This is a genomic window from Arthrobacter sp. fls2-241-R2A-200 (assembly GCF_030209745.1).
Classification (GTDB): domain Bacteria; phylum Actinomycetota; class Actinomycetes; order Actinomycetales; family Micrococcaceae; genus Arthrobacter.
On record NZ_JARVRJ010000007.1, the window covers coordinates 1 to 56,412 of the forward strand.

The 56,412-nt window shown below is 61.6% G+C and carries 54 protein-coding genes and 2 pseudogenes (1 of these 56 only partly in view); 26 read left to right on the top strand and 30 right to left on the bottom strand.

The window, feature by feature from the left end; all coding sequences use genetic code 11:
* A pseudogene (locus QRN42_RS07605) lies at positions 1 to 79 on the bottom strand (recombinase family protein); the annotation flags it as partial.
* Positions 80 to 564: 485 nt separating this feature from the next.
* Between QRN42_RS07605 and QRN42_RS07610 the strand changes: the two are divergent.
* Together QRN42_RS07610 and QRN42_RS07615 are read left to right on the top strand one after the other, a co-directional pair.
* Positions 565 to 735: a hypothetical protein gene (locus tag QRN42_RS07610; protein ID WP_284978645.1), complete on the top strand. Its 171-nt coding sequence runs from the start codon at positions 565 to 567 to the stop codon at positions 733 to 735.
* A 20-nt stretch (positions 736 to 755) separates the two neighbouring features.
* Positions 756 to 1,031, top strand: coding sequence for a LysE family translocator (locus QRN42_RS07615; protein ID WP_284978866.1), 276 nt, complete (start codon positions 756 to 758; stop codon positions 1,029 to 1,031).
* Between the two features lie 265 nt (positions 1,032 to 1,296).
* Here the strand turns inward: QRN42_RS07615 and QRN42_RS07620 are convergent, their stop codons facing one another.
* The 6 genes from QRN42_RS07620 to QRN42_RS07645 are packed head-to-tail and all read right to left on the bottom strand — an operon-like array spanning position 1,297 to position 7,318.
* On the bottom strand, positions 1,297 to 1,596 hold the full coding sequence (locus QRN42_RS07620; protein WP_284978646.1) for a hypothetical protein: 300 nt from the start codon (positions 1,594 to 1,596) through the stop codon (positions 1,297 to 1,299).
* 58 nt (positions 1,597 to 1,654) lie between these two features.
* Positions 1,655 to 2,776: an enolase C-terminal domain-like protein gene (locus QRN42_RS07625; RefSeq protein ID WP_284978647.1), complete on the bottom strand. Its 1,122-nt coding sequence runs from the start codon at positions 2,774 to 2,776 to the stop codon at positions 1,655 to 1,657.
* A 3-nt stretch (positions 2,777 to 2,779) separates the two neighbouring features.
* Positions 2,780 to 4,570: a thiamine pyrophosphate-requiring protein gene (locus QRN42_RS07630; RefSeq protein WP_284978648.1), complete on the bottom strand. Its 1,791-nt coding sequence runs from the start codon at positions 4,568 to 4,570 to the stop codon at positions 2,780 to 2,782.
* A 2-nt stretch (positions 4,571 to 4,572) separates the two neighbouring features.
* Entirely contained in the window at positions 4,573 to 6,228 is a 1,656-nt protein-coding gene (locus QRN42_RS07635; RefSeq protein WP_284978649.1) for a GMC family oxidoreductase, read from the bottom strand.
* A complete protein-coding gene (locus QRN42_RS07640; RefSeq protein ID WP_284978650.1) occupies positions 6,225 to 6,866 on the bottom strand; it encodes a gluconate 2-dehydrogenase subunit 3 family protein in 642 nt (213 codons plus the stop codon). The genes QRN42_RS07635 and QRN42_RS07640 overlap by 4 nt, the downstream gene beginning before the upstream one ends.
* Entirely contained in the window at positions 6,863 to 7,318 is a 456-nt protein-coding gene (locus QRN42_RS07645) for a hypothetical protein (RefSeq protein ID WP_284976807.1), read from the bottom strand. Before QRN42_RS07645 ends, QRN42_RS07640 begins: the two co-directional genes overlap by 4 nt.
* Positions 7,319 to 7,407: 89 nt before the next feature.
* Between QRN42_RS07645 and QRN42_RS07650 the strand changes: the two genes are divergently transcribed.
* On the top strand, positions 7,408 to 7,908 hold the full coding sequence (locus tag QRN42_RS07650; protein ID WP_284976808.1) for a MarR family winged helix-turn-helix transcriptional regulator: 501 nt from the start codon (positions 7,408 to 7,410) through the stop codon (positions 7,906 to 7,908).
* Between the two features lie 155 nt (positions 7,909 to 8,063).
* On the opposite strand, the gene QRN42_RS07655 is transcribed toward QRN42_RS07650, so the two are convergent.
* Positions 8,064 to 9,026, bottom strand: a complete 963-nt coding sequence (locus QRN42_RS07655; RefSeq protein ID WP_284978651.1) for an aldose 1-epimerase family protein — start codon at positions 9,024 to 9,026, stop codon at positions 8,064 to 8,066.
* Entirely contained in the window at positions 9,023 to 10,093 is a 1,071-nt protein-coding gene (locus QRN42_RS07660; protein WP_284978652.1) for a glucose 1-dehydrogenase, read from the bottom strand. Before QRN42_RS07660 ends, QRN42_RS07655 begins: the two co-directional genes overlap by 4 nt.
* A 617-nt stretch (positions 10,094 to 10,710) precedes the next feature.
* Here QRN42_RS07660 and QRN42_RS07665 point away from each other — a divergent pair.
* Together QRN42_RS07665 and QRN42_RS07670 are read left to right on the top strand one after the other, a co-directional pair.
* Complete coding sequence (locus QRN42_RS07665) at positions 10,711 to 11,166, top strand: alpha/beta hydrolase (RefSeq protein ID WP_284976811.1); 456 nt, start codon at positions 10,711 to 10,713, stop codon at positions 11,164 to 11,166.
* Between the two features lie 50 nt (positions 11,167 to 11,216).
* Positions 11,217 to 11,321 (top strand): annotated as a pseudogene (locus QRN42_RS07670) (recombinase family protein); the annotation flags it as partial.
* A gap of 32 nt (positions 11,322 to 11,353) precedes the next feature.
* Here the strand turns inward: QRN42_RS07670 and QRN42_RS07675 are convergent.
* From QRN42_RS07675 to QRN42_RS07695, 5 genes are all read right to left on the bottom strand, one after another.
* Entirely contained in the window at positions 11,354 to 12,106 is a 753-nt protein-coding gene (locus QRN42_RS07675) for a maleylpyruvate isomerase family mycothiol-dependent enzyme (protein WP_284978653.1), read from the bottom strand.
* Positions 12,106 to 12,942 carry a fumarylacetoacetate hydrolase family protein gene (locus QRN42_RS07680; protein ID WP_284978654.1) on the bottom strand — a complete coding sequence of 279 codons (837 nt, stop codon included), beginning with the start codon at positions 12,940 to 12,942 and terminating at the stop codon, positions 12,106 to 12,108. Before QRN42_RS07680 ends, QRN42_RS07675 begins: the two co-directional genes overlap by 1 nt.
* Positions 12,942 to 14,084: a cupin domain-containing protein gene (locus tag QRN42_RS07685; protein ID WP_284978655.1), complete on the bottom strand. Its 1,143-nt coding sequence runs from the start codon at positions 14,082 to 14,084 to the stop codon at positions 12,942 to 12,944. Before QRN42_RS07685 ends, QRN42_RS07680 begins: the two co-directional genes overlap by 1 nt.
* A gap of 123 nt (positions 14,085 to 14,207) precedes the next feature.
* Positions 14,208 to 14,789, bottom strand: coding sequence for an IclR family transcriptional regulator (locus tag QRN42_RS07690; RefSeq protein WP_284978656.1), 582 nt, complete (start codon positions 14,787 to 14,789; stop codon positions 14,208 to 14,210).
* Positions 14,681 to 15,013: a helix-turn-helix domain-containing protein gene (locus QRN42_RS07695; RefSeq protein WP_284978657.1), complete on the bottom strand. Its 333-nt coding sequence runs from the start codon at positions 15,011 to 15,013 to the stop codon at positions 14,681 to 14,683. The genes QRN42_RS07690 and QRN42_RS07695 overlap by 109 nt, the downstream gene beginning before the upstream one ends.
* A 48-nt stretch (positions 15,014 to 15,061) precedes the next feature.
* Between QRN42_RS07695 and QRN42_RS07700 the strand changes: the two genes are divergently transcribed.
* Together QRN42_RS07700 and QRN42_RS07705 are read left to right on the top strand one after the other, a co-directional pair.
* The gene (locus QRN42_RS07700) at positions 15,062 to 16,354 is read left to right on the top strand and encodes an MFS transporter (protein WP_284976816.1); all 1,293 of its coding nucleotides are present in this window, start codon (positions 15,062 to 15,064) and stop codon (positions 16,352 to 16,354) included.
* Complete coding sequence (locus QRN42_RS07705; RefSeq protein WP_284978658.1) at positions 16,347 to 17,594, top strand: FAD-dependent oxidoreductase; 1,248 nt, start codon at positions 16,347 to 16,349, stop codon at positions 17,592 to 17,594. Before QRN42_RS07700 ends, QRN42_RS07705 begins: the two co-directional genes overlap by 8 nt.
* Positions 17,595 to 17,651: 57 nt before the next feature.
* Here the strand turns inward: QRN42_RS07705 and treS are convergent, their stop codons facing one another.
* Positions 17,652 to 19,904: a maltose alpha-D-glucosyltransferase gene (gene treS / locus QRN42_RS07710; RefSeq protein ID WP_284978659.1), complete on the bottom strand. Its 2,253-nt coding sequence runs from the start codon at positions 19,902 to 19,904 to the stop codon at positions 17,652 to 17,654.
* A gap of 295 nt (positions 19,905 to 20,199) precedes the next feature.
* Here treS and QRN42_RS07715 point away from each other — a divergent pair, with 295 nt between their 5' ends.
* The 5 genes from QRN42_RS07715 (at position 20,200) to QRN42_RS07735 (ending at position 24,679) form a co-directional block, all read left to right on the top strand.
* Positions 20,200 to 20,346 carry a lmo0937 family membrane protein gene (locus QRN42_RS07715; RefSeq protein ID WP_284976819.1) on the top strand — a complete coding sequence of 49 codons (147 nt, stop codon included), beginning with the start codon at positions 20,200 to 20,202 and terminating at the stop codon, positions 20,344 to 20,346.
* Between the two features lie 94 nt (positions 20,347 to 20,440).
* Positions 20,441 to 21,430 (top strand): NAD-dependent epimerase/dehydratase family protein, encoded by a 990-nt coding sequence (locus QRN42_RS07720; RefSeq protein WP_284978660.1) that lies wholly within the window; start codon positions 20,441 to 20,443, stop codon positions 21,428 to 21,430.
* A gap of 70 nt (positions 21,431 to 21,500) precedes the next feature.
* Positions 21,501 to 22,799 carry an LssY C-terminal domain-containing protein gene (locus QRN42_RS07725; RefSeq protein WP_284978661.1) on the top strand — a complete coding sequence of 433 codons (1,299 nt, stop codon included), beginning with the start codon at positions 21,501 to 21,503 and terminating at the stop codon, positions 22,797 to 22,799.
* A gap of 421 nt (positions 22,800 to 23,220) precedes the next feature.
* Positions 23,221 to 24,384, top strand: coding sequence for a WD40/YVTN/BNR-like repeat-containing protein (locus QRN42_RS07730; protein ID WP_284978662.1), 1,164 nt, complete (start codon positions 23,221 to 23,223; stop codon positions 24,382 to 24,384).
* 7 nt (positions 24,385 to 24,391) lie between these two features.
* Entirely contained in the window at positions 24,392 to 24,679 is a 288-nt protein-coding gene (locus tag QRN42_RS07735) for a MoaD/ThiS family protein (protein WP_284978663.1), read from the top strand.
* 13 nt (positions 24,680 to 24,692) lie between these two features.
* On the opposite strand, the gene QRN42_RS07740 is transcribed toward QRN42_RS07735, so the two are convergent.
* The gene (locus QRN42_RS07740; protein ID WP_284978664.1) at positions 24,693 to 24,941 is read right to left on the bottom strand and encodes a hypothetical protein; all 249 of its coding nucleotides are present in this window, start codon (positions 24,939 to 24,941) and stop codon (positions 24,693 to 24,695) included.
* A 235-nt stretch (positions 24,942 to 25,176) separates the two neighbouring features.
* Here QRN42_RS07740 and QRN42_RS07745 point away from each other — a divergent pair, with 235 nt between their 5' ends.
* Positions 25,177 to 27,954 carry an FG-GAP repeat domain-containing protein gene (locus QRN42_RS07745; RefSeq protein WP_284978665.1) on the top strand — a complete coding sequence of 926 codons (2,778 nt, stop codon included), beginning with the start codon at positions 25,177 to 25,179 and terminating at the stop codon, positions 27,952 to 27,954.
* A 13-nt stretch (positions 27,955 to 27,967) separates the two neighbouring features.
* Here QRN42_RS07745 and bsaP read toward each other — a convergent pair whose 3' ends face one another.
* From bsaP to QRN42_RS07755, 3 genes are all read right to left on the bottom strand, one after another.
* Complete coding sequence (gene bsaP, locus QRN42_RS18075; RefSeq protein WP_502869483.1) at positions 27,968 to 28,189, bottom strand: biotin synthase auxiliary protein BsaP; 222 nt, start codon at positions 28,187 to 28,189, stop codon at positions 27,968 to 27,970.
* Complete coding sequence (bioB, locus tag QRN42_RS07750; protein ID WP_284978666.1) at positions 28,186 to 29,220, bottom strand: biotin synthase BioB; 1,035 nt, start codon at positions 29,218 to 29,220, stop codon at positions 28,186 to 28,188. The genes bsaP and bioB overlap by 4 nt, the downstream gene beginning before the upstream one ends.
* Before the next feature lie 342 nt (positions 29,221 to 29,562).
* Positions 29,563 to 29,712 carry a hypothetical protein gene (locus QRN42_RS07755; RefSeq protein WP_284978667.1) on the bottom strand — a complete coding sequence of 50 codons (150 nt, stop codon included), beginning with the start codon at positions 29,710 to 29,712 and terminating at the stop codon, positions 29,563 to 29,565.
* A gap of 261 nt (positions 29,713 to 29,973) precedes the next feature.
* Between QRN42_RS07755 and QRN42_RS07760 the strand changes: the two genes are divergently transcribed.
* Positions 29,974 to 30,543: a suppressor of fused domain protein gene (locus tag QRN42_RS07760; RefSeq protein WP_284978668.1), complete on the top strand. Its 570-nt coding sequence runs from the start codon at positions 29,974 to 29,976 to the stop codon at positions 30,541 to 30,543.
* Between the two features lie 291 nt (positions 30,544 to 30,834).
* On the opposite strand, the gene QRN42_RS07765 is transcribed toward QRN42_RS07760, so the two are convergent.
* The gene (locus QRN42_RS07765; RefSeq protein ID WP_284978669.1) at positions 30,835 to 31,044 is read right to left on the bottom strand and encodes a hypothetical protein; all 210 of its coding nucleotides are present in this window, start codon (positions 31,042 to 31,044) and stop codon (positions 30,835 to 30,837) included.
* Positions 31,045 to 31,223: 179 nt separating this feature from the next.
* Between QRN42_RS07765 and QRN42_RS07770 the strand changes: the two genes are divergently transcribed.
* Positions 31,224 to 31,640 carry a hypothetical protein gene (locus QRN42_RS07770; RefSeq protein WP_284978670.1) on the top strand — a complete coding sequence of 139 codons (417 nt, stop codon included), beginning with the start codon at positions 31,224 to 31,226 and terminating at the stop codon, positions 31,638 to 31,640.
* Positions 31,641 to 32,463: 823 nt separating this feature from the next.
* Here the strand turns inward: QRN42_RS07770 and QRN42_RS07775 are convergent.
* Positions 32,464 to 33,039: a recombinase family protein gene (locus tag QRN42_RS07775; RefSeq protein WP_284978671.1), complete on the bottom strand. Its 576-nt coding sequence runs from the start codon at positions 33,037 to 33,039 to the stop codon at positions 32,464 to 32,466.
* Positions 33,040 to 33,846: 807 nt separating this feature from the next.
* Between QRN42_RS07775 and QRN42_RS07780 the strand changes: the two genes are divergently transcribed.
* From QRN42_RS07780 to QRN42_RS07790, 3 genes are all read left to right on the top strand, one after another.
* Positions 33,847 to 34,422 (top strand): hypothetical protein, encoded by a 576-nt coding sequence (locus tag QRN42_RS07780; RefSeq protein ID WP_284978673.1) that lies wholly within the window; start codon positions 33,847 to 33,849, stop codon positions 34,420 to 34,422.
* A gap of 187 nt (positions 34,423 to 34,609) precedes the next feature.
* Positions 34,610 to 35,419: a hypothetical protein gene (locus QRN42_RS07785; RefSeq protein WP_284978675.1), complete on the top strand. Its 810-nt coding sequence runs from the start codon at positions 34,610 to 34,612 to the stop codon at positions 35,417 to 35,419.
* Between the two features lie 155 nt (positions 35,420 to 35,574).
* The gene (locus QRN42_RS07790; RefSeq protein WP_284978676.1) at positions 35,575 to 36,129 is read left to right on the top strand and encodes a suppressor of fused domain protein; all 555 of its coding nucleotides are present in this window, start codon (positions 35,575 to 35,577) and stop codon (positions 36,127 to 36,129) included.
* Between the two features lie 368 nt (positions 36,130 to 36,497).
* Here the strand turns inward: QRN42_RS07790 and QRN42_RS07795 are convergent, their stop codons facing one another.
* Entirely contained in the window at positions 36,498 to 36,707 is a 210-nt protein-coding gene (locus QRN42_RS07795; RefSeq protein WP_284978677.1) for a hypothetical protein, read from the bottom strand.
* Between the two features lie 1,733 nt (positions 36,708 to 38,440).
* Between QRN42_RS07795 and QRN42_RS07800 the strand changes: the two genes are divergently transcribed.
* The 5 genes from QRN42_RS07800 to QRN42_RS07820 all read left to right on the top strand — a co-directional run bounded on the left by QRN42_RS07800 (position 38,441) and on the right by QRN42_RS07820 (position 44,507).
* Positions 38,441 to 38,857 (top strand): hypothetical protein, encoded by a 417-nt coding sequence (locus QRN42_RS07800; protein ID WP_284978678.1) that lies wholly within the window; start codon positions 38,441 to 38,443, stop codon positions 38,855 to 38,857.
* Between the two features lie 170 nt (positions 38,858 to 39,027).
* Positions 39,028 to 39,582: a suppressor of fused domain protein gene (locus QRN42_RS07805; protein ID WP_284978679.1), complete on the top strand. Its 555-nt coding sequence runs from the start codon at positions 39,028 to 39,030 to the stop codon at positions 39,580 to 39,582.
* Between the two features lie 1,907 nt (positions 39,583 to 41,489).
* Positions 41,490 to 41,783 carry a T6SS immunity protein Tdi1 domain-containing protein gene (locus QRN42_RS07810; RefSeq protein ID WP_284978680.1) on the top strand — a complete coding sequence of 98 codons (294 nt, stop codon included), beginning with the start codon at positions 41,490 to 41,492 and terminating at the stop codon, positions 41,781 to 41,783.
* Between the two features lie 372 nt (positions 41,784 to 42,155).
* A complete protein-coding gene (locus tag QRN42_RS07815) occupies positions 42,156 to 42,968 on the top strand; it encodes a hypothetical protein (protein ID WP_284978681.1) in 813 nt (270 codons plus the stop codon).
* 432 nt (positions 42,969 to 43,400) lie between these two features.
* Complete coding sequence (locus tag QRN42_RS07820; RefSeq protein WP_284978682.1) at positions 43,401 to 44,507, top strand: hypothetical protein; 1,107 nt, start codon at positions 43,401 to 43,403, stop codon at positions 44,505 to 44,507.
* A 1,036-nt stretch (positions 44,508 to 45,543) separates the two neighbouring features.
* Here the strand turns inward: QRN42_RS07820 and QRN42_RS07825 are convergent.
* On the bottom strand, positions 45,544 to 45,705 hold the full coding sequence (locus tag QRN42_RS07825) for a hypothetical protein (RefSeq protein WP_284978684.1): 162 nt from the start codon (positions 45,703 to 45,705) through the stop codon (positions 45,544 to 45,546).
* Between the two features lie 306 nt (positions 45,706 to 46,011).
* Between QRN42_RS07825 and QRN42_RS07830 the strand changes: the two genes are divergently transcribed.
* Both QRN42_RS07830 and QRN42_RS07835 read left to right on the top strand, forming a co-directional pair.
* On the top strand, positions 46,012 to 46,581 hold the full coding sequence (locus QRN42_RS07830; protein WP_284978685.1) for an RNA polymerase sigma factor: 570 nt from the start codon (positions 46,012 to 46,014) through the stop codon (positions 46,579 to 46,581).
* The gene (locus QRN42_RS07835; RefSeq protein WP_284978686.1) at positions 46,578 to 47,399 is read left to right on the top strand and encodes a hypothetical protein; all 822 of its coding nucleotides are present in this window, start codon (positions 46,578 to 46,580) and stop codon (positions 47,397 to 47,399) included. The genes QRN42_RS07830 and QRN42_RS07835 overlap by 4 nt, the downstream gene beginning before the upstream one ends.
* Positions 47,400 to 47,709: 310 nt before the next feature.
* Here QRN42_RS07835 and QRN42_RS07840 read toward each other — a convergent pair whose 3' ends face one another.
* From QRN42_RS07840 to QRN42_RS07870, 7 genes are all read right to left on the bottom strand, one after another.
* Positions 47,710 to 49,248, bottom strand: a complete 1,539-nt coding sequence (locus tag QRN42_RS07840) for a glycoside hydrolase family 32 protein (protein WP_284978688.1) — start codon at positions 49,246 to 49,248, stop codon at positions 47,710 to 47,712.
* The gene (locus QRN42_RS07845; RefSeq protein ID WP_284978689.1) at positions 49,241 to 50,215 is read right to left on the bottom strand and encodes a carbohydrate kinase family protein; all 975 of its coding nucleotides are present in this window, start codon (positions 50,213 to 50,215) and stop codon (positions 49,241 to 49,243) included. The genes QRN42_RS07840 and QRN42_RS07845 overlap by 8 nt, the downstream gene beginning before the upstream one ends.
* Before the next feature lie 50 nt (positions 50,216 to 50,265).
* Positions 50,266 to 51,318, bottom strand: coding sequence for a LacI family DNA-binding transcriptional regulator (locus tag QRN42_RS07850; RefSeq protein WP_284978690.1), 1,053 nt, complete (start codon positions 51,316 to 51,318; stop codon positions 50,266 to 50,268).
* A 68-nt stretch (positions 51,319 to 51,386) separates the two neighbouring features.
* Positions 51,387 to 52,754, bottom strand: coding sequence for a NosD domain-containing protein (locus QRN42_RS07855; RefSeq protein WP_284978691.1), 1,368 nt, complete (start codon positions 52,752 to 52,754; stop codon positions 51,387 to 51,389).
* 28 nt (positions 52,755 to 52,782) lie between these two features.
* Positions 52,783 to 53,712, bottom strand: a complete 930-nt coding sequence (locus tag QRN42_RS07860) for a carbohydrate ABC transporter permease (protein ID WP_284978692.1) — start codon at positions 53,710 to 53,712, stop codon at positions 52,783 to 52,785.
* Positions 53,712 to 54,599, bottom strand: coding sequence for a carbohydrate ABC transporter permease (locus QRN42_RS07865; RefSeq protein ID WP_284978693.1), 888 nt, complete (start codon positions 54,597 to 54,599; stop codon positions 53,712 to 53,714). The genes QRN42_RS07860 and QRN42_RS07865 overlap by 1 nt, the downstream gene beginning before the upstream one ends.
* A 69-nt stretch (positions 54,600 to 54,668) precedes the next feature.
* Positions 54,669 to 55,949, bottom strand: a complete 1,281-nt coding sequence (locus tag QRN42_RS07870; protein ID WP_284978694.1) for an extracellular solute-binding protein — start codon at positions 55,947 to 55,949, stop codon at positions 54,669 to 54,671.
* A gap of 400 nt (positions 55,950 to 56,349) precedes the next feature.
* Between QRN42_RS07870 and QRN42_RS07875 the strand changes: the two genes are divergently transcribed.
* Positions 56,350 to 56,412, top strand: partial view of a NosD domain-containing protein gene (locus QRN42_RS07875; protein WP_284978695.1) — the beginning only. It continues 1,290 nt past the right edge of the window; 63 of the gene's 1,353 nt are visible here — the first part of the coding sequence; it begins with the start codon at positions 56,350 to 56,352; its stop codon lies off the right edge, out of view.

The following is a 56,412-nucleotide window of genomic DNA, read 5'->3' on the forward strand; positions in this document are numbered from 1 at the left end:
GAACCTGGCCTTCGAGCTGGCGTTTCTCATTCTGGTCAAGAGTGCTTACTCGGACGTACCCGATCCGTTGTCCTGCCACCGCCGCCTCCAACCGTCGTCCTGTCAGGTTGAGTCCTAAGCTCCTCTCAAAAGAAGGCCAGGACAAAGTGTCCCGGTCGTCAGGTTGGGGTGTGCCCTTGTTGAACAGACAATGTTGCAGCTGGACCGGTAGGCACCTTGATGCAAGACAGAGATTATCGAAAAACTTGGGGACTCCCTGGATGCCTTTGGTAGAAACTCTCCAACGGCTCAGTGCTAACGTCTCATCGAATCCGTCGTCGTTGGTGCTTCACCTCGAGGACGCGGTTGTGCGGTAACGCGTGGACCCGATCAATGCCGACAATAAGATTGTGGCGGATAACGCGCGAGGAACCTGTTTGCCTTTCGTGGTCTTACTGGACCGCTCCCGGGTGTAGCAGAGAATTACGTCCGAATGGTGCGCCCAACCGAGCCCTGACATACCCTGTCATCGGTTGGTATCGGTGCTGGCGGCCCTTCGGCGAGGAGGTGCGGGCATGGATAATCGTGACTGTGACCGCTTCTTCCCTCATCGCCTTCGTTGGACTCTGCCTGATCCTGTCGCTTAGGCCCGGACCAGACACGTTCCTAGTGCTGCGCTTTGCCCTCATCCGGCCCGGGGCCGGGATCGCTGCCGGGCTGGTTCGGCGGTTCCTTCCCTTGCGTGGGCGGCCCTAGTCGGCGTCGGTCTGGCGGCGATCCTGGAGCAACCCGCAGAGGTGTTCCGCTGGCTCAAGATCGCGGGTGGCGTCTACCTGCTGTACTTAGGTATTTCCTCCTTCCTGAAGACGAGGAATGCGGCAAAACGCACGTTGGAAACCAGGGAGGAGGACGATGCCTCTCAGCGCAGCAACGCGGCCGGTTTTGCCGCAGGGGCACTGTCCACTTTGCTCAACCCCAAGGTTGGCCTCTTTTACTTGGCGATCGTTCGCAGTTCATCCCACAGGGAAGCGACATGTTGGTCACCTCGATGATTCTCGGTTCGATGGAAGCTGTAAACTGTCATCAGCATCAGGGTGTCATCCGTCATGGTCGGCGCGACACGCCTCACAGCCTTGGCCCGGTCAGTCGAATCCATGATCTGCAACGGCGATCTTCGCGGCGGAGCCTCTGTACGGGTTCTGATTTCACTTCAAGGCCGGGCCACGATCGCTGAACTTCAGGCCGGGTATCTGAGGCTCCGTCGCTGATGGTGGCGTCTGTGCTGCTCGGCGATGGAATGACCCGTTCCGGCGAGTGTCAGGTTCTCACTGCATCTGCGGCAACTGCTGCCGGTAGATCCACTATGTAGGGCGTGCCGTAGGAGGCCGAGGACGCGACAGCTTCAAGCCAGGTGGTGGGCGGCGACTTCACGCCACGGGCCGCGAAGGCCGAACGCAGGCTCGCCATGATGGTCTCCAGGCTCTTACCCTGTGCGCCCTTCGCGACATCGAAGATAGCAAGCTGTAGCTGCAGCTTCGTGTCGGCTTCGGGGTCCTTGCTGGAAGGATTGTTCGCGGCTGCGTTGTTCGGGGCTGCTTTGTTCGGGTCGATGTTCATGGGTTTCCTTTCGGTCATTCTTCGCCGTCTGGTGCCGTTGTCTGGGGACAGCCGGCGGTCAGCGGACCCGGTATTTTTCGGTCTCAGCGGTACGTAGCGACAATCCGTTGCCCGGGCCGTCCCCAGGCGTTACCGAACCGCCGTCGGGATCCAGCGTTCCGTCAAAGAAAAGATTCTCAATCCGAACGTGGTCATGGAACCATTCCAAGTGCCTGAAGTTCGGGGTCGCGGCGGCGACGGCTGTGCTCAGGTGGGGCGCACAGTGGCCGGAGATTTCGAGGCCATGGGCGGCCGCAACGGCGGCTATCCGCAACCATTCCGTGATTCCACCGCACCTGCTGACGTCCGCCTGCAGACAGTCGAGGGCATCGGCGGCGCACATGCGCTGGAAATAGGGGAGGCCTGTTCCGTATTCTCCGGCGGCGACGTCCGCGTCCACCGCGTTCCGCACGGCCCGGAGGCCGGACAGGTGGTCGCTTGAGACCGGCTCCTCGAACCATGTCACCTCCTGCTCAGCAGCCTCACGCATAACGCGGATCGCCTGCTTTGCCGTGTAGGCACCGTTGGCATCGACGAACAGTTCAGTGCCACGCCCGACGACCGCGCGCGCCTGGCGGATGCGCTCCAGGTCGCGCTGGACGTTCGTTCCGCCGTCCTGGCCGATTTTGATCTTTACTCGCGGAATCCGCTGACGCTGGACCCAGCCCTCCAGTTGGCTCCTCAATTGCTCGTCGGTATAAGTGGTGAAACCGCCACTTCCGTAGACCGCGACGCTGTCCCGCGCAGCACCGAGCAGTTTATGCAACGGCAAGTCCAACAGGCGGGCCTTAAGGTCCCAAAGGGCGCAGTCGATGGCCGAGACCGCGTAAGACGCGAGTCCGGTTCTTCCCATGTTGCGCACCGTCCGGGCCATCGTTGCCGCGGCGGCCGGGACGTCCATGGCATCCACGCCGCAGACGGCGGGGCCCAGTAACTCTTCCACCAAAGCGGTGGCCGCCGTCGGACCATAAGACCACCCGAGGCCGGTCTTGCCGCCCGCAGCGACTTGGACCAGCACCATTGTCGTAGAGTCCCAGCTAAAAGTACCGTCCGCTTCCGGCCCATCTGTGGGTACCGTGTATGCCGAAGCCTGGACAGCGGTGATAGGAGCATCGGCCGCCGCCATTTTTGGTAATACCACTGGTCATCGCTCCTTATGTGGCAGGAACTCCTGGATCTTGGTCTTGACGCCTTCCTTCACCACGCCCCACGCACTGTCGTCTCCCTTGAGCATGGCCTCGGCGGTGTTCCGTGCCTGCTCCAAGGTAGCGTGCGGCGGGATGGGCGGGATGTCGGGATCGGTGCGGACGTCAAGGAGCGTTGGCCTGTCCGCGGCAAGGGCGGTCTCCCAGGCCCGCCCCACGTCGTTGGGGTTGTCCACGTGGATGCCCTGCAACCCCAGGCTTTCGGCGAAACCGGCGTAGTCGACGTCCGGTAGTTCCTGGGATTCCCTGAAGGCCGGTACTCCACCCATGGCCCGCATTTCCCAGGTGACCTGGTTGAGGTCGTCGTTGTGCAGGACGGCCACCACCAGCCGGGGATCCGTCCACTCCCGCCAGTAGTGCTTGATGGTAATCAGTTCGGCGAGGCCGTTCATTTGCATGGCCCCATCACCGGCAAAGGCGATGGCAGGCCGGTCCGGATACGCGAACTTCGCACCGATGGCGTAGGGGACACCGGGTCCCATAGTGGCCAGGTTCCCCGACAGCGAGCCACGGACCTCGCCACGGAATTTCAACTGCCTCGCGTACCAGTTCGCCGAGGATCCCGAGTCGGCGCTCAGCATGGCGTTATCGGGCAGCCGGGTAGAGAGCTCGGCAAACAGGCGCATGGGATTGATGGGATTGGCGCTGACCATGGCTTCGTCATGCATTGTCTCCCACCAGCGGGTGATGGAGGACTTCAGTTCCTCCTGCCACGACCGGTCCCTCTTACGGTCCAAATGGGGAATCAATGCCCGCAACGCGGCCCCGGCGTCCGCCACGATGTTGAACTCATTGGCGTAGCGCAGCCCGATCATCTTCGGATCCACGTCGATCTGCACGCCGCGGGCCTGGCCGGGTTTGGGCAGGAATTGGGTGTAAGGAAAACTGGAGCCCACGGTGAGCAGGGTGTCACAGTCACGCATCATTTCGTAGCTGGGCCGTGTGCCCAACAAACCGATGGAACCAGTGACGTAGGGAAGTTCGTCGGACAGCGAGTCCTTCCCCAAGAGTGCCTTGGCGACGCCCGCTCCCAGCAGCTCTGCCACTTCCTGCACTTCCGTGGCCGCACCGCGGGCACCCTGACCGATCAAAATGGCCACCTTGGACCCTTCGTTCAGCAGCTGCGCAGCACCCCGGATTGCTTCGGGGGCCGGTTCGAGTGCCGGCCAACGGGTTCCCACGCTGGAGGGAACCATCTTGAACTCGTGGGTGGGCGCTGCGTATTCGAGCTCCTGCACATCCGACGGGATAATGACAGCCGTGGGAGCCCGCTGCGCCTCCGCGATCCGGATGGCGCGGTCAATCACGTTGGGCAGCTGCTCCGGGACCGTGACCATCTGGACGTAGTCGGAGGCTACGTCCTTGAACAAGCTCAACAAGTCGACTTCCTGCTGATAGGAGCCGCCCATGGCGCTCCGCGCTGTCTGGCCTACGATGGCCACCACAGGGACGTGGTCCAGTTTGGCGTCGTACAGTCCATTGAGCAGATGGATTGCTCCCGGCCCGGAGGTGGCCATGCAAATAGCAGGCCGTCCCGAGAATTTGGCGTAGCCCACCGCTTCGAAGGCCGCCATCTCCTCGTGCCTGGCTTGGATGAATTTCGGCTGGTTGCCGGCCTTGCCGAAGGCGGCGAGAATCCCGTTGATGCCGTCTCCCGGAAATCCAAACACTTTGTCCACGCCCCACTCGCCCAGCCGGGAGAGAAGGTAGTCAGCCACGGTTGTTGCCATGATCATGCTCCTTTCGTGCTTGTCGGCACTCCGTTGCGGGCGCCCTTGACCAGGCTGCGGGCGGCACGCGCCGCCACAGCCATGATGGTCAGTGCCGGATTGGCGCTGCCTTGTGTGGGCAGGACGCTGCCGTCAGTGACCAGAAGATTGGGTACTGCGAAAGTGCGGCAATTCCGGTCCACCACGCCGGTCTGCGCTGTGGCGGCCATGCGGGCACCGCCCACAAGATGGGCATACCTCTTAATGGTGATCACCTCTTCCGCCCCAGCGGCAGTGAGGATCTGCTCCATGACCTGCTGCGCAGCTGACATCAGGTGCCTGTCGTTCTCGCACTGGCTGTAGCTGAAGGAGGCCACGGGTATGCCGTTGTGGTCCGTTTCGTCCGCCAGCGTGACGCGGTTCCCTTCGAGGGGGAGGAACTCACACAGTGCGCCCAGGCATGCCCAGTGCGGGTAGTCGCTCATATATCGGCGAAGCGTGGCTCCCCAATGGCCTTGCGCAGCCACGTGCTCCGCCCAGGTAATGGGCAACGGCGATACGCACTGGATGGAAAATCCGCGCTTGTACGGTTTCTCCGGATTTGTCTCATAGAAGTCTTCGGTACTGACTTCCGGGGGAGGAGCCTTCCACATCCGCACCTCGGCCTGGAACCTCCCGGCTGTCTGTGGTGCGCCCTGGACCATGAGGTAGCGGCCCACTTGGTCGAAGTCGTTGCATAGTCCATCCGGAAAACGCTGCGACGTCGAATTGAGCAACAGCCGCGGGGTCTCGATCGAGTAGCCTGCCACAGCCACCATGCGCGCGCGCTGAAACCTTTGGACGCCCTCGCGCAGGTATTCGACGCCCGTTGCCATGCCGGTGTGCTCATCGACCCCGATCCTGGTGACCATGGAGTCCGGGCGCACCTCGGCGCCCTGGGCCAGCGCGTCGGGGATGTGGGTTATCAGGGGCGAGGCCTTGGCATTGACTTTGCACCCTTGAAGGCAAAACCCGCGGTAGATGCAGTGCGGTCGGTTGCCGAACCGGCCGTTGGCGATGGCCACCGGCCCCACTTTGGCGGTGATCCCGCATGCCTGTGCACCCCGAAGAAAGAGCTCACCGTTGCCGGACACAGGGTGCGGACGGTGGGGGTAGCGGTGCGGGTCACCCCAGGGCCAGTGTTCCCCCGCGACTGGCAATTCGGCTTCTATCTCCTCATACAACGGCCGGAGTTCCTCGTACGTCAACGGCCAGTCGGCCCCGACTCCGTCCGTGCTGAGGGTGCGGAAGTCGCTGGGGTGGAAACGCGGCGTGTATCCGGCGTAATGGACCATCGAGCCGCCTACGCCCCGCCCTGAGTTGTTCGACCCCAACGGCACGGGATCAGCCCCCGAGATGACCCGCGGTTCCGTCCAGTACAAGTGGTGGGAGCCGGCTTCGTCACTGACCCAATCCTGCTCGGGTTCCCAGAAGGGCCCTGCGTCCAAGGCCACCGCCCGCCAACCTGCCCGGGCCAGCCGCTGGAGCAGCGTGGCACCGCCGGCGCCGCAGCCGACGATGACGATATCCACTTCGTCCGCATCGGCGTACCGGCGCATCTTTTCCCGCAATCCGGTATTGCTGCCTGGTCCGGTGGGCAGGAGCCACGCGGACGGGTTACGTTCCCTGAGGGAGCTCACCGGTCAGCTCCATGGGTCGGGTCGGCATCCGCTCGCACGTCGCGGACCTCGAAGGGTTCCAATTTGTCGACTCCCAGGTTTTTGTAGCCACGAGGGTAGGCGGGTCCGGCGAAGCCGATTTCGTCCCAAGCCAGGGGATGGGAATAGAAGGCGGTGCAGGCATATCGCGTCCACAGGCTCCATACCCGGTCCGCCGGCAGGCCGTGCCAAGGTTCCTGTCTTAGGTCACAGATGCCCTGCAACAGCCTGCCCTGCTGCTCCTTGTCGAGCAGCGCAAACGGGCAGTCCGCCAGGGACCGCGCCTCATCGTCCAAGGCAGCGAGGGAAGCACGCCAAGCCGCACCGTCCTGGGGCATGTCCGCATAATGCCAGCCGTCAGTCTCCTCCGCGGCCAGCCGGGCATCGACCATATTCAGCACGGGCACCTTTGGCTCTTCCTGCTGGTTAAGCAGCATGTCCAAAAGGGCCCTGGCTGCAGCTTCCTCGGCTGGAGTAAAGAAGCGGACATCCGGAGGCGGCCCCAAACGGGACTGTACGACGGCGGCGGTGGCCTGGTCCCAGTGTCCGGCCTGCGCGAGGCTGCTGAACCCCGGATACCGGCCGCCGCCGTCGGACGCTTCCAACGGCAGACCGCTCACGGCTCCCTCCTCAGCACCGAGGCCAAGACACCCATACCGCCGACCATGGTGACCAGCAGCGGTGCGAACAGCGGTGGCCCCATCTCCAGGTTGTAGCGGAGGTTGGACAGGCCCCCGGGCTTTTGGCGGATCCCCTGCAGATGCAGCCACGTACCCTGTAAACCATTGGCAATGATCGCTGCGCTGGCCAAGGGAAGGGCAGTCTTGGCTGCCCGACGACTGAAGACTCCCGCGACTCCAGCCACGGCACCCACGGGGCCGAGCACAACCGGCGCCCACATCCACTTGTTACCGAAGCTGGCCTTGTCATGTTCGAGGAAAATCTCTGCTGCTGTGACCAATGCGCCAGCCGCTGTCAGCGCGGAGAGGGCACGCTCAAAATGTCCGGTCTGCACGTTCGTAATCAGCCGGTCAATGCCGCGCACTGTGTCCCTTGGTAGTTGTGTTTTCACGATTCTCCTTACGTGCAGGGGAGGTGCTTTCAAATTTGTGAAGCGGCAAAGCTTTGCGGGAATGCAACTATCGGAGCAAACTGGTGCTCATGGATACAGGTGGGGGATCCGACCAGATCCCGGAGGTTTCGAGTCGGGAAGTCGAGGCAATGATGCGTGCCGCCGATACGCTTTTGCGCGTCGTTGCCAGCTCTGTTGCTGAGGTTGAAGATGTGGTGAACAGCCCCCAGCTCCGGGTGCTGGTCCGCATCCACACCCGCGGACCGCAAAATCTTGGCGGAGTGGCCGCCGAGCTGGGTGTACACGCCTCCAATGCGACCCGGATCTGTGATCGGCTGGTGGCAGCTGATCTGCTGGAGCGCAGGGAAGACCCCGCTGACCGGCGGTACATTTGGCTCGAGCTGACTGCAAAAGGAAGAGCACTCGTGGAATCCGTGCTGAACCACCGCCGGGAGGCCATTGCAGAGGTGATGTCGAGGATGCCGGCCGGGCGCCGGCCGGCGCTGACCGCGGCGCTCGAGGCCTTCGCAGCCGCCGCCGGGGGCCAAGGCACCACCGACGGTCGCTTTACCCTGGGGGCCAGCACGTGAAGTAACTGGATCCTGGTGCCGCAATCCATGACTTCATTGAACTCCAGTACTTGCGCTGACGCAATAGTTGGCCCTCGACTACGTAGTTGGCGCCGGGTTCCTAGGGGGTCCGATGCCCAGACGTGGCCCCGCGCAGACCTCCAACTCGCAGACCTTCAGGTCGGCGTGATGCCCCACGCCGCAGTGTGGGATTGCCCGGGCTGAAGGGTGATCAGCCCCTCGCCGGAGTTGAAGGCGTCCGGCGCGCAGGTCATGGGCTCCACGCCAAGTCCGGCGCGTCGTCTGTTCAACTGGGGGAGGGCGTCGCCCGTGAAAATCTCCAGAAACGGGTAGGACCGATCCACCCAAAGCCCGACCCCGCCGGAATGGTCAGGACGCAGCAGTTTGACCCATGCGCGTCCGTCTGTGTCACGGATAAGGTCCGTGTAAGCGACGTCAATATGCCGGGTGCCCAGTTGCTGAAGCTCCCGCAGGTCGTACTCGGTTCCGTCCACCCGCTCGTGTCCGGTGGGAATACCCCGTTCATCCACAGGTAAGAAGGTTGCGCCGGGCACCTGGACCAGTCCTGCGTCAATGGCGCCGCCCCGGACCACTCCGGTGCTGAGGTACGGATGGGCGCCCGTACCGTAAGGGCACGCTGACGCGCTTCGGTTCACCACTGTGGTCCGCACGGTCAGTCCGTCAAGTCCAAGGTGGTAGTCCACCCGGGAATCAAGAACCCAGGGCCACCCTTGGCAGGCGTGCAGCGTGTAGACAAAAGAAATGGCATCCTCAGCCCGTTCGATGACGTCCCAGTTCCGCCATCGGGTCAACCCGTGAATTGCTCCACCCTTGTCAGGTTCGCTGAGGTCCAGCTGCAACGGCTGGCCCTCCCATTCATACTTTCCATTCCGGATCCGGTTGGGCCATGGGATGAGCGATTGACCGCGCGCTCCGGTGCACATTTCGTCAGGGCCGTAACCGTCCAGGACGGGAACGCCGTCGATGCGGAAGTCACGAAGGGCTCCGCCAACTTCGGTGAGCCAAGCAATTTGCTGCCCGGATCGGATCTCGTACTGCGCGCCCGAGGAAAACTTGAGGTCCCGGACATCCTCGGAGCCGGCCTCTTCCGCCGTCATGGCTTAGCGCCTCCGCCGCCCTCGCTGGTGATGTCGAGGACCACCTTGACATCATCAGGCCGGCGCTGGAAAGCAGCCTCGAAGTCACCCAACGGGACGCGACGGCTGATGAGGCGCCCCAGCCACTCCTGGTCGGCCTTCGCCAAAGCGGCGGCGCCGGCGTCGTAGTGGCGCTTGTTGGCATTCACGCTGCCGAACACCACGCCGTTGCTAAGCACCTCCTCACGGTTGAGCGCCCCGACGTCCACCTTGGCAGGTTTCCCTGTGCTGGACACGCCAGTGAGGCAGGTGATGGCATCCTGGGCGCGGCAACTGAGTGCGTCAAGGATCACCGGAGTAACACCCGTGCATTCAACAAGGATGTCAGGCCTTAGGCCGGACTCAGGCAATGGCTCGCTGTGGTACGTAGCCCCCAGCTTGCGCACCAGTTCCGGCTTGGGGCCGTCCTTGACGAGGTCGAAGACGTGCACCTCCAGGCCCTGCTGGACTCCCATCATGGCTGCGAGCAGTCCCACCGGACCTGCCCCTGTCACCACCGTGACATGCGGATCGAAAAAGGCGCGCTGTCCAATCCGTCCGATCTGCTCCCAGGCTTTGGCGACGATGGTGGTCGGTTCCAGCAGCACTCCGAGGCCCTGCAGTTGTGCGTCCAGCTTCACCATGTCCTGCGGTTGGGCCCTCCAGCGTTCCCGGGCAAAGCCGTCCAAGCCCTTGATTCCGTGTTCGGTGTACTTGCCGTTCAGACACATGTCCCACTCGCCCACGGCGCAGGCCTTGCACGGCTCCGGATCGGGGCGCCGTACGATGCCCACCACCAGATCGCCTTCTGCCAAACCGGAATCGGCGGGAGCCTCCAGCACCCGGCCCAAGTTCTCATGCCCCAACACGAGGTAGTCCTGCCCGGGCGGCGCTTCCCCGTAATCAGCCGCGATGATCTCACTATCCGTCCCGCAGAGGCCCACGGCCAATGACTCAACCAGGACATTTCCCTCGTTCTCCGCAGGGTCCCGGACATCACGCAAGTGCAGGGAATCCTTTTGTCCGGGTGTAACAGCCAGTGCACGCATGGTTTCTCCCATCAGCAGCGGATATCTCTGGCAAGTGTCCCGCGTTATTTGCGCTGGCGCAACGGTGTTGTTCCTGGCCCTGTGGACGTTGACGCCCAAAGCGCGGACGGACAGAGCCACCGTTCGACGTCGGGCGCACCGTTTAGGGAGGCCCTCCCGTGGCTGCGAGGGCATCAGCATTAGCATGGTCGAGAAACCAGCATGGTCAGAAGACAGGTTGGTCCAGAAGGCAGTTGGTCCAGAAAGCATCGTTGTCGAGAAAGCTCCTTGGTCCAGACGACAGGTGAGGGAGTCATAGCGGGGCACCGAAATTCAGGTCCGGACATGAGCGTTCGGGAGCGCGTCTTGTACGGGCGCTGTGGCCCGCTTCAGGCCAGACGAGCCGCACAGGCGAAACGAGGGTCACAGGCAGCGGCATAAGTAAGTTCAGTGGCGCACGCAAGGGGAGCGCGGCCGCTTCGGCTTTCATAGTTGTTGCAGCGCTCGGTGCTGCAGCCCTCAGGGCCACGCCTTGGCCTTCAGCCTTGCTGATCTGTTGGGTCTTCGAACGTGGGGCAAAAGCAACGGTGGAGGAGATGGCACCCTACGTGCCGAACAGGTCTCTTCGCTGCACGAGCGTGACCTACAAGAAAGGCGCCCCGTTCGACGTCTTCAGCCCGCAGGGCTCTGAAGAGCCACTCCCGACAATTGTATGGATAGATGGGGGAGCCTGGATTTCAGGTGCCCAGTCCAACGTGGAACCGTATCTTCGGATCCTGGCCGCAGAAGGCTTCACCACTATTGGCATCGGCTACCCTCTGCGCCCTGAGAGCACGTACCCCTCTGCGGTGCATCACATCAACGACGCCCTCGCTTACATCCGGGCGCACGCGGCCGATCTGCAGGTGGACGCCCAGCGCATTGTTCTGGCCGGCGACTCCGCCGGAGCCCAACTTGCGAGCCAAACGGCGACCCTGACGGTAAACGCTGCCACAATCCTGCACTGCGGTGTCTACGATCTTAAGGCGATGGCCGATCTTGCCGGCATCACCGCATGGGCCGCTGCCTGTCTTGACCTCCCAGGTGAGGGCTGACACGCGTTCTCACAGTGCAGGACTGGAGGCAGTTGTGAAATGCTCAGCGCATTGGCTACGTGCGGGTGAGCGCGGTGGATCAGAATGAGCTGTGCCGCCTCGAGGGCAAGGTTATGGACAGGGTGTTCACGGACAAAGCCTTGGGACGGCACACACCGCCCGGTCGGTAGGTGACCGAGCGGGCCGCTCAGATCCACGACGGCGGTGCCGGGACGGTGCCGGTTGCGGCGCCGGGCCCGGACGCTGCTACCCCGTTGGCACCACGGCCTGCTGCCCATTGGACGAGGCATGGCAGCGGACCACTGATGATCGTCGGGTCCGCGGCGCCGGTGTCGCCGAAGCAAAAATCCGTGTCATTCACCCTGATCACCAGCCCTGTGTCCGTGCCGCGGGTGTGCCAAGCGCCGGTGACGTCGGTGAGGAGCCGCTCCAGTACGGCCGCGGGTACGTCGTTGAAGGTGGCGCCATTGTTCAGGTCCACGGCGTGGATCCAGACTTCACGGGTGCGCATCCAGACGGTTTCCGCCGCGGGAACGGTCCGACCTTGGGCGGTTTTGACCTTGTGGTGCCAGGCGTCCGCGGGGAGGTCGCGCCATTCAACGTTCAGGTGCACGGCGGAGTGGTCGAACAGATTCCGCAGGGCGATCGGGGATAGGGTCGCCCCGAACTCGATCTCGTGGTGGCGGGCCTCCGGGGATGGGTACATCGGAGTTTCGACGCCGGTGGCGGCCCACTCGATCAACCGTGCGAGGGCACGGGCGTTGTAGCCCACATGGGCTACAACGTGGCGGCGCGTCCAGCCCGGGAGGAGGGTGCCGCCGTCGAGCCCTGAATCGGACAGTTCGTTCAGCTTCCGCGCGAAGAAGGCCGTGCCGCGTCGCGCCTGTAGCAGTGCGTCCAGGAGCGCCACATCAGTGGTCTGATCGTGCCGGGCTACCATCAGGCTTCCTTGACCACGCGGTTTTTCAGTCGGCCAAGTCCTTCGATGGTGGTGACCAGGACTTGTCCCTCCTGTAGGTAGCGTTTGGGGTCCTGGGCGTGGCCCACGCCGCCGGGCGTGCCGGTGGCGATGACGTCGCCGGGGTTCAGCGTGATGATGGTGGAGATGTAGGAGACCAGGAATTCCGGGGTGAACACCAGGTCCGAGGTGGGGGTGGACTGGTGGACTTCCCCGTCCACGGATGAGGTCATCAACGGCCCTGGCGTGAACTCGTCCTTGGTGACCAGGGCGGGCCCGAACGGGGTGGACTTCTCCCAGGTCTTGCCCTGCAGCCATTGAATGGTGCGGAACTGGTAGTCGCGCATTGAGATGTCGTTGAGGACGGAGTATCCGGCGATGTGCTCGGCAGCCTCTTCTTCGCGGATGCGGCGGCCGGTTTTGCCGATGACGACGGCGAGTTCAGCTTCCCAGTCAACGGTGTCCGATTCCTGCGGCAGGGCCAGGTCATCATTGGGGCCGATCAGGGACTCGGCGTACTTGGCGAACAGGGTGGGGTATTCCGGGACGTCCCGGCCCATCTCCTTGATGTGGTTGCGGTAGTTGTGGCCGACGCAGATGATCTTGCCGGGGAAAGGCACGACGGCGGCGAGGTCGGCGCCGTCGAGGGGGTGGGTTGCGCCGTTGGCTGCCTTCGCTGTGGCTTCCCAGGCGGGGTCCTTCAGCAGGGCACCGACGTCAGGGAAGCCCGGGATCTCGGTGAGTGTGTCGCCGTCCTGGCGGACCGCCGTCGTGCTTTCAGTGTCTCCGGAGCCGGTGCGCAGGGTGAGGAGTCTCATTACTTGGTGCGTCCTTCGATGTAGGTGCGGTTGAAATTCAGGCGCTCAAAGATGGGGGCGTCGCTGAACCGGAACAAATCAAACTCCGTGTGTGAACCGGCGTCGGCCTGGAGGGACCATGCCGTCCAGGACGGGACAACGAAGAGGTCGCCCTTGGCCAGTTGCTTGGTTTCGCCGTTCAGGACTACGGTGCCGGTGCCTTCGAAGACCTGCCAGACGCTCGAGCACACCTCGCGAACGGTTTCCGTGGCAGCACCCGCCCGGAGGCGGTGGAACTCGGCCCGGATGGTGGGCATCACGTCGCCGCCGGTGGTGGGGTTGGTAAAGCGGATGGCTGCGTGGCCTTGCGACACGGTGGCCGGGTGGCCTTCGTCTTCCAGGAGCAGTTGCTCGGCCAGCGCCCGGTCGGTGTACTCCCACCGGTAGGCAGCAATGGGGGAGTTGGTGGTGTCATCCAGCCCGGAGAGCGGGCGGAGGCCGGGGTGGGCCCAGAGCCGTTCGGAGCGGGAGATGTCCGGGGTGGCTTCGTCGGTGACGCGCTCGGTACCGAACTCGAAGAACCCGGCGTCGGCGTAGTGCACGAACGGGATGTCCAAGCCGTCGATCCAGGCCATCGGCTCGTCGGTGTCGTTATGGTGGCCGTGGAAGTTCCAGCCCGGGGTCAGCAGGAAATCACCGCGGGACATCCGGACGGGGTCGCCGTTCACCACGGTCCACACGCCTTCGCCTTCGACGACAAAGCGGAAGGCATTCTGTGAATGGCGGTGCTCCGGTGCCGTTTCCCGGCCGCCCAGATACTGGATGGCGGCCCAGAGCGTGGGGGTGGCGTACGGGGTGCCCGCCAGGCCCGGGTTGGCCAGGGCAATAGCCCGGCGTTCCCCGCCGCGGCCCACCGGCACCAGGTCACCGGCGCGAGCGGCCAGGGGGTACAGGTCATCCCACCGCCAGACGTGCGGCACGGCCTTGGGCGACGGGACCATCGGCATCAAGTCAGCGATCTCGGCCCACAGCGGGATCAGGTTTTCTTTATCGAAATCCCGGTACAGCTGCTTAAGCTGGGCAGCCTCCTCCGGTGTGGGCTCGGGAACGTGGTGTTCCTGCGCTACGGATTGATGGGTTTGGTTCTCAGCACTGATCGACACTGGCCTTCTCCTTGCGTGCGGACTGACTGTGGCGTGGATTCGACCATAAGGAGTGCGGCGCTGTGATATCCAAGATATTCTGACTGGCAGAATTTTATAGCTGGACCAGCCATAAGCGGGAGGTCAGCTTCCTGCCGAACCATCCACCGGGTTGGCAGCAATGTCCATCTCCAGCTGGCGCCGGGTTTCCATCATGACCCCCACCAGGCCGGCGTCGAACAGCGGCCGAAACCTCGCCACCGGGGTAGCCACGCTCAACGCGCCCACCACCACGCCCTGACCGTTATGCAAAGCCATCCCGAAGGCGCTGATGCCCTCCTCCGTGCCCTCGAAGTTCGCGGCGAAGCCGTTGGCGCGGACCGACTCAAGCTCGCGCAGGAAAGCCGGGTACTCGGCGTCGGAAACGAAGTCCCCGGCGAGCTGCGCGTTAGGGCTTCGGAACAGCTGCTCCAGCGCTGCGGGATCCAGCTCCGCCAGGATAGCTTTTCCGCCCGAAGCCTTGTGTGCCGGCAAGAGGGTGCCCTGACGGTCGCCGACACGGAGGATGTTGGTGCTTTCCACGGTGTCCAGGAAGCGCACCTTAGTGCCCACCCGGATCATGAGGTTGACCGTCTCATTGGTGCGTGCGCACAGCAGCTCCATGTGTGGCCGGGAGATGTCCCGCAGTTGCCGCGTCCAGCTGAGGCCGGCGGGACCAGCCCCCATCGCCGGGCCCGGAACATAGCGGCGCGTCTCGTCTTGGACCGCGAAGCCCCGTACACCAGCATGGCCAGGAGCCGGTGTGCCGTGGAGGGAGCCACGCCCAGTTCCGCCGCGGCGTCCTTGAGGCGCAGGCTGCCCACGTCCCGCAGCAGCTGCAGGAGCTGCAGGGCGTTGTCCACCGCTTCAATGGAGTAGGTTGGCTTTCGACGGGCGGGAAGATTCTGCATGACAGAATCTTATGTTCGCCGCGGTACGAGTGCCAGCAGAGTGGTGGCATGAATCACACAACTTCCGCTGCAGTGCCGCAGCGAGCCGCCCCGCTGGGCGAAGGCCGTTCCACGTTTCCCCGGCGTACCGTGCTTGCCGTCCTGGTGTGCTGGCTGCTGGTCGTTTTCGACGGCTATGACCTGATCGTCTACGGCACGGTACAGGGCTCGCTCATCAGTGACACCGGGTGGGGCCTGACCAAGGCTACGGCCGGAACCATCGGCTCCATGGCCTTTGTTGGAATGATGGTCGGCGCCGTCTTTGCCGGCCGGATAGCCGATACCTGGGGCCGCCGCCGGACCATCATCGGCTGCGCCGCGATCTTTTCCGCCTTCACCATTCTTTGTGCCTTCGCTCCGAATGCCGCGGTCTTCGGCGGCCTACGGCTGCTGGCGGGCATCGGCTTGGGCGGCCTGGTGCCCTCGGCCAACGCCCTCGTAGCCGAGCTCGTTCCGGAAAAATGGCGGTCCACCATCGCCACGCTCATGATGTCCGGTGTTCCCATCGGTGGCTCCATCGCCGCTCTCATTGGTATCCCGCTCATTCCGGCCTTCGGTTGGCCCGTGATGTTCGTAATCGCCGTCGTCGCCCTGGTGGTGGTCATCCCACTGGGTATCCGATACCTTCCGGAGACGCTGGCGCCCGGCAAGGGCGGGACGGCGGCCAAGGGCGGGACCGCGAAGGAAGATGTGGGATTCCGGTCCCTCCTTCGGGCGCCCCATCTGGGCATCAGCCTGCTGTTCGCCATCAGCACCCTGGTGACCCTCTTCGCTTGGTACGGGCTGGGAACCTGGTTGCCCAACCTCATGCAGCTGGCCGGGTACAACCTGGGATCAGCCCTGACATTCGCGCTGGCGCTCAATTTGGGCGCAGTGGCGGGCTCAGTGCTCACCGCGTGGGCCGGTACCAGGTTCGGGCCCATCCCCACAGCCGTCGCGGCAGCGGGCGTAGCAATGATTGGACTGCTGGTGCTGGTGACCGGGCCACCGGTCGCAGTCGTCTACGTCATGTTGGTGCTCGCAGGGGTGGGCACGCACGGCACGCAGTGTCTGATCATCGCCGCCGTGGCCAGCCACTATCCGGCACACCTCCGCGGTACGGCGCTTGGCTGGGCGCTCGGTGTCGGCCGGCTTGGGGCGGTGGCCGCACCGCAGGCCGGCGGGCTTCTGCTCGCCGCGGGTCTGGGCGTCAACTCAAACTTCCTGGCTTTTGCCGGAGCAGCCGCCGCGGCGGCAGTTCTGCTCGCAGCCGTCGGTACCAAAATCAAGAAATCAACAGCAGTAGGAGTTTCCAATGTCTAACCTCAAAGCGTCCACCGATGTCCTGGTAGTGGGCGGCGGGATGGCCGGGCTTGCCGGAGCGCTGGCGCTCCGCGAAAACGGTGCCGACGTCACGCTGGTCGAAGTTGCGCCCGCCTTCGGCGAAGTGGGTGCAGGACTGCAAATGGCCCCCAACGCCTCCCGCGTCCTCAAGCGCTGGGGCCTGCTGGAGAAGGCGTTGGAAATCGGTGTCCAGCCCAAGCACCTGGTGTTCCGTGACGCTATCACCGGTGAGGAACTGACCCGCCAGACCTTGGGCGGTGAATTCGAGGAACGCTACGGCGCCCCCTACGTGGTCATCCACCGTAGCGACCTGCACCGAATCCTGCTTGAGGCGTGCCAGGCCGCCGGCGTCACCTTGGTGAACGACGTCCTGGTGCAGAAAGTGGAGACCGACGGCGACCGGGCCCGCGCTTACACCGCCAAGGGCGATGTGTTTGAAGCCGACGCCGTCTTGGCCGCAGACGGGCTGAAATCCACCCTTCGCGGTACCGTTTCGAATGATGGTCCGGTGAACTCGGCCTACGTGGCATACCGCGGCACCGTGCCGATCACACCGGAAACTCCCGCAGCGGACCTGGAAGACGTGATCGTCTACCTCGGCCCGAACTGCCACCTGGTCCAGTACCCGCTGCGAAAAGGGCAACTGCTCAACACCGTGGCGGTGTTCAAGTCCCCTTCGTTTGAACGCGGCGAAGAGCAATACGGTGGCGTGGACGAGCTCCAGGCAGCCTACAAGGACTGCATCCCCGCGGTTCAGGAAGCCCTGAAGAACCTGGCCACGGGCATCCGCTGGCCCATGTACGACCGCAATCCCATCGATAGCTGGGTTTCCGGCCGGATGGCGCTCATTGGCGATGCCGCCCACCCGATGCTGCAGTACCTGGCCCAAGGTGCATGCCAAGCCCTGGAAGACGCAGCCGTTCTCCAGGACGCCACCCGCGGCCTGGTCTTTACCGACCAAGGCGTGAACCCCGACGCATGGGAGGCTGCGTTCCGGCAGTTCAACGGCACACGCGCCTCCCGCACCGCACGGGTCCAGCGGACCGCGCGGATTTGGGGAGAGTCCTGGCACGTCGACGGCGTGGCACGCGTCCTGCGGAACATGCTGTTCAAGAGCCGTAGCGATAACAACTTCCAGTACAACGACTGGCTCTACGGCCGCAACGAGCCCGGGGTGCCGGCCGAAGTGTCGGCCGGCACCAGCCTCGTCGAGGCCTAAACAGCGCACGACGAAGGAGACGTTCGACGGCGGGTGGCTGGGCCGGTAGCGGGCCCGCTACTCGGTGGGCTCGTCCATCAGCAGCAGCGCCGTCCCTTGGAAAGCACGCAACTCGAGGAAGAAGCTGCAGAGATCGTCTACCTGGCCAACGTTTTCACCGCTGAAGAGGTCATGCACTCCGGCGCCGGGAACAAGGTGCGATGACTGGATGCTGCCGGCGATGTCCTGGTCTGAGAAGTTCAGTACCGTTACCTGCAGGGCGCCGTCGGCAAGCTGGTTGACCATCACCAGCAAGCCCCGGTTGGAAACCTCCGGCACGTCCAGGAGTGTGCTGGTTGCGATCCCGGATTCCTCCCGGACCGTGAGGATTTGCTGCAACCGCCGGGCGTAGGAGGCCGGATCCTTGAGTTGCTCGGGCAGCGGTCCGTACAAACTGCGTGCACGCGGCATTCCCGCGAGGGAGGTTTTCGCGTCCGGGCTGGTGCCCATCAGGTCATGCGCTCCACGGTTGATCCAACGGGTATCGCCTTGGGAGATGAGTTCCTTGACGGTTTCGCGGTCAAGGGCCGTGATCCCCGTGAGGTCCCATCCTGAGAGCGCAAATACGCCCGGTTGCAGCGCGTTGTACATGGACAGCAGCACATGGGCGTCCAGCACCTGGGTTTCCTGCTCCGGGGTGATGGCGTCCGGGTCCTTGATCCCCAAAGCCGCCATGATGAAACTGACCGTGGTGCAGGCGATGCCGTTGGTGGTGAACACCGCGTTGTACGGGCCGTTTTCACCAGTGAGGCGTTCCCGCAGTGTGTTCTGGACCTTTTCGGCCACTTCGGCGCCCGTCAGTTCCTCGCCGCCAAGCTCGAACACGTCGTCGCGGTGGCCCGCGGCAAAATGAAGGAGCTCGTAGGTGAGTTCGTCATGGTTTTGGAGCGCGTGGACCAGCGATGCCTGGTCTACGCCGATCTCCTTGGCGAGCTTCAGGGTCAGGCGCAGGAACTCGGTATCGCCGGTCACCAAGGCGTAGTGGTACGCAGGCCGGGTGATGAAATCGTAGGAGAGATCCGGACCGGATTCGGACTGCGTTTTGATGTCGTCGATGGTCAGGTTCAACTCCTGGAAGGAGAATCCGCCAACCTTGCGGATCATGGAGCCGATGAGCTGGTTGGCTGCCTCGGACAAGGGGTGGCCTTCGGACCAGCCCGGCTCCTCTTCCGCGCTCTTCTCGACGCCGAGGAACCCGTTGGCATCGAGCCGCAAGGCACCTGTTCCCAAATCAAGCAGCGAGTGCAGTGCATCGCCAACCACCAGACGCATCCCTGCGAAGGTTGGATCCAGCCAGTTGATGGACGGTTGGCCGGACTTGAAGTAGTGCAGGTAGACCCAGCGGCGCTTCTTGCCGGTGGTGTCCATGATTGCCCGGGTAGCGCTCCAGTTGGTTTCCTTGACGCCGGGTTCGTAGAAGATCACCCGCTGCAACCGCCCGATAATGTAGCCCGCTTGCTGCAGGGCTTTCTCGGCAGCGGGGCTGATGTTGACTGAATCCTGTCCTTCCGGAACTTCGGGCAATAAGTGCCAGTCCTCTTCCGGGATGTCCACCATGTGGTAGATGCCGGGGTAATCGCGGAAGTTCATTTCGGCCAGGCGGAAGTCGGCGCCCTTGCCGGTGTGACCGGGAACGATGTCGTCGATGACCGTTCCGCCGTGGTCGGCGGCGACCTCGCACATCTGCCTGAATTCCTCTTCGGTGCCGAAGGCAGGGTCAATGGCCATGCTGATCCGGTCGAAGTGCCCGTCCACACTGGGCGTTTGAGCCCAGCCCCGGATGCCGCCTGCCAGCTTCACCGGCCCGGTGTGCAACCCGCGGATGCCGATTTCCCGGAACGCCTCCCAGAGTTCCGGATCGCCCAACGCCGAGAGGAAGGACTGCCCTTGCTGGGTGATGAAGGAGAGGGGATAAGCAGTAAACCAGACGGGCGCACGCTCCACAGCGGCCCTTGGATTCGGGCGGGCGTACGAGTTCTGCCACATGCTCGCTTGCCCGGATAGCTGCCGGGCCATGGTGTTGGCGTCACCGAGCATTGACTGATTGCGGAGCCAGTCCACGTAGGTGGAGTTCAGTCCGTCAAACTCAAGTGACGGTCGAGCGGCAAAGAACTGCCGACGTCGGGCAATGGGCCTTAGCGCTTTGGGCCGGGCAGGGTAGAACTGCTCGTCGAAGGTGATCTCTGCTGGTTCGGTAGCCGTTTCCTCTGGCGCCTCTTCTGGATCCGCGCTCGTCTCTGACACGTTCTCGTTGACTACAGGCTCCCGCACAGTTTTTCTCCTTTATGTGGTCGCCGCGTCAACGCCGACCGTCCGAGGGGTCGTTCAAGAGGTCACGTACCCGGGCTGGCCCGGACTATTCATGCTAGTCGGCGCGACTGCCCGTTTGTCGAACCCGCGGAGAAGAAGTAGGTCCGTCGGCAGCTTGGTACGCCCTGCTGGGCACCGAATACATCGCTCCAGAGAAAAAACGTTGCTAAGGGTGCTTGCCTTTTGTGTAGCTTCTGTGAATATGTAGGGAGCGAAGACGCATTTTCGTCAGCGCCACGATAATAAGGAGACTCACATGTTGCTTTGGATAGCCATCATCATCGCCGTTCTTTGGCTGCTCGGCCTGCTCGCCAACATTGGTGGCGGACTCATTCACATCCTCTTGGTTATCGCCGTGATCGTGCTGATCGTCCACTTTGTCCGTGGTAGGTCCCGCGTCTAGGTCTTGAGCCAATGACGGACGGGCTGGCCATTTCACTACGGGTTGGTCAGCCCGTCTCCGGCCACGCCGCCCATCCCCCGGGAGATCGCAACCCATGAAAATCGTCGTGGTCGGCGGAAGCGGACACATTGGATCGTTCCTCGTCCCCCGGCTGGTACGTGCCGGTCACGAGGTCACCAACCTCAGCCGCGGTAGCACCAGCCCCTATACGGACGCTCCCGTGTGGCGGCAAGTTCGCCAAATCCCGCTCGACCGCGCCCAAGAGGACCGGGACGGCACCTTCGGCGACCGTGTCGCGGAGTTGCAGCCCGACGTCGTGGTCGACCTCGTGTGTTTTACCCTGCAATCGGCCACCATGCTGGTCAACCGCCTCCGGGGCGAGGTGGGACACCTCCTCCACTGCGGGTCCATCTGGCGCTACGGCGCAAGCCTCAGACTGCCCATCGCAGAAGCGGCCGATTCCGCCGCTGAGCCGCACGACGAATACGGCATCCAGAAGCGCGCCATCGCGCAAATGCTTAAGCAAGAGACGGCGTCCGGCGGACTTGTCACCACCTCGCTGCATCCTGGCCATATCGTGGGGCCGGGATGGCAACCGATCGGACCCTTGGGAAACCTGGACCCCTCAGTCTGGCTGACGATCTCCGCAGGGTCACCGCTGCAGGTGCCCGGCAGCGGTGTGGAACTCATGCACCATGTGCACGCCGACGACGTCGCACAGGCTTTCGAGAAAGCGATCGGGAAACCGGAGGCAGCTGCCGGGGAGGACTTCAACATCGTCGCCCCCACAGCACTCACCGTTCGCGGTTACGTCGGGATCGCGGCCTCATGGTTTGGCCAAACCCCACAACTTGCGCCGGTCAGCTGGGACGAATTCCGCGAACAGACCACGCCCGAGTTCGCCGATTCCAGCTGGGCCCATCTGTCCCGCAACCATTATTTGACTATTGAGAAAGCCAAGACTCTCCTTGGCTATGAGCCCCGGTACCAGCCGGAAGAAGCAGTGCACGAATCTGTGCGTTGGCTCATCGACAACAGCAAGCTCGAGGTAGCAAACCCACTGCGTGGGTACGCCGCCCCTTAAGCCGCTCTGGGCAGCGCCATGTACAACAAACACCCAAACCCCGAAGCTTGAAGAAAGCAAAGGGGGTTTCATGTACAAAGCGCCGAGCCGGGACGTTACTGACAGCTGGCTGGACCATGGATTCTTTGTCCTTGGCGGCGCGGCTTCTGTGTGGTTGGCGTTCCTCTTGGTTGGCGAGAGCTTCCACCTGGGCTGGGGCCGGTTGTGGTTTTCCTTCGTGTTCTGGGCATTCCTGGCCTACTTGCTGCTGCCACGGCTACATCGGATCCTGACCAGCATCTATGTCCCTGGCTACTTCATCGGCCGTGCGCGCACCAGCGACGGATTGTTGGGCGACCCCGTCAATGTGGCGCTCCTGGGGACCGAACCGCAAATCCACACGATCATGGACTCCGCAGGCTGGACCAAAGCCGACGACGTTACGCTGGCCAGCAGCGGGCGCATCGTCAGTTCCACCATCCTGCGTCGGAGCTACACTGAGGCACCGGTCAGCCCCCTGTACCTCTTTGACCGTCAGCAGGACTTCGCGTACCAGCAAGAAGTCAACAACACCCCGGGCAAGCGACACCACGTGCGTTTCTGGCGCTGCCCGGACGGGTGGCTCCTGCCCGGTGGCCATAAAGTTGATTGGCTAGCCGCCGGAACGTACGACCGCAGCGTCGGCCTCTCCCTCTTCACGCTCCAGATCACGCACAAGATCGAGCAAAACACGGACGTGGAACGGGACCACATCGTCCGCACCGTCTCCCAAGCCAACCCGGACGTACTGGTTCAGGTCATTGAGGACTTCTCCACCGGCTACCACTCCCGCAACGGAGGCGGCGACTCGATCTCCACGGACGGTGACCTGCCCATCATCGACGCCCGACGCGTGCCGGTTTCCACAGAGCACGCACCAATCGCCACTGACAGCCGCGACAGGCGCCCCGCGCCCACCATGATGGGAGCCGCGCTGGTCGCCGGCAGGGCCATAGCGGCCTTCGGACTGGTCATGGCCCTACTGACAGGGAGCGATGTCACCTTTGATAACCTCACCGACCCGGGAATGACGACGGCGGCTCTCGCCGTCGTCGTCGCTGTGGTCCTGCTCTTCGGACTAGGGGAGGTGTTCCTGGCATGGCGCGTCTTTTTGGGCAGCAACGGTGCCCGGGTCATCGCAATGACCCTTAGCTCCGCATCGATCCTGCTGCAGGCTGTTGACTACTCCACAGGTACCACGCATATCTCGCTGGAAGCGGGCCTGGCCGGCCTAGCCACGGACATCCTCGTGCTCCTGGCTCTATCCAGCCAAAGAGCCAGGATTTTCGCGAAACGCCAGCGCGTCCCGGCTGTTCCGGCGTCGGTGGTTTCCCGGCGCGTGGCGTCCTGACCTGCTTTTCGCAACGGCACGGCTGGACTCGGCGGGCAGAACTTCCCGATACCAACGCTTAAACCAAAAAGCTCCGGAGTGCGTTATTGGGGGATACGCACTCCGGAGCAGCCTTTGAGCAGGCGCTTTCGCGGTCCTGCAGTAACCACTCTACGGGCCCCCGGACGGCATTGCCACCACCTCGAATTACTACTTTCGCTTTAGTTTCCCGTGGCGTTTCCGGCGGTGCCCGGGGTTGAATAATTTCCCCTGATCGTATTAAAGTCTTGCTACCGAAACGGCATGGGCCATGTAGCCCGGAGAGGAGGAGCGCATCACCGCTGACCAATCCAAGCAACACCGTCCATATCCGTCGAAAGCCCCTCCTGAGGGGCTTTCCCTATGTCCGTAACCGTTGCCAGAGCCCCGCGCAGATGGTTCCATGGGGTTCATGGCTACCCCTGAGAGTTATGTCCTCGCGATCGGGACCAAGAAAGGCCTGTGGCTTGCAACAAGCCCGGACCGCAAAGACTGGTCCCTCTCCGGCCCGCACTTCCTGATGAGCGAGATTCCCAGCATCGGAATCGACACGCGGGACGGCAAAACCCGGATCATGGTGGGCGTTCGGTCCGAGCACTGGGGGCCAACCGTCGCCCATTCGGATGACCTCGGCGCCTCCTGGACTGAACCGGAGCACGGCGCCATCACCTTTCCAGAGGGCACCGACGCCGCACTGGAACGCATATGGCAGATCTACCCCGATGCGGAGTCCCGGCCGGGCGTGGTCTGGGCAGGCTGTGAGCCAATCTCCGTGTGGAAGTCGACCGACGGCGGCGAGCACTTCGAGTTGAACCGGGGACTGTGGGACCACCCCCACCGCAGCGAGTGGGGTGCCGGCTATGGTGGTGCCGCTGCGCACTCGATCGTGGTGAGCCCTTCCGGCGAGAACGTCCACATTGCCATGAGTACCGGTGGCGTGTACCGGTCGCTCGACGGCGGCGCCTCCTGGGAGCCGCGCAACAAAGGCATCTCGGCCTACTTCATGCCTGATCCGCAACCCGAGTTCGGCCAGTGCGTCCACAAGATCGCCGCAGATGCCGCCGTCGAGGGTCGCTTGTACGCGCAGAACCATCACGGCGTGTACCGGACCGATGACAACGGCGAGAACTGGGATTCCATCGCGGAGGGGCTGCCTGCCGATTTCGGTTTCGTCATGCTGACCCACCCGCGCAGGGAGGGCACCGCGTGGGTCATTCCGCTGAAGGCCGACGGCGAACGCATACCGCCGGGCGGAGTCCTGGCCGTCCACCGGACGGACGACGCCGGCAGCACGTGGAAAGAGCTCCGAACAGGCCTTCCCGAGCGCGAGTACAACGCGGTTCTCAGGGATGCCGCAGCCGTGGATACCGCCGAGCCTGTCGGCGTCTACTTCGGCACCCGCGGTGGGGCTGTCTATGCAAGCGCGGACGAGGGCGAGACCTTTACTGAAGTCGCAGCACACTTGCCGGACGTGCTGTGCGTCCGCGCCGCCGTCGTGGTCGGAGACCGCAGCGGTTCCGCCGTGGATGGTGCAGAAACCCGGGCCGCCGCTCCGGTAGCGGGGTAGCGGGGTCGTGGCTGACTTCACGGTCCTGTTGCCCGGGGTGCTGCAACCGCTCGTCGGCGGACAGTCCTACCTGACTGCGTCCGCCGATGGCGTGGTAACTGTCGGGGCGTTGCTGGATTCGGTGACCGGGGATTACCCGGTGCTGGCCAGGCGCTTGCGTGATGAGACCGGCGCGCTACGCCGTTACGTGAATATATACGTGAACGGAGATGAAGTCCGGCGGTTGAAGGGCCTTGGTACTGAGGTGGCTCCTGGCCAAGAGATCCTGATCATGCAGTCCGTGGCCGGAGGCTGAGCTGGGGCGGGTGTTAGGCGGCGTTGTGGTTGACCCGCCAGACGCTGCATTCATCGGTATTGATGGCCTTCCGCATCCCGGATGCATGGTCCATAATCCAGATGACGCCGATTCCCGGGGCCGTCTCCTGGACCCGTCCGCGGCGGACCACCACGTCATCGTAGGCCGGACCCACCGATAGGCGGGCCTCGATTTCGTCGCCGCGGTGCAGTTGGCTGATAGCGCGTATGCGTGTTTTTTGGGTAGTGACTTCCTTCAGCATGAGGTCCTCCTGGCTGGAGCCGGCGCCCGTACTTGCGGGCAATTCCAGTGTGGCGCGGCATTGTTGCCGCCGTATTTCCGCTGGGTTAGGGTCTAGTTAGCTTTCCGCGATGCCGGGATTACGACGTCGGCAGGCTGGCCCGCGCGCTTACCCGGGGACCGGCAGCAGCGGTTGTACCCTGATCTCGGTTCTTGAGACTCACAGGAACCGCTGACTCCGTCCCAGAGGAGATCCGATGGATCTTTTGCGGCGATCAACCGCGCTCTCCGCAGGCCTGGCGGTCTTTGCCGCAGGCCTTCTCTTTGTCCAGGCCCCGGCAACTGCCGTTCCTTTGCCGGGCCCGACCAATCCCAATGTTAAATTCTTCCCGGGCACCCCCCACTCCGAGCATGTCTTCGAAACCCCGCTCGGGCAGGCCCAACCGCTGCAGCAGCAGACCTCCCCCATGAAGTCTGCTCCGCTCAGCAGCGCTGCCCCCTCGGGACCAAGCGCTGCCCCCTTGGGGCAAGGCGGCGCAGCAGCCGGCCCCAACGGCGTCATCAGCATCCGCCTGGTGACTGCGAAGCTTGCGGACAACACCAACCCGGTCTCCATGCCCGATGCCGAAAAGGTGGTTGCTTCCACCAGCCGCTACTGGCAGGCCATGACGAACAACCGGCTGTCCATGACCGTCACCAGTGAAGTCCCGGAATTCCAATCCAAGGCCAGGTCCACGGACAGCTACGGGACCATCATCTCCACGATTTCCAGTGAACTTTCCTGGTCCTCCAGCCCGTATTCGGCCATGGCCATCATCATCCCCACCTCAACGCTTTCGGGTGGTGCGCTCGGCGCCGGCTACAGCAGCGGCAGCTACAGCGGGCGGGTTTTGCTGCCGCAGATCAGCAACTTCAGCAACAACGTGATGTCCCACGAATTCGGCCACGTCATTGGCCTCATGCACGCTGACGCCCTCCAGTGTGGAAGCGGAGCGCCGGACGTCGGCACGGACAGCAACGGACAGTTCACTGATCCTTCGTGCTACATCCGTGAATACGGAGACACCACCGACCTTATGGGCGCAGCACAGTACGCGCAGCCCGTGGTCAGCTCCACTTTTTGGGATTACGCCGGGCTGGGCCGGGGTGATGAAATTCGCGACGTCGGTGTGGCCACAGGCTCGCAGACCTACACCCTGACGCCGTGGGGCGGTACAGCTGCGCAGCGGGCCGTTAAGTTCACGGACCCCGTCAGCAAGGAGGCCTACTACCTGGAGCTCCGGGAGCCCGCCGGGTATGACGACTACCTCCGGTATGGCCCTTCCGGGAACATGGGTGTGAAGGTTGCCCAGCGCGGTGGTGCCACGATCGCGTCGTCGTTGATCCTGATGCCATCCACCAAGCCCTTCCCTGAACAGTGGTACGCCAAGAACCAGACGTGGCAGGCCGGGAGCACGTTCACCACTTATACGGGCACGCAGGTGACCATCAACTCGGTCAGCGCCACCTCCGCCAGCGTCACCATCAACGCCGACCCGAAACTGAAGGCCAGGATGCGGTTCTCCGCAGGCGACTTCAACGGAGACAAGCTCCCTGACGTCATCTCCCGTGAAACCGACGGGTCGCTGCTGCTCTTTGCGGGGCTCCCCGGCAACCGGCTCGCCGATCCCGTCCAAATCGGCTCCGGATGGGGCATCTTCAACACCGTGTTCGGCACGTCCGACTTCGACGGCGACGGATTCCCGGACATCCTTGCCCGCGCCAGCAACGGCGCTCTCTGGCTGTACCCGGGTGATGGCAAGGGCGGCTTCCTGGCAGCCCGCCAAGTGGGATCCGGGTGGCAAGGCTTCACCAATATCGTTGGGGTGGGCGATTTCAACGGCGATGGTCACAGCGATGTGGTCGCGTCCGCCGTCGACGGAACTCTTTGGCTGTATCCGGGCGATGGAACCGGTGGGTTCCTGGCTGCCTCGCAGATCGGTCAGGGCTGGGATGTCTTCAAGAGCCTCGCTGCGGCCGGTTCGTTCGGTGGCGGCACGGCGGGCTTGCTCGCCACGGCAACCGACGGCACCCTCTATGTCTACCCCGGCGACGGTAAGGGTGGCTTCTTGCCGCGTGCCGGCGTCGGCAGTGGTTGGGCCGGAGTGGGCGACCTCGTGAGCGGCCAGGACTTCACCGGCGACCAGGTCACCGACGTGCTGACAGCATCCTCGACCGGAACCATGCGACTGTACCCAGGCAACGGAAGCGGTTTCGCCGACCGGCTGCCCATCGGCAGCGGGTGGAACCAGTTCGCGCAGGTCTGGGAAGCAGGCGACTTCAACGGCGACGGCGTCGCGGACGTCTTGGCCCGTGGCACCGACGGCGCCCTGTGGCTCTATCGGGGCAACGGGTCCGGGAGCTTCCTGCCGCCGCTCAAGATCGGATCGGGTTGGGACATGTTCACGGCGGTGCTGAGCGCGGGTGACTTCGACGGCGACGGGCATCCTGACCTCGCAGCGAGGGACGCGCAGGGAAACCTGTGGCTGTACCCGAGCGACGGTAAGGGTAACTTCCTTGCCCGAAAGCAGATCGGCACTGGTTGGCAGAATTTCACGGCCTTGTTGGCTCCGGGCGACTTTTCCGGTGATGGCAAGGCCGACATCGTGGGCCGTGCCCCGGACGGGAGCCTGTGGCTCTACCCCGGCAACGGCACGGGAGGATTCCAACCCTGGCGTCAGATCGGCACGGGCTGGAACATGTTCAACTCGGTGGTCCAGGGCGGCGACTTCAACGGCGACGGCAAGGAAGACGTCATGGCCCGCGGAACGGACGGCTCGCTCTGGTTGTACCCGGGTGATGGCAACGGCGGTTTCCTGTCCAAGGTTTCCTTGGGCTCAGGGTGGAACATGTTCACCTCCTTCACGGCCCTCGGAAACGCGTTCACTGGCACCGGAGCGCCGTCGGTGGTGGGCGTAGCCGGGGACGGTACGTTGCTCCTCTACACGGGGAACGGTTCCGGACGTTTCCAGCCGGTGGTGCTCGCGCCGCGGTAGCTGAGCGCGCCCGTCATGGTGCAAGCACTCCGTGACGTGAGCATTCCGCCGCCCATCCTGTCGGTGTCACCTGGACTTTCAGGCGGCGCCGGCAGGCGGTGCAGTAGCGCGGCGGCTCCATTGCCAGGCGTTCGCCGCAGCGGCCGTGAACGTCCGACGTCGGGCCGGAGCCGCCGTCGAACGGCTCGCCGCAGTGCCCGCAAAACCCGGCGGTGGCTGTCGAAACCCTGTTCATAGCGTCTTCTGGAGTTCCGTAATCGGCATGTTTAAATCCACCAGCAGGTTGAGGTCGGCGGTGGCGGGCCGGCCAAGCTTGGTGAGGTAGTTGCCGACGATAACGGCGTTGATCCCCCCGAGGAGTCCCTCGCGAGTGCCAAGGTCGCCGAGGGTCAGTTCGCGTCCGCCGGCATAGCGCAGGACGGTTCGGGGCATGGCGAGACGGAACGCGGCGATGGCACGGAGTGCATCCTTGCCGTCCATGATGCCCTGGTTTTCGAGCGGGGTTCCGGGGCGCGGGTTGAGGAAGTTCAAGGGAACCTCGTGCGGTTCTAATGCCGCGAGCTGGGCGGCGAGTTCGGCGCGCTGCTCCAAGCTCTCGCCCATGCCGATGAGGGCTCCGCAGCACAGCTCCATGCCGGCCTCCTTGACCATGTTGCAGGTTTCGAGGCGTTCCTCGTAGCTGTGGGTGGTGACCACTTTTGGGAAGTAGCTGCGAGCAGTTTCGAGGTTGTGGTTGTAGCGGTGGACGCCCCAGCTGGCCAGCTGGTCCACCTGCCGCTGCGTGAGCATGCCCAGCGAGCAAGCGATATTGATGTCCACTTCCTCGTTGATCCGGTCGATTGCGAACTTGATCTGGTTCATGAGCTTGATATCGGGACCACGGACGGCGGCAACAATGCAAAACTCGGTGGCTCCGGTGGCTGCGGTTTCCTTGGCGGCCTTGACCAGTTCGGGGATATCCAGCCAGACGCCGCGGACAGGGCTGTCGAACAAGCCGGACTGGCTGCAGAAATGACAGTCCTCGGGGCAGCCGCCGGTCTTGATGGAGATGATGCCTTCGACTTCGACATCCTCGCCGCAGTGCTTTAGACGCACCTCGTGGGCCAGTTGCAGGGCTGCGGGAAGGGCAGTGTCAGGCAGGCGGAGGACGTCCTCAAGCTGTTCTTGGGTCAGGCCGATTCCTTTTTCAAGGACCTGCTGGCGGGCGTCCACCAAGATTTTGTCGCTTGCTTCATCGCTTGTTGCAACTGTTGCCTGAGTCGTCATTTATTGTCCTTCGCGCTTGCCGGCGGCAGAAATGCCTCGTAGCAGACGATAGTTTTTAGACAACGAGAGAATTTTGTTGGATGCCTACAATACTGGGCGCCAGCGCCTTGGTAGGCGTTGCTCAACATGCAGGCCTGGATTCACAGGCACCAATAGCGGTGTACGCCAACCAGGTGAGCCGGGGCGTGCTTCTGATCTGCCTTTCGAACCGTCAACGATCGTCGCGGTCACCCCACACCCCGCACGCGACCTGCGCCTTTTCTTGACGGATGAAAATCTATATCGGCCGCGTCGGGCGCAACCATTCGAGAATTCCTGCCTCGTGTTCCTGGGCGCCACTTGCTATATGGAGTGCGATGACCTCTTGCCGAGAGCCACCAGGATCATCCAGAGAGCCAAGGCGGCAGCGCCGACGAGTATGAGGACACCGCTCACCTCGGCCATGGCAGACGCCGGCTCGTGGCGTCTCCACGCGAACCAGGAGACGCCCATGAAGCCAAGCCAATAAATCAGGAACGAACAACCCAAGAGCGCTTGGCTGGTGCGGCTTCACTTAATCCCTTGAGGTCGCTGCGCCTGAAGAGATTCAGAATCTTCCCGTAGTCGGGGGCGGGAGCGGTCAGGGAGTTCACCGCGAAGATGAGACCGAGTATGACTGAAGCCCCGAGCCCGAAAGCTAGCAGCCCGAGGCGCCCTGACGGTGGAGCCATCGAGGATAGAACCGCGGAGGCGCTGCTGGATAGCACATCTGTGATGATCACACCCAGGAAGGTCAGGTTGGCCGCGGCGCAGACGCCGACGGCGACCCGCCCGATCACCGGAGTTGCCCCGACGTCTGACTCTGACTCCCCCATGGCTCCCGGGCTCCCCGGTGTGATTGCCATCGTCTACGACGACCTTCCCGAGTGCGGGATGATCACCGGCTTCACCTACGGCATCAGCCTAGCCAACAACCCCCTCTGGCGCTTCGGCAAGCCTGAGCTCTGTATCAGCGTGAGGTCCGACGATGTCCGCTGGCCGCTTGCCCTCGGGCGCATCGGAGAGGGCCAACGGGGAAACCCGTTCCAAATCGGCGACACAATCAACATCGGCGAGAGGATCGCCTCTGACTCCGACATGACCGCATTCGTCATCTTCGCCCCCGCCGTCCTTGACCGTGAGGACTACACCGGCATCAACATCGGCGAGACTCTGCCAATCAACCTCAGTGGTCTCTACCCGATCCATGAGGCCGAGCGCCGCTACATCCAGGATCACGGAATCGGGGCCTTCTGGGACCTCGACTGGGACCCCTACGACGTCAGTCGGCCCTCCGTCGTCTGAGCGGACCTCGTCCCGGTGAAGGATCGGCCAACGGGCACTGTGAGGGGTCGATGGGCCGCCCGGTTTACGGGCGGTCGAACCCGTCTCCTGGTCCGACCCGATGTGTCGGACGACGCGCGCTACCAGTTGGATGCGGCGTATGCGAAAAGTTGAAAGCGCGCATTCGTTGGTGCGTCGTACAGCTCGGTCCAGAACCTAAAGCCCGCGGGGCCGATCGACGCGAGAAACTCGGGCGAACGCTGAAGGCCCCCGCAGTCTCATCAGCGAGGGCTTTCCTGATAACGATGACTCCTACGCGCCGGGAGGCGCAGCCATTGTCGCTCGTCCGGATTTCCGCCGGGCCATGACGTACCTGGCGATCAGCAACACCCCAACAGGAACAAACATGATCCCAGTAATGAGCCGCAGCGAGTCGACGGGCATCCATGAGAGGAGGATCGCGGCCCAGATGAGCAGAAAGATTCCAGCTACCAGTCCAGGAATGGACGGATTCTTATTCATACGGATTCCTTCCGATATGTTGCCGATAGTTACCAGCCTACGAGAGTGCGCCGGCCAACTACCGGCATCCGAGCCCTGAGACCAAGAACCCCAAGCCAGCTTGCCATTCCCCAACCGCAGAGTTTGGGTTCACTAGGAGGATAGTCTCAGGGTGAATGACTCAAGATCGAGGATTGCCAATGAACGTCGTGATTGTGGTCTTTGGAATATCGGCGGGACTATCCGCCGCATACTGGGGCCGCTACCGATTCCCCGTGGTCCGCCGCGGTTCTGTTCTCGACGAGCGCTTGGGACTTCTTAACTTGTACTGCGTTGCAGTCCAGGGCGTGGTCGCTATTGCTTTGGCGCTCTCAACCAACATGGCAGGATTGCCTGCGCTGGCTTTTGCGGCAAGTGGCCTGCTTCTTGCCGCGGTCCCTCTCTATTTGTCGAAAAGGAGGGACCCGCGACTGGCTGCGCCTCGCCGGGAGGGAAGCCATGTAAACGAGGAAAGTGCACTCAAGCTGACGTCGAGGTGGCCGTACACCGTTGTCTACACGGCCGGCTACGTCGCTCTCTTCTCCTATGTCCTGTCGCTCGGAATCGTAGTCAGGTAACTGTAGTGCGCACGGGACAACCTAGTGCAAATGAGCCAATAACGATGACACCTCGAGCGGGTGCTGACGTGGGGAGACGGGCAAGGGCAGTTCGATCATCGAAATGGTTTACTCGTCGGGCGGAGGCATCGACCTCACCTCTCAATTGACACCGTCTTTCTGCCAACGCCCGATTGACCTTCCAGATTTGAGCAATCCCGCGTTGCCCGGACCGTCCTCTTTCGGGCTACCACACGTAGGCGGCAATGTGAAAGCGCCGCCACCATTGCCGACGAAGTCACAGCGTAGGTTAGTTAGTTAAGTGGTCCGACAAGATTCGGTGGTACCCATATACGCTGTCTCAATACCCCAGCTCGAACGCACGTTCCGCTTATCTTGGAGTGCGGATACGACCTGCTCCGCGCCAAGAGGCTCATGAAGTGCACCCGACAAGGCCGCACGCGGCCGCTCAGCGGTGAGCTGCCCATCGCGGACGTCAGTGGCAGCGATGAAGAAGACGAAGTCCACTATTGGAAGACTTCCCCGGCCGCTCCAAGATCGGCAAGATCGGGGCCCCCTCCTCGAGTTCAACCGCGTACTCCGGGCCGGTGGCGCGCGGGCTGACATACCGCGTTCCGAGGCTGTCGCGGCCGCAACGGCGTGTGATTCCGGACTTTTCTGGCGACCGATGGCGGATGCCCGTAAGCCGGTCCTCCACCGGCCGACATGCACCACCGAAATCGAGTCATCAAAATCTTCGTCATTCTGTGACTTTCAGCGATAAATGGCGGTCTTTTTGCGGCGCTATTTGGCGCGTTCCCAGCAGTAGGCGCCGCGTCGGTCTTCAGATGGTGCGCCTTTGGAGTTCGCGGTACACCGTCGTCCGTGACACCCGGAACAGCTCGGCCAGTTCGGCCTGCGTATGCTCGCCGGCGTCATGCAGTGTCAGAAGGTGCTTCCGCTGCGTCTTGGACAATTTTGGCTGCTTGCCTTTTAGTCGCCCTTTGGCTTTTGCGACAACCATACCCTCGCGGGTGCGCATCCGGATCAGATCCGCCTCAAACTCGGCCACCATCCCCAGCACGTTGAACAGCAGACGGCCTACCGGGTCAGCTGGATCGTGGATGCTTCCACCGAGACTCAGAACAACCCCCTTGGCCGTCAGCTCATCGGCAATGTCCCTTGCATCAGATAGGGAGCGCGCCAGCCGGTCGAGCTTGGTCACCACGAGCGTATCGCCGGCCCGGCAGGCCGCCATCGCTTCACGGAGACCTGGGCGCACACGATTCGCTCCCGTCAGTCCGTGATCGACGAAGATTTGGGTCTCCTCCACACCCAAAGCAACGAGGGCATTGCGTTGGGCGGTGAGGTCTTGGTCGTTCGTCGAGACCCGCGCATAACCGATCTTCATTCCAGTCATAAGGAACATGGTTGCAGTAATCCCCCCGTCACCGTGCATTTCATCGTGCGGGTCTTACGTACATGGGCCAAGCCAGCAATCGCGTGGGACGTGGCGACAGGCTTTGGCGGCACGGTGATCGACCGGCTTACGGGCGCCCGTGATCCACGCCGGAACAGACCGATCACGTACAGGAATACTGATATCGGGAGCTCACAACCGGGGGCCACGCCATCGTTCGAGGTTTGTTCTGCCCATCGTCGCTGCATGCCCAACAGCGCTGGGCAAGAAGTCGGGACTTACTCGCAGCCGGTAGGCTTTTGCTGAAATTGCACATTGGGGAAGGGGCTTCACACGATGAGTCGAACATGGCATGGATTTGATGACCGGGTTTTTCTTGACCTAGCTGAGCACCAGACATACCTTCGCCGCCCACCCGTTCGATACTCCGCGAGGGGTCTCTCTGCGCATCTAGGAATTTGTGAAGTATGCGGCACAGCTCCGACGCAGGAAAATCCGCTTCAAACCGCCCACAGGGTGCCTTTTATCAAGGGCGTCCTAACGTTTCGATTTACGCCAGACTGGCTTGACGGGCCAGAGAATCTGCGGTGGGCGCACCGCAATGTCTGCAACAAACAGGTTGAGCTTTCTGACGATGACATCCTCGCGCTCATTGCCCCGTTGGCAGATGGAGACAAGGTCCCGGATTGGATTAGCGCTGACCGCTCTTGGATAGGTGCGTCGGTTCTAAGGCAACGCGCTAGATAACAGGCTGCATACAGGAAGCACAGTAACAGGCAACAACCAGTGCAAGACGTGAGGTAATTAGTGGATTCAGTGGCAATTTGGGCGATGCTTGCCGCTGTTGGCAGTGCTGTGGCTGCATTCGTCAGCTGGATGACTGCTCATACTGCGCTGAAAACGAATCGGAGGCAGCACTCTGCTGTGTTGCTTGCGGAGTTGACTACAGGTGAAGTAGCCTCCGCGCGCGATCGTATCGGTAGCTGGCTTTATGGAACACATGAGCAGCATTCTTCAATCAGCAACCCGGACCTGATACAGGCCTACTACGTAGTGGCATGGGCGCTCGAGCGCCTAGCAGTCGGTAGAACGGCTCTGGGCGCGATGCGCTTTGGCGATAAGCAGTCCCTGAAGGAGTTGGATGAGAGGATTCGCTGGCACGTCCAGGAGCAAGCGCAAAACCTTCGCTTCATCGCTAACTACGTGAAGACAATCGACAATAAGGAGATGGAGGGTTCATTGCGCTCCATAGAAAAGCACGTTCGGTACCTAGAAGTTCCCGAAGATCGTCTCGTCAAACAGTGCAATGCGCCCGGCTGCTGGCGGCAGCCTGGCGTGGAGGGAGTACGCCCTTCAGACGTGATGCTTCCTGACAATCCATAAATGGAACCTTGCTACAGTCCAGAAATGACGACTGACCTCTTCGCAGCAGCTCAACGACTTACCGAGGTACACCGGGACCGTCGCAGCGTTGACAGCGGTCGGCTTGTGGGGATGTATTCTCATTTCAAGCACACAAACTCTGGGGGACTAAATGCCTGCTTTCTATTCCGTCAAGCCTTTCGGGCAAATGCCCGGTCCGAAATTGAAAACCGGCCGCGTGAACTTCCGTAAAGTCATTTTCGCAGCAGGGGTTGTAGGCGCCGTCTTCTTCACGTCAGCTTGCTCGGCTTCCGAAGCGGCGTCCCCGACTGGCACCTCAAGTCCCTCCGGTAGTGCGTCCGCAGCTGCTGCCCCGTCAGCGACCCCGTCGGCGGTTACTTTTCCTTACACCTTGCCCAACGGCCTTGTCGCCAAGGGCGTAGCAAACGACGGCCACGGTGATTACATCCAGACGAGCATTGCCGACACTGACCCGGCGATGAAGTACAATCCGGCCATCACCGATGACGCAGCTAAGGCTCACTTCTCGGAGGCCGACCTCGCCGAGGCCCAGAAAGTGATCGTCCGCTTCATTGCCGAGGAGGCCATCGACTCGACCCTCAATGACGGCACCGATGTTGACGCCTGGTGGGCGGCACATTTGGATCAGATCCATCCGGGAAATATGGTCATGCTCACAGACATGAAATCCAGCAAGGATATTCTCGCTCGTGAACGCTGGATGGCAACCAAACCCGGGTTCTCTTACGCCCATGGAGACAAGCCCCGCGTCACCCGACGGACCATCACCCCGGTCAAGCTCGGGTTTGTCGAAAACGGACCCCTGCAGGGTGTCATGCTTGGCACAACGGCGAGCTACAGCATGGCGGTAACTTCTGGACCAGATCAGAACTCGACAGCGGAACTGACTTTCACCGCCGCTAAAGACCCTGCTGACGGTAAATGGAAAATTGCCGGTTACAACACGAACTACCACACAGCCCAATTGCTCAAATAGCAGCTCGGCAAAGGTACCTGGCTCGTGAAGAGGGCCACGTGGCTCAACCAGCTATTGCAAGGGGTAACTCTGACGGGGAGGAGGTCCGATTTACCGTCGCGGATTTCCATCCTTCCCCAGCGTCCCATTAGCCGAAGCGTTGCTAGAGTGGCGGGGTGCCCACTCGCCTTGAGCAGTTCCTCTCCCATCTCGACGGTCTGAGCGGCGGGATCGAGCCACGGTTCTTCCCGGTCGAAAAGAGTCCTCCCGGGCTGCCCGGTGTGATTGCAATCGTCTACGACGGCCTTCCCGAGCGCGGGATGATGACCGGCTTCACCTACGGCATCAGCCTCGCCAACCACCCCCTTTGGCGCTTCGGCAGACCCGAGCTCTGTATCAGCGTGAGGTCCGACGATGTTCGCTGGCCGCTTGCCCTCGCGGACATCGGAGAAGGCCAACGGGGAAACCCGTTCCACTACGGCGATACGATCAACTTCGGCGAGAGGATCGCTCCTGACTCCGACATGACCGCCTTCGTCGTCTTCGCCCCCTCCGTCCTTGACCGTGAGGACTACACCGGCATCAACATCGGCGAGACTCTGCCAATCAACCTCTGTGGTCTCTACCCGATCCATGAGGCCGAACGCCGCTACATCCAGGATCACGGATTCGACGCCTTTTGGGAGCTCGACTGGGACCCCTACGACGTCAGACGGTCCTCCGCCGTCTGAGCGGACATCGTCCGCTCAGGGATCCCTATTTCGGACGCGGGCCGTCCGATAGTCCACGGGCTTAGGGGGAACATCCCCGGGGGTCCTACTGCTTGTCCGCTTCCGATTCGGCTTCGGTTTTTCCAAGATCCCGGCGAAGCGTTGCCGGTCAAGGAAGATGGTGATCCAACCGATCGCCATGAATAGAAGCGATGCGAGGGTCTCCCTTTTTCATACAAGCAAATCGGGGCCTAGTTGGCGTGGGGCCAGGTGTGGTCGCCGGCGAGGTTGATGTGGTCTAGGCCTAGGGTTTTATCGACGCATACCGGTGTCGCCGTAGGCATGATCCCTCGAATAGGGGATGACAGTTGGTTGAGCTAACCGGCGGATTATGCGGCCTTATTCCGGTCCACGCGCTCTGGCCTCTCTGCTCGGAGGGCCGCCTCTGCCTTGGTTGCCTCCAGGATTTCAGCGAAACGCTGCCGGTCGAGGTACGGCGCACCGCCCAAGCGAATGACGCGACCCATGTAGGGGTCCAGTTGCATGAGCTTCTTCTCGCCGTAAAGAAGTGTCGTGTACCCGGCCCTTCGTTCGGCCATTTCACGGCGGGCTCGCCGAAAAAGCGCAACGCCAAATAGGGGGGAATTGAGGAGAGCAAGCCCTAAGAGAGCATGAACTACCCAGTTCTCGGGGACTCTAATCTCGTTGAGGATCCATATGACGCCGACTACAGCGATCCCTGACGCTGCGAAAAGATATTGCCAGCGCAACAAGGCGTAAGCGGTCGGGCCTTCTAGGAGAGGCCCCTTAGCCGAACTGTCTACCACGTTGATGCTCCATATCCCGCATTAAGTAGATCCGCCGGAAGCGTCGAAATTCCGGCGTCCAGTTCCATTTTCATAATCGCACGTCCAAAACCGTATGACGTGTAGCCGACAACCGTCAGGGTCGCGTTAGTTGAACACTCTTTTCATACGAAGGATTATCCACGAGGGCGGACGCCACATGGACGACTGCATCGTGGCGACCCAAGGCCGCCCGGCCGGCGGAGTGAACGATTACGGGCAGCAAGCTGCAATGTGCCAATTGATCGATTCCTAACCCAGAGCCGAACGCGTCGACTATGTCCGTAAGCCGGCGGACCCCCTCACGCTCGTGCCCGGTGGGGGATTCCCTTACGTACATTGAGAATGACAAGTCGACTGCTGCGGGACACGACGGCGCCGAGCAAAACCTGATGAAAAACGGAGCCGCGAGGACGCCAACGCCACGCAAAAACACGGCTTTAGCCTGCGCGGGCTCCGCTTTCTCAAGCGATCCCTGATGAGGGTGATGATCGACGGCAGTGGTGTTTGCTTTGGAAGCCAATATCGCTTGCGTTCAGACGCCCACCGACGGAAAGAAGTGACGGGCGGCCGCACAAGATGCTGTCATGTTAAGCGGAGTTGCTGTCTACTGGCGAACCTCTGTGTGGGCCGCCTTAGCCTTGGTTGCTTTCAGAATCTCAGCAAAACGTTGCGGGTCAATATAGGGTGAGCCGGCCAAGCGGATGATGTGGCCCATATAGGGATCTCGTTGTAGCAAATCTTTGTCACCGAGGCGGAGAGTCGTATAGCCAGCTTGCCGTTCCACCTTTTCGCGCTTGGGAACGCTACCGATAAGAACGATAACCGGCAGCCCAGTGACCCCGAAACAAAACAGCAGAAAAGTCGTAAACCACGACTGTGGGACACCGGACACGCTGCAGACAAAGGTTATTGCAAGCACTATGAGGGTCGCCGTTGTACATCGGTTCCGCCACTTCTGAAGCTGGTGTGCGGTTACGCCTGGCACGAGCTGACGCTCGGGATTGTTGGTTACCAAGTACCTACTCCGTATCCGAACGGGAGGAGGTCCGCTGGCAGCTGTCCCACGGGCAGCCTAGTAACCGGTTCCTCGCCGACTGACGTTTTGTCTAGCATTTTTTTCACCGCAAGGCCATAACCGAACGAAGCAAAGCCAACGCCGGTCATAACGATTCCCATGCTGCATTGCTGGGAGCCCCAGCCCGAGCCCCTTCCTGAGCTTCTGGAAGGGGCTGGAGTGAGTCATCGCGCCAGTGTGTCACGACGCTGGGATGTTGGCGGTAGTCAGTCACCAGCTGAGACTACCCAACGAACGCATCCGTGAGAGCACCTCGGTGGACAAGTACGCCTGCGTCGGAGGAGGGATCCTTCCGGGCGCTGGGGTGAAGAAGTCCAGTTCGCCATCTGTGATGAGCAGGACCCTAGAATAAGGGCGCAGCACTATGAGACATTCGCCGACGGACGATCGTAAAGAGGAGCGATATTTGGTGGCAGACTCTTACGTCCCCAACACGCTGTTGTCGAGGCTGGTGGGGAACAGAATGTACTCCATCGAGTTCGTCCTGAACGACTACGTGCAGCTCCGTTTCGACGGAGACCCTGATGCCTGCGGCCCGATCGTCCTGAACAGTTATGTATGGCCAGTTGCCGAGTCAGCCGGTCGTTCATGGCGTGAACCGGAGCTAGGCTACGCGGATGCGTTGCGTCGGCTCACTCCGGGAACGGTGATCTCCACCAGCGAGGCAACAGGTACAGGTATCCGCATTGAGCTTGATACCGGCACGGTCCTGATTCACCCTGCTCAAGAGGAGGTCCACATCGAGATCGCAGAACTCAGAGGCTTCAGTGATCTTTCATGGATGGTTTGGCGCCCGGGTGAGGAAAGCTTTGAGGACTTGATCTAACTGCCCCCTAGTCAGCGGCCAGAGACTGCCTGTCCGGTGAAGGATCCCTGACCGTGCATGCGTTGATAGCGCGAGGAGGTGATTCTGGCGGCGAGGAGGTCCGATTGACCGACGAGGATTCCCGTCCGTCTCCCGTGTCTCATAAGTCGAAGCGTTGCTAGAGTAGCGGGGTGCCCACCCGCCTTGAGCAGTTCCTCTCCCATCTCGACGACCTCAGCGGCGGGATCGAGCCACGGTTCTTCCCGGTCGAAAAGAGTCATCCCGGGCTGCCCGGTGTGACTGCGATCGTCTACGACAACCTTCCCGAGCGCGGGATGATCACCGGCTTCACCTACGGCATCAGCCTAGCCAACAACCCCCTCTGGCGCTTCGGCAAGCCTGAGCTCTGTATCAGCGTGAAGTCCGACGACGTCCGCTGGCCGCTTGCCCTCGCGCACATCGGAGAGGGCCAACGGGGAAACCCGTTCCAAATCGGCGACACAATCAACGTCGGCGAGAGGATCGCTCCTGACTCCGACATGACCGCATTCGTCATCTTCGCCCCCGCCGTCCTTGACCGTGAGGACTACACCGGCATCAACATCGGCGAGACTCTGCCAATCAACCTCAGTGGTCTCTACCCCATCCATGAGGCCGAGCGCCGCTACATACAGGATCACGGAATCGGGGCCTTCTGGGACCTCGACTGGGACCCCTACGACGTCAGTCGGCCCTCCGTCGTCTGAGCGGGCCTGGTCCGGTGGAGGATCCTTTACCGGCCCCTTCGCCCGGTCATGACAAAGAAAATTGAATCCCGAGCACTGCGAAGAATATGCCCATGAGCATGTACATGAATCCCATGCCCTTAATCGACGAGACGTCAGCGAATGTAAAACCCCCAGGTCTGATTCCTCGGCTCTCCCTGTAGATCCTCGACCATGTACTTGCGGTTCCATTGATATCTCGAAAGACATGCAGCCCAAACAGGAACAAGAACAGACCAGCTACACTCACGCCGATGGCAACCCCGTTCACTCTGGTTATGACGCCGAGAAGAAAAGTGCCCAGGAAAAGCGCGATGAAGCACCGGTGGAAGGTTCTGGCTGGTTGAGGTAATTCGGTAAATAGCCGCTTGATCCCCCGGAGAGTTTTAATGACGCACCTTCCACAGATTGGTCGTACCTAAGGAGTCTTGAGACACCTGGTCTGTCACCGACCATACATTGCACCCGTAGGCGGAGTCCGTGAAGCGTTCGCTCAAGGATCACGGTGGCACCAGGACGAAAGCCTGACCCACAACCCCGCGTCCGGGCGAACTGCCGAAGCACCGTGCGGCCCGAGCAACGCCCGTAAGTCGGTGGTTTAGCAGAGGTCCCCGCGTCCGAATAGGGATCCTCAACCGGACTCTTGGGACGTCCGTTTAGTCACCGGGCGCAAGTTGAGAGGTGGCCACCTTCGATGACAACGTCGGCGCGCAAAGGTTGAATGAGCGTTTGGCGCAATCGATCGGTGGGAACATTCAGCGTGTTCCCCTCAGTCGGTTCCGGCCGTCCGATTTAGGGTTCGCTCGAGGCGAGCATCACCGGACCTGGATGATCGCCCGTCACCTGGAAACTGAATGACGGCCATGCGAGACAGTTTCTGCTCGTGCGTCCGCAAAGCGGTCCGGTGACGGGAAGCTTTCAAACTGGCGTCCAGTGTGGATTCTTAGATCCGCCGCCCGGACGGGGGCGGAGATAGGCCTTGGGCTTCGTCCAGAAATGGGAGGGCCACAATCGGCATAAAGTATTCCGACAAAGACGAAGTGGAGGTGGACGTTGAACCTTAACCAGTGGCATGACATGCGCACTCTATCCGAGGACGTTCTCGCCAGGGCAGTTGAAGATTGGGTCACCCCTTCCGAAGTGGTCTCCGTATGTCACCGTCGAGGCCTCCTCGTACCAGGTGACATCGGGAGGTCGACGCATCGGCCGTGGGACTGCACCCCCGGGGAGGCTATCGTCCGCATTGCGACTAAATGGGCTTCCTTTCCCGATCCCTCCCGACTGAGACCCGGGGACATAGTGTGGCTCGACGCGACACCGCAGGGCGAGCGGATTGGGGAGGCGGTTCTGCTTCGTGAACGTCCCGCCTGGCTGGAGGCAACAAATGCTTCAGACCGAGACCGCCGCAACACGGGAATGGTGCACGATGATGGGGCTTTGAACTAACCCGGCCAAGGAAAGCAACGCCGGCAAGGACCTACCCGCTGCGGGGATGGAAACCCCCACGTCGACAACACGATCCTTGCCGCGAGGGCCCCCAACCCATGGAGTATCGATCGGTGTGAGTTGATGGTCTTATGTTAGAAAATTTCAGCACGCATTTCGCTGTAACCAGCGGCACCCCTGGTGCGCCAGCTGCCGGGACAGGCGATGTGTCCGGTTTGTTTGCCCGCTACGGGGGGTGCACCTTCAATGGTGGACTTTATAGGGTCCACTCCGAAGAGACCTCAAAGAGGGCGGCCGTGATGCTCGCCGAAGCCTACCCGGAGTTCAGGTTCCCCTTCGTCCCTTTCGGATTCGACTGACTTGGCCGCCAGTTCATTCTTGACCTCAGAACCAAGGAGCCCGACCCCGAGATTCTGCTGCTGGAACCTGGGACAGGATATGCGTTGGAGATCCCAAGACGGTTCTCCACTTACCACGACGACGAACTTGTCCGCGACCCCGAGCCAAGCCTGCTTCCAAGTTTCTTCAACAAGTGGCGACTGGAGAATCCCGCCGACCTCGCCTTTGATGAATGCGTCGGCTATAAAGTGCCACTATTTCTAGGCGGCGATGATGAGCTTCACAACCTTGAACTCAGCGATATGGAGGTCTACTGGAGCCTGATGGGACAGCTTCGCTTAGCAACGCAGCACCTCGAGCCCGGCACTCACATCAACGCAGTCGAAATCGGGGATTAGCTTTGGCTCAGACCTCTTACGGTTCCTCTCGTCGTTGGAGCCGTAAGCTTGTCTGCCGGCCGCGAGTAAGTACTTCACTGTCGAAGGCCCTCTAGTTGTAGGGGCCAACTGCTTGGACTGTCGCGGCTGATCGCCAATTACGACATAAAGCAATTCTTCTCCGTCGTGACTGGGTGCGGTCGAAGCCTGTTGGTGGTTTGTAACCGTCTGGTCCTGCCGCCCGGAGTATCCCAGCCTCTTGAAACCACGGAAAATTCCTGAGTGTCCGGTGAAGGATCCCTCAGCGGACACCCAAAACTCTTGGCAAGGAAGAAGCCTGGGCCACAATTACTTCAGGTTCACACGTACGACATTCGCGAGCGGAAGAGGCCAATGAATCAGGAACGTCCGAACGAGGCCATAGCGAAGCAGGTCGTTGAGCGGGTGATGGGGATTCAGCTCGAGCACGCAGATACCCACGGCGGGGTCGATTACATGTCCACGGATGGCACTGTCGCCCTCGAAGTTACGGCTGTCACCGACGGCGAGAAGCAGAGCGCTCGTCACGCCCTTTCCAGGTCTAAGGCGAAGGGCTCTCCGACGACGACATTGCAGGGCTGCTGGCTCGTGTTTGTCTCGGACACCCAGCCGGGGATGAAAACCTTCATGCAGCGAGTGCCGCCGGCGATTGCGGAACTGGAGTTCGTGGGCGAGACGTACTTCGACGACCAGCGCGCAGCGGCGCACGTTATCGAAAAGGGTGAACTTTCACGAATCTACCGGCCGCTACTGGACGCCGGCGTCGAGAGAGCGGTCTACCAGCCGCATCCGGACCGCCCGGAGGATCCGGATCACGTTCACCGTATCTGGACTAGCACTGGAAGTGGCGGCTCGGTCAGCGGCAGCGATGAGTCACTTGACCGACTGATGGAGGAACTCAACGAGAAGCCCGACAATCCGACGAAGCTGCTTGCATCCGGTGCCGAGCAGCGCCACTTGTTCGTGTGGCTAAACGACGACACCTGGTACAACATCGCCCGCCCACTCAGCCGTGAGTCACCCTCTTGGGCGGACGACGGATGGGGTCTCCCCACGACCAAGCCGCAGCTGGATCCCAGCATTACACACTTGTGGGTCGTGCATGACCGGTCCCGACTGGGCTGGCTGTGGGACGGCGAAAAGTGGCAGGAGCTGCGAGACCCCTAGGCCACGCCAACGTAGATGAGTGCGTCCCTTGCGGTCACCGGCAAGTTTCCAGCGCCGACCGCGCCCAGCGGTCGGCGCTTAGCCTTCTTAAAAGGGTCAGACCCGGCATCAACCTGCCGGGTCTGACTGCACCTCTCAGTGCTAAAGGAGGCGCCCGCTCTACCAACTGAGCTATACCCCCGTGAAGTGGAGGTAGGGGGACTCGAACCCCCGACCAGACGCTTTGTGAGTACTTCGGACGCGAACCGAATGAGGAACCTGACGTTCCTGCACCCTTCTTACCTATTATAACTCCAGCACCATAGATAACACCAGCATCGTTCGCCTCGGCGGTGTTCCACTTCCTTCGAATCGGGACGGCCCAACTACTCTTCTGAGCGTAAGGCACCCTTGGCATAGGCGCCGGACACGCGCCCGGGGAGAATGACTGTTGTGTTCACAAATCCCGAAGGGCGTAATCTCACTCCAGCGCAAGCAATGGATCTTGACGACAACTATTTTGGATCGAGGCCTCTCGGTTACTTTTCCTCTCGCATTGCATCATTGATTTCGTCCGCCGGAACGCTTCAAGCTGATACCACTGAAGGGATGGGTGGTCAGGTTGCTGCCGCACTTGGGCTCTCCGGCGTCCCTGGCATTCTGATATTCACCGAATCCGACCGCGAGCTTCAAATAGCTACCGATTCGTTCGCGGTTCGCCATCATGCAGCTGAATCACTCGTGCGCCTGTATCACGCGCTGACCGTGGTCGCCCCGAAAATGGGCGTGGAGAGATGCGTCTGGGCGGCGATCGCTGAGGGGCCAAATCGAACGACAGTCCTCGTGGATGAGGCCAAAGCCCAACTGCTAAGCACGACGGGGCTCGAGACCTTTTGGAAGACGGTCTTACCGAACGGTGCAGAGACAGCAAGTGCTGAACAGATGGAGATGATGAACAAGGCCTTGGGGGTCATGGCGGCCTGGCTGCAGCATGCCATGTACTTACTAGTGCGAGACGACATCGATATCAATGCCGCCCATAACAAGGTCAAGCATGGGCTCGCCGTCAGATCCCGGGATGACAATCTCCTCACGTTTACCACCGATCCCCCCAACTCAGATGGCACATTCTCGCTCAGCGCTCTGACGGGCAAGAACGCCGTCGATATTTTTAGCTCTCCAACTCTCGATTACCTCGCCCGACCAAAATCCAAGGGTCGGAAGCAAGGACTGGAGGTGACCACCCTCGCACTTGCTCCATCGGTCCTCCTCGCGGAGTCGTGGATGATGTCCGTAACATACGGTGCTATGTTCCAGGTCGCAGCTTCTCGACACTTTCAGGGGCGCGACGTTCCGTTTATGGCTTATCCTTCTTTGCCTTTGGCGCCGACACCGGAACAGCTCCTAGGTGAATCGGTTGTGGGGATGCGGCACCCTGTCACAAGTCCCCCGGATGGAGGGGCGCTTGATAGGACGGCGGGAATAGCTTTTCAGTCCACCTTCATGCCCCTCGACATCGACTTTCCCGGCAGCACATCAAGGGTCGTTGTAGACGAATAGGTTCCGTTGAAGGTCCAACTCTCGCCCTGGCACGGGCGTTCCATTTCCTTGGAACTGGAACCGCCTGACGCGGACTATTTTCCACGCGAATCCAAATCCGCGGGGAAGGCTTTGAGATCTATGTCTATGCGTCACCTCCGGAACCGCTGCTCCTAACTCTCGAGGAACTCGGCTACCCCGTGGACTGGATCATGCGACGATGACAGCGCCGGAATGTGCAGGTGGGTTTGGGTGTCCGCTGGGGGATCGCCTTACGGGCACGCATCGGCTCAGTGTCTCGGCTTGGGGGGTGAAGCGGACTCTCGGTAGGCAGGAACCGGACAGCGACAAGGACGGAATGGCGGTGTGCTGCTTATTCGTGCCCTTGGAACTGACGCGAATTCCGAGGTGTGCATCCCACCGATCGTCCGCGCATCGATGAAGATGTTTGCATGGCGGTTGGACCTAACAACTATGGCTGGGAAGCCGGAAGGGGGGCACGTCCCGGTGCGCGAAGAATTTGACGCTTGTGGGACCCGCACAGCTTGGCCGAGAACGCGGACGAGGCGGTTCGCAGGGATTGTGTTCGCGGCTGGTTTGTTGATCCCCGCGGCCGGCTGCGGCAGTTATTGGGAAGGTGATCAATGGGCGGGGGCACGGTCATTAACAACACCAATCACGCCGTGACCCTTGACCTGTATAAGGCCCGGAATCTGTCCCCGGGCGAAAAAACGCTGCTCTACGTTGACTCGAACAGCAACCCTCAGGCGCTTCGAATTCGCGGAGCTGACGGCCGCATCCTCGGGTGCCTGACATTTCGGTTCCATACAACATCACCTGAGGACTATTCATTCAACGTCAGCGACCTCGCGGCCTGCGACGAAAGCCTTCGTCTCAATCGGGGGTGATGGCCGTCGTTGAACCGTCCAGCTGCGGGGCCGATGCGGGTCCGCGAGAAAAGGCGATCGAGGTCAAGCACAAGTAGTGAGCCGCCCGCAGATGCACACCGGTCGATGAACTGTTCAAATGCTTCGCGACGGTCCCGGTACGGGATCCTTCAGCGCCCTCGAAACCCGTCCGTGACGATCCAGACGTGGATCCAGGCGAAGACAAAGCCGGCAACCGTGGCTGTGATTACGGTGGCATAGAGAAATTTATGGTTGCCGTCGTCGAGCTTGACGCGTGGGCGCCTGGTAACGATGTAGACGAGGATTCCCATGATTAAGACAAGACAAAGAATCGTAACCCAAATATATGGTGTCATGCGTATCTCTTACCGCTCCATTCCTATTTGATGATTGCGCTGGAGATCCACGGTGGAGGATCCTTTACCGGACACTCGGCGCTTTCTCACCAACGCTGCAACAAGCTCGAATTGGAGAGAACTCTATCCGTGTTTTGTGCTGTGTGGGCGTTGGCTTTGAGGCATGACTAGTTAGCCACGGCGACAGGTTGACCGAGGAGCCTGCAATAATTTTCCGGCTACCTGCGACACACTTAGGCACGTGGCGGACAGGTACAGGGTATGAGTCATCCATCCAGGCCCCCCAATAGGGCGGACGTGTTCCGGTCTCTATACGAATCTTCATACGGCGACCTCCTGAGGTTTGTTCAGCGACGTACGGAGTCGACAAATGCCGAAGACGTCGTAGCAGAAGCCTTCCTTGTCGTCTGGAGGAGGTTTGCCGAAGCACCAGCGAGTGAAGATGACGCCCGGGCTTGGCTTTTCGGGATCACGCGCAACCTCTTGCTGAATGCACGACGAGGGGAACAACGACGCCAGTCGCTAGGCATCCGGCTTGCCGATGTATCGCCCGATCTCTCCAGCGCCTCTCACGCTGACCTGGTCGGAAGCCGTATCGATCTAAGCCGCGCCTGGGCCCTCCTCTCCGAAGTCCATCAAGAAACCCTCGGGCTCGCGGTCTTCGAGAACATGGCGGCTCCACAGGCAGCCAAAGTCCTCGGAATCTCTCCTGTCGCGTTCAGATGGAGACTTACGCGCGCCAGGCGGGCCCTCCGGCTCCTTTTCGACCACCTACCAGACCATGCCGCCGGCGTTCTTGCGGCATCACCTGAAAAGGCCTCAACTCGATGAACAACAACCAGCATCTCGACGTACTTCTTCGCTCGATGGACACGGCAGAGCAAAGCTCCCCGCCGAGCCGCGAGCGGGCACAAAGTGACCTCATGCGCATCCTCAACTCCGAACCGATTCCCGCTGGGCCTAACAGCAAGACGGCCACCCAGCCCTCGGCCAGAACCACGCCTAATCGCCGGCGCCGGGCAGTCGCGCTCGGTGGACTCGCAGCCGCAGCCACAGCAGGAATGCTCGTCTTTCCAGCAATATCGGGAGGCGACCCAGCCTTCGCCACGTGGACCGCAGCACCCGGGACGCTTATTGGTTCAGAACGCGACGCCGCTGTTTCGGACTGCCTGAGTTCCAAACAGCACGTCGGCGGAGGCATGTATTCGACTGATCTTTCAGCAGCGAAGGTAGCGATCGCAGAGCGGCGGGGAGCTTGGGTGACTGTCGTCCTGAGCGGCGAAGATGGCTTTGAAGCAACCTGCACTACCGACGTCACCGCCCCCTGGTTCAACAAGGGAACGATCGGATCAATCAGAAAGCCCAGTAACGCGCCATCGCTTCCCGCACGAGGTATTGCCGCTACTCAACTAGGAACCGGATCTATCGGTAACAAGCCCATCTCAATCGCCTCAGGGCGCGTCGGCACTGAAGTGACAGCGATGTCCTACATCAACTCCGCCAAGGAAAAAGTGGTCGTGACCGTATCGAAGGGTCAGTTCGCGTTCTGGTTGCCCGGCAACGAGCTGCAGAATGCATCTGATCAGGGAGTACCAGTCGACGTGACTTACGCCGATGGAACAACCGAAAGTCGGCGACTCAGCTTCTAGGCATGATCCCGCTTCGGGAGTGACTCCTTGTGCTCAGGGCCAGTGCAGCCCTACGTTTGCCGTCCGACTGCAGCGCGTCCGTAAGCCGATCCCCTTGCGGGCTACCGATGCGCCAAATAGCGCTGTGAAAAGACCGCCATTTACCGCTGAAAGTCACTCGTCATTCCGCCGAATTGGAATTCATGTAAGACCCGCCCGCAAAACTGCCCGGTGAAGGTACCCTAAACGCTCCACTCGAAGCCATGCTCATCGGATATGCCCGCCTGTCTAGCGTCCCGTCCCCGTGGCCGCGTGGGGCAGGACCCAGTGGTCAGGACAACGCCGTGATGGTCAGTTTCCGAACCAAAGCCGTCCCGCCGTCGGCCGCTCGCAGTTGGGTACCTACGCTTCCGGCCAGGGGGAACACCAGGTCAGTCAAAACTACCCGGCCGCCTTGGGCGAACACCTCCACCGAGCAGCGGTCGACGACGATCCGTAGCGTCAGCACGCCGTCGTCGAGCTTCACCGGTGCAGACTCAGCGGACGCGAACTTCGTGTGGAAGGAGGTACTTCCGGAACTCCGGCGATCCAGCGTGAGCCGGCTCGTCCCAGCGTCGAAGCTAAGGACCGTTCCGGTGCTCCCATCCGATGCGGCCAAGAGCCTGAACGCCACGGTGCCAGCCGTTCCGGGAACGATCTCCGCCTCGATCAGCTGAGCGGAGCCGGGCTCTGCGTCCGGCAGTTGGATCGGGGAGTCCCCGAGCTCCACATTTTCGACGTCGAGGGTCGGCTTCCCGGCGTTGACCGGCAGTACCGGCCGCTGGACCAAGCGCGGTAAGCCGTCCACGGCGGCGAGCTGCACCTCACGGGCAAGCGACATTCCGGACCGCCACGGAGACGTGGGCAGCGAATTAGCATAGTCCCAGTTGTTCATCCATCCGATCATGATGCGGCGGTTCCCCGGGACATTGCTGAACGAAACGGCCGCGTAGTAGTCGCGCCCCCAATCCAGCCACAGGCAGTTTTCCAGGTCCGGAGCTCCGCCTGCACCGGCTGGGACGAGTGAATCAGGATCTGCCGTGAACCGCACTCCATCGAATTCGCCGACGAAGTACTGACCTCCCGATCCGCCAGCCACCGCGCCCGGGTTGATATTGACCACCAAGACCCACTTGATACTGTCCGGGTTTCCGTCGAGCGGGAGGGGGAAGAGGTCGGGGCATTCCCATTCACCTCCTGAGGCATTTGAGGGCCCGAAGGTGCTCAGATATTCCCAGTCTTTGAGGTTGGCCGAGCGGTACAGCACAACCTGCTGATGCTGGGCCTCCACCGCCACCATCACCCAGTAGGAACCTGCCGCCCCCTCGAAGCGGAACACCTTGGGGTCCCGGAAATGGGCCGAGCCGCGGGCAAGAACCGGGTTGCTTTGATATTTGTTCCACGTCATCCCGCCGTCCGTGGAGTACGCGAGTGACTGGGCTTGCGTGCCTTCATGCACGGAGCCCCCCTTGAACGCGCTCGTGTAGATGGCCACCAGTGCGGGGTGTTCCAAGGTGCCGAAACCGGACGTGTTGCCATGATCCACCACGATGCTGCCGGAAAAGATGTCCTCTTCCTCATCGCAAGCGATGGCCACGGGTTGTTCGGTCCAGTGCACAAGGTCGGCTGACGTGGCATGGCCCCAGGACATGTTTCCCCAGACGTTGGCAAAGGGGTTGCTTTGGTAAAAGAGGTGGTAGATGCCTTGGTGCCAGACGAGTCCGTTTGGGTCGTTTAGCCACGTCTTCTCGGCTGTGTAGTGCAGAACTGGCCTGAAATCCTGGGTCGCGGTTTCGGCAGGGCTGGCAGGGCGGGAGGTTGTGTCAGTCATCGGAGTTCTTTCGGGAAACCGGGGCCAGGTCCAGGGATTCGTTGAGTTCCTGCAGGGATTGATTGAGTTCCGCCCGCGTTGGCGGCTCCGCTCCATGCCGACCCACCGTGATGGCGGCAGCCAAGGACGCGGCCGTGCCCAAGCGGGAGAGCTTGTCATAACCAAAGTCCCCCGCGGGGTCTTCAAGGAGGCCCGCGATGAGCGAGGACATGTAGGCATCGCCGGCGCCGACGGTATCCTTGACCACCACTTGGGCTGCCGGAACGTCGATCTGTGCGGTTCTCGAACGCAGGTGGGATCCGGCCGCACCGTCGGTAATGACGGCCAGTTCCGCCCCGAGCTCGAGGACTCGCCGTCCGACGTCGTGACAAGACTTCTGACGGTAGAGCCACCCGGCATCTTCCGCGCTGAGCTTTACCACCGTGGACAGGGCCACTAGGCGTTCGAAGGTCTTGAGCGTTTCAGCGTGGTCCTGGAGGAGAGTGGGGCGGATGTTGGGGTCGTACGTGATCAGGCAGCGTCCCGCGAACAGTTCAAGCAAGGACCGCACGCTGCTTGCCCCGGGCTCCACGAACGAGGCCAGCGACCCGGTGTGCAGCACCTTTGGGAGGAAAGTAGGAGCGATGTGGGGGAGGCTCCACTCGAGGTCGAATTCGTATTCTGCGGAACCGTCGCTGCCTAGGGACGCTTGTGCAGTTGATGTGCGGCGAAGGTGTTCGGATCCCGGAAGCAACTGCACACCGGCTGCCTTCAGGTGCCGCTGGATGCTCTTACTGTGTTCGTCCCTGCCCAGCGCCGTGAGAAATGCCGTGCCGACACCTAAACGGCCCAGTCCGAAGGCGACGTTCATCCCGGAACCGCCCGGAAAGCCAACCAGACCACCGGCCATGTGGATGATGTCGATGATCGATTCGCCGACGACGACGACGTCTGGTTCGGGGCACGGGAAAACTGAGGTGCTGTGCATGTTGGGGTCCTTGAAAAATTGGGCGCGTTGGTTGCTGAACGGACTCGAGGTCAGGTGTTGGCGCGTGCCGGTGATGCTACAGAATCACGAACAACCATGGGGCAGGGAAGAACGGTGGGATGCGCCGCGAACAATTGGAGGTCGGTCTTTCCTTCGATTGCGTCGATCAGGTTCTCGGTTGCCCACGCGCCCATCTCGTAGTGGGGCAGGGCAACGGTTGTCAGGGCAGGGTAGAGGCTTTCGGCGATGAGCTGCTGGTTGTCGAAACCGACGATTGAAATGTCGTCCGGAATTTTCAGGCCAAGTTCCCCGGCGGCCCTGTACGCGCCCATGGCCATCCGGTCGTTGTAGCAGAACACGGCGGTGGGGCGGTCTTGTCCTTTCAGCAAGCGCAGGGCAGCCTGATACCCGCCAGATACTTCCGAGGGCTCGGACTGGACCAGTTCTTCGTGGAAAGGCAGTCCGGCGTCGGACAGCGTTTCCATGAATGCCTTGAGCCGGGAGTGGGTTGCCGGCACGTCGTCGGTGTTGTTGACCATGCCTATCCGGGTATGACCGGCGTCGATCAGGGTTTGGACGGCCGACCTTGCGCCGCCCAATTCGTCCGGGATAACGGATGAAACAGTCTGGCTGATGTCCTCGGAGTCCACGAGTACGGCCGGGAGTCCGGCCAGGTTCTTGGGAACGGCCAGCTTTCGGTGGTACATGGTGGCATAAAGGATGCCGTCCACTTGCCGGTCCAGCAGGTCCGCCACCTGGCCTTCCTTGGATGCTTGGGAACCGGTGCTGGTGGAGTTGATGATCATGATGCGGTAGCCACGCCTCCGAGCCGTCTCCTCTGCTCCGAGGATGATCCTGCCCGCATGCGGGGTAGTGGCGATCTCCTCGCTGATGAACCCGATCATTCCCGAGCGCTGCGTCCGCAATGCTTGGGCGAGACGGTTGGGTCCGTAACCCAACCGTTGAGCCGCTTCGTGGACGCGCTCCCTTGTTTCTGCGCCAACGCGTGCGTAGGCGACGTCATTAAGGACGTGGGAGACGGTGGTGACAGAGACGCCGGCAGCCGCTGCCACATCCTTGATACCGACTGATCTACTGGTCATTTCTTCTCCCGCGTCCTCATGGTGCTGATCCTATGTTCGGCTGCTTCATTTTCTTAGGCCGGAGCCGTTTAGCTGGTTACAGGTGCACGTGTCGCCTGGAAAGCGGGTGTTGGCAGGGCCCTGACGGCATTGACGCTTCGGTCCGCGATCACCTGTGCTTCGCTGCCCGAATCAAGGATTGTGTTGCTGGCCGATTCGGGATCGACCAGGACGGCCGTAACGGCCAAACCATCCGAGGCGTTGGTGGTCAGCAATGCATCAACTTGGGCTTCGAAAGCGGAGCCCCCCGAAGTAGCCCGGATGTCCTTCCCGACCACGTGGTTGCTGGCAACATAGTTGCCGTCCCCCGCCTTCAGCCGGATGATGACCGGCGTCGCCCCTTCCGGTCGGATGCCCTGGGAGTCGACGATCTCGGAAAAGTGGTTGCCGATCAGAGAGTTATTGCTGCCGCTGATGCACAGAAGCCCGGTGAGGTCGTCAAGGCCGTTGTCTACCCCGAAGAAGGGTGTCCAGGGCTCGTGGTCACGCAGGAAGTGGTTCGTGGCCACAAGGTTTTCAGAGCTGTCCGCTTCGAAAATGACCATGCCGGGGTAGAACGAATGCAAACGGTTATTGGTGATGCTTGAACGCGTAACGCCTGAGAAGTGGATGCTGCTTGCGCCACGGGGGAAGAGGTTGTTCGCGGTAACAAGGAGCCCGCCGTGGTTCTCGGCGTAGATCGTGTGACCTCTAAAGCCGGCTCCGAGGAGATTGTCGGTGATCTTTGATGCCTGTCCCCAGCCCCGCAACTCGATGCAACTCCCGCATTCAGCGATGAAGTTGTCATGTATGGAAAGTGCATCCGCGTTGTAGATGGTGACAGCGTTTTCGAGGTAGACAAACCCCATTCCGTTGACCCGGAAAGAGTCGTTGGCACTGGCGATATAGATGCCGGTCTTGCCGTTGACGTAGGTGTTTTCGGGCTCCATTGCCGAGCCGTCAGGGGCGAAATGCAGCCCGTCGATGCAGAAGTTGGAGAATTCGACCGAACTGATCCGCGGGCTACCGGTCCGCTCAACGTAGAAGGCGGCTCCCTTGGCTTCCTCCATGTCCGTGCCGAGGGGAAGGTCGACCATGATGCGGCTTCCTCCCGGCCACAACTCGTGCAAGCCGGCCCATTCGTCCTCGGGAACGTTGAAGCGGATGCTGGATGACGTAAAGCCGTGCCCGGAGCCATGAATTTTGAGGAAGCTGACGTCGATGACCACCTGCGTGCGGAGCCGGTAGTCTCCGGGCGGAACGTAGATGACCGCACCTGGTTTTCCACCATCGTCCACATTTGTGGCAGATTGCCGGGCTTTGATGTCGGCGATGATGCTGTTCATTACCTCGCCGATGTCCTCGGACGGGTTGCCGACGGGCCACGTTGTCACGTCGTAATAGTTGTTGCTTGGCATAGCTTCTCCCCTCTGTTTGGTTAGTTTGTCAGCCCTTGACGGCGCCGAGCGTCATACCCGCGACGATCTTGCGCTGCAACAGAAGCGTCAGGAGGATGACCGGGATCGAGTAGATGGCGGCCAGGGCCGTCATGGAACCCCAGTCCAGGCCGAACTGCGTCTGGAAGTTGGCAATGACGACGGGGGTGGTTTGGGATCGGACCGCGGTCATGAGCAATGCGAAGAGGAACTCGTTCCACGAGGCGAGGAAGGCGAAGATCGCCGTGACAGCGATGCCCCCGGAGACTACCGGGATGACCACGCGCCACAGGGCCCCGAGCCTGCTGCAGCCGTCCACAGTGGCTGCCTCCTCAAGATCCTTGGGCACCGACTCGAAGAAGCTGGACATCAGCCAGATGGACAGCGGCAGCGAGATGGTGGTGTGGGCGATCGAGAGCGCAATGGGTGTGTCGGAGAGACCCACCGAGGCCATCATGGACGCGAGCGGAATGCCAATTGCTACCGGTGGCACCATGCGGGTCACCAACGCGGCCATGATGAAGACCCGTCCGCTGGCGGTTTTGTAGCGGGTGATGCCGTATGCGGCCGGCACGGCCAGAACCAAGGACAACAACGTACTGATAACAGCGGTCTGGATGCTGTTGATGAACGACGCCAGTACCCCGCCGCGCCCTAAGGCATTGGCGTAATTATCCAACGTCCATTCCTTGGGAAGAATGGTTGGGGGGACGGCAATCGTATCGATCGGCGTCTTGAATGATGTGAGGAGCAGGTACAGGAACGGGAACCCGTAAAGGATCAGGGATGCAGCGAGGAGAACCCACAAGATGGTCCTTGTGCTGCGCCTCCCGGCTTCGAGTCCTTCCCTGTTGACGCCGCGGCGTCGCCTGGTCCTCGCGGAGGCAGGTTGCTTTGTGTCTTTCAGCGCCGGGACTGCTTGGACTGGTGCGGTGCTCATCAGGTGTCCTTTCCTGGGCGCCAAATCGTGGCTACGGCAACGAGGGCGATGGCAAGCATAGCCAACAGGTAGATCGTGCCCATGGCACTTGCCAGGCCGGGGTCGCCAAAGCGGATCATGGTCCGATAAATCAGCAGGCTCATGGTTTCGGAAGCGGATTGCGGACCACCGTTGGTCTGAATGAGGATCGTGTCAAAAGCCCTCGCGGCGTCGATGCCACGGACCACCAGCGCGACGGCGATAACGGGACGCAGGAGCGGGAGGATGATGCGGAAAAGCAGCGACGGAGCGCGGGCGCCGTCGAGCCTTGCCGCCTCGATCAGGTCTCCGGGTATGTTCTGCAGCCCCGCGAACAGCACCAGGCACATGAATGAGGTGGTTAGCCAGATGTCCGGGATTGCAACGGAAAACAAAACGATGTCGGGGTTGGACAACCATCCGATTTGGTTCGGATTTTGCAGGATCCCCACTTGCGTCAGCATCGTTCCCAGCAAACCGAAGTTGTCGATCATGAGGAACTTCCACAGCAGACCGGCCACGATCGGGGCAATCATCAGCGGATAGAGGAACATGGTCCGCCAGACTTGGGACTTGGTGCCAAGCGTGGTGAACAGGAGGGCCATGCCCAAACCGAGCGCGAACTCGAGGGTCACTACCATCACGGTGTAGGCGAGCGTTCGCCATCCGGCACCCATGAAGGCCTCGGAAGTGAAAGCAGCGACGTAGTTGTCAAAACCGACGAAGCTGCGTGGACCCCCAACGACCGGGGAGATCTTAAAGAAGCTGTCCGTAACCAACCGGAACAGCGGGTAGGCAACGAAGACTGCGAGGAACAGGGCCGCGGGAGTCATCAGGTAGAGGGCGAAGCGGCGATCAGGAATGCGCACGGGATTCTCTTCCGCTGGTTGGGTCCGCGGCCGGCAAAGCTTAGGCCGATGCCGGCCGCGGAGTCTTACTTACTTAAGGAGGGCTTGGACCTTGGACTTCGCGTCCGCGAGCAGGGCGGAGCTGTCTCCGCCAGCCACAGCCTTCTGGAGCATCGGAACCAGCACGGTATCCACGATCTGCTGCCATTTTGCCGTTGCGGGACGAGTGGCCGTAGCGGGGGCGTTAAGTGTTTCGATGAGCGGTTTGAAACTCTCGTAACCGGGCTGGTCTTGATACTTCTGGAAGGCGGAGATACGTGCTGCCAGGCCGAGGCTTGACTGGATGGCCAGATCGTTGTGGTCGAAGGCGCACTTGACGAACTTCTTGGCTGCATCAGCATTCTTGGTTGCCTTGGGCACCGAGAGGTACCAAGGGCCAGGAACGCCGGCCACACCAGCAGAACCACCGATCATCGGTGCTGTGCCAACCTTGCCGTAGACAGGGGAGTCCTTCGGGATCTGCCGGTACGCGTGAGCCCAGAACTGGGTCATGGCTGTCTTGCCCTGGTTGAAGAGATTCTGGGCGGCTGCCCAGTCCACCTGGGCGGCGCCGGCGGGAGCATCTTTGACAAGGCTGGTGTAGAAATCAAGGGCCTGTTTGTGGGCCGCATTATCAATGACAACGTTGTTGTTGCTGTCCAGGACCATGGGGGAGCCGGCCTGTAGGACGTGGGCAAGGAACTCCGTTTCCACGCCACCCTTGACGTCCGTGCCGTACATCCCGTCCTTCGTGAAGAAGGCGGAGATGTCCTGGTACTGCTGCCAAGTCTTGGGTGCTGCCAAGTCATAGCCGTACTTGGCCTTGAAGTCGGCCTTGTTCTTGGGGTCCTCAAAGAGATCCTTGCGGTAGAGGACGATCTCGGCATTGGTCCACGCCGGCATCCCAATGAAGTGCCCATCAACGTTGGCTTCTTTGACCAGGGCCGGGAAGATGTCCTTTTTGGCTTCATCGGTGAAGAGCTCGTCGATGGGTTGAAGCGAATCTTTGAAGCTCGGCAGCCAGACGGAGTCCAGGGCGGCAACGTCGAACGAGACGCTGCCCGAAGAGAATTCGCTGGACAAGCGGTTGAAAAGGCCGTCGTACGGAAGCTCCACGAAGTTCACGTTGACTCCCGTGTCCTTCTTGCACTGATCGGCGATGGGCTGCAGTTCCGCATGCCCGCCTGCCTCGACGAGGACGTTGATGGAGCTGCTGCCGGAAGGCCCCGACGGGGCGGGACCACCTGCGCCGCATGCGGAGGCAGCTAAGACCACAGCAGCGGAAAGGCCGCCAACAGCGGCAAGCCTGGAGATCTTTGTTCGAGAGGACATCGCTGTCGACTCCCTTTCTCTGAGGGAACGGAACGGAAGAAGGGGTGATAGTGAGGGTGATGAAAAACCGGGATGAAAAACCGTTTTGCCAAAACGACTTGTCATCACAACAGGCTGGGTCCTTGGGCGGTGTCAAGAGTCACACCCGCGATCCGCGCCCGACGTCGTCGTGCAGCTACTGGGCCTGGCCGGGGCAGCGACGGACCTCTTGGCTTGCGAGGCTGCTGGCGGCCCAACGTGCCAAAACGGGACTCGAAGATTTTTTCGTTGACAGGCCACGTGAGCGGCTCCTATCGTCGTCGGTGGCCAGCTAAAACGTTTTTTCTTTGCGACGCTTCCTGCCCGGGACCAGACCGTTCCGGATGTCTGGGGAGCGCACCCCACTAAAAAGGAGTACCTGATGGTATTTGGCAAGAGTGTTGAGTCGAGCGCGCCAACCCGCCGCTCGCTGGTTGGTGCCGGC

Excerpts from the sequence above, each read along its gene's own strand:
- QRN42_RS07730 (WP_284978662.1), top strand. The coding sequence starts at position 23,221 with ATGGGGTTCATGGCTACCCCTGAGAGTTATGTCCTCGCGATCGGGACC.
- bioB (WP_284978666.1), bottom strand. The coding sequence starts at position 29,220 with ATGACGACTCAGGCAACAGTTGCAACAAGCGATGAAGCAAGCGACAAA.
- QRN42_RS07815 (WP_284978681.1), top strand. The coding sequence starts at position 42,156 with ATGAATCAGGAACGTCCGAACGAGGCCATAGCGAAGCAGGTCGTTGAG.
- QRN42_RS07745 (WP_284978665.1), top strand. The coding sequence starts at position 25,177 with ATGGATCTTTTGCGGCGATCAACCGCGCTCTCCGCAGGCCTGGCGGTC.
- QRN42_RS07755 (WP_284978667.1), bottom strand. The coding sequence starts at position 29,712 with ATGGGCGTCTCCTGGTTCGCGTGGAGACGCCACGAGCCGGCGTCTGCC.
- QRN42_RS07705 (WP_284978658.1), top strand. The coding sequence starts at position 16,347 with ATGTCTAACCTCAAAGCGTCCACCGATGTCCTGGTAGTGGGCGGCGGG.
- QRN42_RS07785 (WP_284978675.1), top strand. The coding sequence starts at position 34,610 with ATGCCCGGTCCGAAATTGAAAACCGGCCGCGTGAACTTCCGTAAAGTC.
- QRN42_RS07775 (WP_284978671.1), bottom strand. The coding sequence starts at position 33,039 with ATGACTGGAATGAAGATCGGTTATGCGCGGGTCTCGACGAACGACCAA.
- QRN42_RS07700 (WP_284976816.1), top strand. The coding sequence starts at position 15,062 with ATGAATCACACAACTTCCGCTGCAGTGCCGCAGCGAGCCGCCCCGCTG.
- QRN42_RS07855 (WP_284978691.1), bottom strand. The coding sequence starts at position 52,754 with ATGCCAAGCAACAACTATTACGACGTGACAACGTGGCCCGTCGGCAAC.
- QRN42_RS07675 (WP_284978653.1), bottom strand. The coding sequence starts at position 12,106 with ATGGTAGCCCGGCACGATCAGACCACTGATGTGGCGCTCCTGGACGCA.
- QRN42_RS07695 (WP_284978657.1), bottom strand. The coding sequence starts at position 15,013 with ATGCAGAATCTTCCCGCCCGTCGAAAGCCAACCTACTCCATTGAAGCG.
- QRN42_RS07760 (WP_284978668.1), top strand. The coding sequence starts at position 29,974 with ATGATCACACCCAGGAAGGTCAGGTTGGCCGCGGCGCAGACGCCGACG.
- QRN42_RS07845 (WP_284978689.1), bottom strand. The coding sequence starts at position 50,215 with ATGCACAGCACCTCAGTTTTCCCGTGCCCCGAACCAGACGTCGTCGTC.
- QRN42_RS07860 (WP_284978692.1), bottom strand. The coding sequence starts at position 53,712 with ATGAGCACCGCACCAGTCCAAGCAGTCCCGGCGCTGAAAGACACAAAG.
- bsaP (WP_502869483.1), bottom strand. The coding sequence starts at position 28,189 with ATGAACAGGGTTTCGACAGCCACCGCCGGGTTTTGCGGGCACTGCGGC.
- QRN42_RS07835 (WP_284978686.1), top strand. The coding sequence starts at position 46,578 with ATGAACAACAACCAGCATCTCGACGTACTTCTTCGCTCGATGGACACG.
- QRN42_RS07690 (WP_284978656.1), bottom strand. The coding sequence starts at position 14,789 with ATGGGGGCTGGTCCCGCCGGCCTCAGCTGGACGCGGCAACTGCGGGAC.
- QRN42_RS07620 (WP_284978646.1), bottom strand. The coding sequence starts at position 1,596 with ATGAACATCGACCCGAACAAAGCAGCCCCGAACAACGCAGCCGCGAAC.
- QRN42_RS07795 (WP_284978677.1), bottom strand. The coding sequence starts at position 36,707 with ATGGCCGAACGAAGGGCCGGGTACACGACACTTCTTTACGGCGAGAAG.
- QRN42_RS07655 (WP_284978651.1), bottom strand. The coding sequence starts at position 9,026 with ATGACGGCGGAAGAGGCCGGCTCCGAGGATGTCCGGGACCTCAAGTTT.
- QRN42_RS07660 (WP_284978652.1), bottom strand. The coding sequence starts at position 10,093 with ATGCGTGCACTGGCTGTTACACCCGGACAAAAGGATTCCCTGCACTTG.
- QRN42_RS07630 (WP_284978648.1), bottom strand. The coding sequence starts at position 4,570 with ATGGCAACAACCGTGGCTGACTACCTTCTCTCCCGGCTGGGCGAGTGG.
- QRN42_RS07650 (WP_284976808.1), top strand. The coding sequence starts at position 7,408 with ATGGATACAGGTGGGGGATCCGACCAGATCCCGGAGGTTTCGAGTCGG.
- QRN42_RS07765 (WP_284978669.1), bottom strand. The coding sequence starts at position 31,044 with ATGAATAAGAATCCGTCCATTCCTGGACTGGTAGCTGGAATCTTTCTG.
- QRN42_RS07870 (WP_284978694.1), bottom strand. The coding sequence starts at position 55,949 with ATGTCCTCTCGAACAAAGATCTCCAGGCTTGCCGCTGTTGGCGGCCTT.
- QRN42_RS07740 (WP_284978664.1), bottom strand. The coding sequence starts at position 24,941 with ATGCTGAAGGAAGTCACTACCCAAAAAACACGCATACGCGCTATCAGC.
- QRN42_RS07770 (WP_284978670.1), top strand. The coding sequence starts at position 31,224 with ATGAACGTCGTGATTGTGGTCTTTGGAATATCGGCGGGACTATCCGCC.
- QRN42_RS07850 (WP_284978690.1), bottom strand. The coding sequence starts at position 51,318 with ATGACCAGTAGATCAGTCGGTATCAAGGATGTGGCAGCGGCTGCCGGC.
- QRN42_RS07680 (WP_284978654.1), bottom strand. The coding sequence starts at position 12,942 with ATGAGACTCCTCACCCTGCGCACCGGCTCCGGAGACACTGAAAGCACG.
- QRN42_RS07720 (WP_284978660.1), top strand. The coding sequence starts at position 20,441 with ATGAAAATCGTCGTGGTCGGCGGAAGCGGACACATTGGATCGTTCCTC.
- QRN42_RS07830 (WP_284978685.1), top strand. The coding sequence starts at position 46,012 with ATGAGTCATCCATCCAGGCCCCCCAATAGGGCGGACGTGTTCCGGTCT.
- QRN42_RS07715 (WP_284976819.1), top strand. The coding sequence starts at position 20,200 with ATGTTGCTTTGGATAGCCATCATCATCGCCGTTCTTTGGCTGCTCGGC.
- QRN42_RS07840 (WP_284978688.1), bottom strand. The coding sequence starts at position 49,248 with ATGACTGACACAACCTCCCGCCCTGCCAGCCCTGCCGAAACCGCGACC.
- QRN42_RS07725 (WP_284978661.1), top strand. The coding sequence starts at position 21,501 with ATGTACAAAGCGCCGAGCCGGGACGTTACTGACAGCTGGCTGGACCAT.
- QRN42_RS07825 (WP_284978684.1), bottom strand. The coding sequence starts at position 45,705 with ATGGGAATCCTCGTCTACATCGTTACCAGGCGCCCACGCGTCAAGCTC.